Raw genomic sequence first — 55,184 nt, 5'->3', positions numbered from 1 at the left:
GGCAGGGTGTCGCCGGAAGTCCTCGACCACGGTCGTCACGTAGCTCGCGGCACCCTAAGCATGCAGGAAGAACCTTTGCCATGGAGGGCTCAACGAGGTGCATACAGGGGCTCCCATCGAGGGGAGGTTCTGCCTGCCGCTTTCCAAAAAACTTACTATTGCTGACTACTCATGGGGTTTAGTTCGGTAGGTCACGCCTCGTCAGCAGCGACACAAACGCTCAATGAAGTCCCGAAATTCTGGATCATCCATCGGATCAAAGGGAGTTTCTGGTGTAGGTGGCTCAGGGCGTTTCGCTCTAGGCCCAGACTTCGGGCCCGTCGATAGCCCACCATGAAGCCGGCAGCGACCGGAGCTGAAAAGATCACGGCGCTTACAAGGTGTCCCAGCCCTCGTTCTGGCACCACAGCGCAGGCCGCGGCATTCCTGCGGGAAGGGACGGCGCTCACCCCTGGCTATGGCTCTGGTCCATGCCCGGTATCGCTTACGAAGTTCGGCTTGGTTATCGGTGGTCATGCTGGACTCCTCGCGTGGTGAAGTAGAAAAACCGCGCCGGCCGTCACTTGTGGGCTACTCAGATAAAACCGGACGGCCTTCTTGCAGGAGAGGCAAAATCATCAGACGGGCACCGCGCCAGTGGCATGGCTTCATCTCCGGGCCGTTGGGACAGATGGCGTATCGCGTAGCTGGATCACCCGGCAGCAGTTCACGGCGCTGGGTAATGCCAGCCATGTCGACTCAACGTGGCTTTCTGCTGGCGCCAAGGCTTCGTTGTCAGGGTGGATCAGGGTAGGCTGGCCAAACCGCCTTGGCAGCCTCCACGGCAGCAGGGTCATCAAGCAGGCGATGGGCATGCCTGCAGGCGGCCTCCACGTCGGGAGCCACCTCGAAGGCATCATCTATAACCGCGATCAGTTCAGCCCGTACCTGCCGACTCAGAGGCAACAGCGTTTCGCGTAGGCGATGCGCCAGTGCCGGCCCAAGGTCGCGGCCAGCATCAGCCAGAGCGGCCAGCAGCGTCTCGACCTCATGTGCCGAGCCTGCCTCGCCTTGCCCTACCTGCTTTTTGTGGTGTCCCACGGGCCCCAACTGTTCAACCATGAGGGTTTGCGGCGGGATACCTTCGTGACAGGCGGTGTCCCGATGTATCCCACCGAAGGCGCGGTAAACATCGTCCAGCTCCACCTCCTGCCGAATCCTTTCCCTGGCATTTGCCAGGGAGCCCAGGGAACAGAGGGAACCCTGCTGATTTTCAGGCGATTTTTCGGTTCCTTGGTCTGCCGGGGGACAGGGAACCGGGGGAGCCGCCAATCCCTGCCGGCGCCGCAGTAGATCACGAAGGCTCATTGCTCGACCTCCTGGGGTAGCACAGCAATCAGCCGTTGCGTGCTGCCCTGCACCTTCTTGTTGACTGAACGCTTGCCGGTTTCCTTCTCGTAGAGCCAGCCGGCAATATCGAGCGCAGCGGTAATCGTGCGGATGTCGTACCCTTTGGCTGCTTCGCGCAAAGCGGCGCTGTTGAAGTAGAAGACGCGACCATCCTGTGTATCGCACCAGAACCCGGCGCGGTCATTGGTCCGCTTGGGGTCGCTGTCACTGGAGCGCAGGGGAGCGAAGCGGGCGTCGCCGTGGCGCTGGATGAACTCGTTGACGCCGTCGAGGATCGCGGCATCTTCCGGCGGCAGACTGCCGCGCTCGGACTTCCACAGCGCGAAGCAGGTAATCACCGCCTCTAGCGCCTCACCCTCGTGCCAACCAGTGATACCCGCCTCGGTGGCCAACTCGCCGGCCATGGCCAGCAGACCGAAGGCGCCAGCGGCGCGACTGGCCACGCCATCGGTCTCAGCGCTGAAGGCCGGATCTAGCATCAGGTCGCGATAAAGGCCGGGAAGATCGTGCCCACACCTCAGCAGGTGGTCGATAAACGCCATGCCGGCGTGCCCGTAGTGCTCTGCCGTGGCGGTCTTGATCGCGTTGGCGAAGTCGCTGGGAGCCATGCCGTGAGGATCATCGAATGCACCATGGAGGCGTCCAGTGGCGGGTATGTCGAGGAGCCGGGCATCCTGCCCCGCCTTAGTCGTCTTACCTGCCTCGCTCAAGTGGGAAGCCAGGGTGCGCTCGCCACTGGACAGCAACATCGACCTCCAACGCTGAGACTCGCGGATTCCGCCCGTGCGGGCAGCCCGCTGCTTGCCGACGCCATTGGCCACCATGTAGACCATGCTGCCGGCCTCGAACGGGCTCGCTTGGCTCAGCTCGTCGAGCACCATGCAGGTGTCGTTCTGGCTGGCGGCCAACGCCTCGATGCCATTGCCGGTGGCGCTCCAGGGGCGAAGGAACTGCGGGCTTCCCCAGACACTTGCCGCCGCCTGCAGCCCGGTGGTCTTACCCTTGCTGGAGGCGCCGCGCAGGTTAAAGCCGAGTCCGCCAGCTGCCTGCTGCTTCGCCGGCCAGATCAGCGGCCCCGCCAGCGCCACGCACAAGCAGAAGATCAAGATGGGGTTGCCCTGGGCGCGACCGGCGACCTCCTGCCGCCAGCCGTCCAGACTACCTCGCGCCTCGAAGTAGGTGGCGCGCATTGCCTCGGCGCTGAAGCTGAAATCCTGATTGCCCAGCGTTCGATGGGGCAGCACGAAGGCGCGGGCATTGTCGTGCCAGCCGGTGGTGGTGGCGGCGACGATACGTGCCTGCGGGGTACTCTCCATGATGAAGTCGGCCAGCTTGGCGCGGTGCTTCAGGCTGTGGGTATGCCCCATGTCCAGCAGCTCGCGGCGAAGATCTGCCCCACCTTCACTCAGCAGGCGCATCGGCAGGACACGCTCGCAGGTCTGCCCCTCGGCGTTGACGAAGCGCAGCTTCCGGCCAAAATTGCCGCCATGCTCGTCACGGCTGATCGCTATCACCTCTATGGGGTCGGCAATGCGCACATCCTCGTTGACCAGTTCGCCACCCCGCTGCTTGGTGCCGTGCCACCACAGTCCTGCAGGGCGCCTCTTGCCATCCTTTAGTACGAAGTCGGCGTAGTGGTTGGCGAAGCCTGGGCGCTGCACCTTAGCTGGGAGCGGCTCCCCCTGGCGCGGGTCAACCTCCTGACCCAGCGAGGCGCTGCCGGCTCCCTGGGTTCCCTCGTGGGTCTGCTCCGGGAGCACCGGCAGCTCACCACCCAAGATACTGTTCTGCATAGACTTGGCCTGGGAGGTTCCCTGAGTTCCCCCGGTTCCCTGGCCGTCGGTAGAGGCAGGATTGTCAAAGACTGCGCCAGCCTCGCCGAAGATGCTCAGGGTGTCTGTATCGGAGCAGTCATTCATCGGCCAGCTCCCAGACGGCACAGGCGCACGTCGGCAAAGTCGGTACAGCCCTCGCAGCCCTCGCAGAAGCTCGGCATCAGCAGCGTGGCGCCGATAGCCAGGGCAGCATGGCGAGCAGCGACTTCCCCCTTGTTGGTGAGCCCCTGGGCCGGCAGATGGCGGTCATCATCACCGCAGATGGTGATGTCCACCTCGGGGAGCCGCTGGCGCAGGCGACGGGCGACCGAGGCCAGGTTGTCGGCGTTTCGAGCGACTACGACCGGGCAGCCCATGACCTCGTGGAGCGCAGCGGCCGTTGACCAGCCTTCGGCCACCAGCACGCGACAAGTGCTGGTCAGGCGGCCGATCAGGCTCGCCACGCCCCTTACACGGCCTCCCGCCAGGGTGCGCTTGCTACCGTTGGGAAAGATACGCTCCAGATTGACCAGCTCGCCCTCGACATACATGGGCATCAGCAGCATCTTGCCGCGCTGGCGCAAGTCGTGGGCCGGTAGCCTCTTGCGAGCCAGCCAGGGGTGGGCCGGATCGCCGGGAGCGGCCTCGGACCACCAGCGCCGGGCCTTCTCGGCGGCCTGGGCTTCACACTGCTGGCGTTCTCGATCGCGGCGGTCGCGATCTCGTATAGCCTCCAGCCTGGCCTGAGCCACGGCTTCAGGGTTACTGGCGCCGTTAAGCGTCACCACCTCGGAAACGTCCAGATGCCAAATGCCAAAGCTCGCCGCCTGGGGCGAATGGATGCGATACCAACCATTGCCGTTGCCCTTGGGCTTGTCGGGCGCGTCAAACCGCTCGAACCGCCCTGACGCCCTGGGCGCCAGCGTCACGCCATGCCGGGCCAACGCCTCAGCCAGTGCGGCCTCGATGCTCCTATGCATAGGGGGCGCTTTCGGCGGCACTTCAATACGGGGCCAGCTCTTCTCAGTGGGGCGAGACTTTTGATTTGAGGGAGTCATTGCTCGCCCTCCCCGGGTTTGCGGCGAACGCTTCGTCCACCTTGTCGAGTAATCCAGCGCCAAGCGCCAGCCAGTAGGCTTGAGAGCTCGAACATCACGTCCGCTCCCGCTGGGCTTGCTCCCAGCTCTCAACGTCGTGAAGTGACCAGCGAGTGAGGTTGCCGGCCAGCTTCACTGGCGCGGGAAAGCGGCCCTCACGTGACCAGCGCCAAATGGTGGCCTCATGGGTGCCGTAGCGGCGGGCTAGTTGCTTGACGGAGAACCAGAGACGCCAAGCATTGCTGGCGCCACGCGGCTCCGGTGCAGTGGTGTCGTAGTCGCCGGTGGTGGCGGCTCGGGTGGGAATTGCCATGTGGCACTGCCTCGCTCTGTGAATTCACGGGCAGCATGGCGTGGCATTCGTATGGGTGATCAAGCCTTCCGCATGGGTAGATAGGCGGCACTTATCGCATACTCACACGAATGCAAACAATTGATTTACAAGTATTTCATCGTATGGGCATACGGTTTTGCTTCAAGCCCGATTTCTGTAATTTCCGAGGTCTACACACGAGGTCAGCAGCCATAGCCAGGTTCTTGGTTGCACCTTGCTTTTGCAGATGTTCAACCACCTCTCTTTTGCTGGGCACTGTGCTTAGGTCATCAGGATCATAGGTATCCCAGAACTGTTCTATCGCTTCCTTCACGTAGCGCAGCCCTTCTGACTCATGTGCAGAAAATGACTGCTGAGACTCAATACTTCTACTGAAATCATCAGTATCATGCTCCTCCGCTTCACTAAATCGCCGTTGAGCTTGGTCGAGAACCTGAGGTTCAGTCCACGACACGTCGCGCAACGCCTCAGGTATCTCGGCTTCAGGCATTGATTTTTTGAGCCAACGATATAGCTCCGCACGCTCGAAGCTTAAGCTTATGCCTTCAAAGGACTGTTGGCGCCAATCATCCTCATCAGGCGAAACCTCCCGCCATGAAAAGAACATTGGTTGGGGATCTAAAACCTCTGAGCACGGCTCTAGCTCATCCCCAACGAGCACTTTAACTGGACGAAGGTGACCTGCTTGCGCTTCCTCTACCAAGACCCGCCGCCACTCGTCATATAAGCGGCCTGTGTAACTGTCAACAGTGCGAACTGCAGGATCAAAGTCGGCGAGCAATGCAGCTGCATCATCACATCGGATAACACTCAGTAAGTGCCATGGCGAAATTGCCATTGCGCTTCTCCTCGCGCTCACTCCATGGAAGATTGGCCGGCGGGCGCGGTGGAGTCGCCGCGTTTTCGGGTGTACGGGCCTAGCCGGCCAAATCGGTCATTCGGTGGTGGCCTTGCGGATCGTCGTTACCTTTTTGCCGCTGGCGCTGGGGGTGGTGGCCAGGAAGGCTGCCCATTGCTTCATCACGCGGGCACGCTTGGGCAGCAGGTCGCCCCGGCGATATGCGGCCTCGGCTTGGTTGCCGATAGCGTGGGCCAGGATCATCTCGGAAACATCGTGCGGGGTAGACGTGCGCTCGCTCAGCCAGTCGCGAAGCGTGGACCTCATGCCGTGGACGGTCGCCCGCTCCTTCTCGCCCATGACGTCCAGTAGGTCGGTCATCGCCCGGTCGGACAGTTTGCGCCCGCCGTCGCGGGTGAATACCAGCCCCTCCTCGGACCGGGGCAGTGATCGCAGCAGTTCGACGGCAGCAGGCGACAGCGGTACACGATGCTCGCGGCGGCCCTTCATCCTTTCCGGTGGTACCGTCCAAACCGCCCCGGCCATGTCGATCTCCTCCCAGCGGGCGCCCAGCACCTCGCCGGACCGGCTGCCCGTCAGGATGGTGAACGCCAACGCCTTGGCCGGCATATCGTCACGCTCGCTCAGCCGCACCCAGAACGCCGGCATCTCATCAATGGGCATGGCGCGATGGTGGGCCTTCTTCTTGATCTTGGCTGGCGCCGGCAGCGCCGCATCAAGATTGCCTTTCCATGCCGCCGGGTTGGGGCCGGCACGATGTCCGTGGGCAGTCGCCCAAGACAACACGGACTCGATACGCTGGCGCACGCGGGCGGCGGTGGTGGGCTTGCTCTGCCAAATAGGCTCAAGGGCTTGCTTGACGTGGACCAGCTCAATATCGGCCACGCTCATGGCACCCAATGTTGGTAAGGCGTAGGCCTCCAGGCTCTGGCGCCATTGGGCGCCGTGCTTCGGGTTGCTGGCCTCGGCTTGCTTCACCTTAATGACGGCCTCGGCGGCCTCCTTGAAGGTCAGGCGCGCCAGCTCAGCCGCCAGCCGCGCTTGCTTGGCGGCCTTACGCTCTGCCAGGGGGTCGATGCCTTCGGCCAGCTTCTCACGAACCTTGCGGGCCTTTTCGCGGGCTAGCGCCAGCGATGTATCGGGATAGCCGCCTAGGCCATGATCCCGGCGCACCTTGTAGGGCTTGCCGCTTGTAGCCAGGCGAGTCTCGCCGGTGGTGTAGCGCAGTATCCACGACCGGGCGCCGCTCTTATCAACACGCAGCAGCAAGCCGGCCACGTCGCCAACGGCATGAAAGCCTGGGGTGGTGAGGCGCTTCACCTCAAGGGCGGATAGAGGACGGGCTTTCTTGGGCATGGCGGCTTACCAACATCCTTACCAACATAGGGTATGTTATTGGAAGCTAGTCTATGCCACGCAAAGCTACAAGGAAGGAAGGGTAAGTAGCTGTATTTACTGGTACCGGCGGTCGGACTCGAACCGACAAGAGGTTGCCCCCGGCGGATTTTGAATCCGCTGCGTCTACCAATTCCGCCACGCCGGCAACGCGAGGGGCATTATACGTGGGCGCCGGGGCAGGTCAATCGGCCGGCTGACTTCATCGCGTCGAGACGGTATCCTAGCGGGCTTTGCGCGGCTCCCCGCGAGCCGCCCATCACGCCCCTCATCCGGACCGAAACGTCTCATGCAGCGTGCCGACTTTCACTACGAGCTTCCCGAGGCGCTGATCGCGCGCTATCCCTCCGAACAGCGCAGCGACTGCCGCCTGCTGTGCGTCGATGACGAGAGCGGATCCCTCGCCCACCGCCGCTTCCCCGACCTGGTCGAGCTGCTCGAGCCCGGCGACCTGCTGGTGTTCAACGACACCCGGGTGATACCCGCGCGCCTGCACGGCCACAAGGCCAGCGGCGGCAAGGTGGAGATGCTGCTCGAGCGCCCGCTGGATGCCCACCGCGGCCTGGCGCACCTGCGTTCGAGCAAGTCGCCGAAGCCCGGCACCGAAATCATCTTTGAGGGCGATATCCGCGCCGTGGTGGAGGGCCGCCAGGACGCCCTATTCGAGCTGCGCTTTTTAGGCGAGACGCCGCTGATCGCGCTGCTCGAGGCCCACGGCCACATGCCGCTGCCACCCTACATCACCCGCGAGGACGAACTGGCCGACCGCGAGCGTTACCAGACCGTCTACGCGCGTCGCGACGGCGCGGTGGCCGCGCCCACCGCCGGGCTGCACTTCGACGAACCGCTGCTGGCGGCCCTGGCCGAGAAGGGCGTGGAGAGCGCCTACGTCACCCTGCACGTGGGCGCCGGCACCTTCCAGCCAGTGCGCGCCGACGATATCCGCGAGCACCATATGCACAGCGAGTGGATCGAGGTGAGCGAGACGGCCTGCGAGCAGGTGCGCCGCGCCCGCGCCGCGGGCCGCCGGGTGATCGCCGTGGGCACCACCAGCGTGCGCTGCCTGGAATCGGCCTGCCTGAAGAGCGCCGACGGCGAGATCGCCCCCTACAGCGGCGAGACCGACATCTTCATCTATCCCGGCTATGAATGGCGGGTGGTCGACGCCCTGGTGACCAACTTCCACCTGCCGGAATCGACCCTGCTGATGCTGGTGTCGTCCTTCGCCGGCTATGACACGACGATGGCGGCCTACCGGGAGGCGGTGGCAGAAGGCTACGCCTTCTTCAGCTACGGCGATGCCATGTTCCTCGAGCGCGCGCGCTGAGCCACACGCCCTCGCCCGATCGCCCTTTTTTGGACCGCCCTGACACCCGGGTCCCGCGTGCCGCCGGCACGGGGCCCTTCGAGGCAAGCGAGACTCCCCATGCGTAAAGAAAGCTTCATGACATTCGAGCGCCTGGCCAGCGACGGTCGGGCCCGGCGCGGCCGCCTGACCTTCCCGCGGGGCACGGTGGAAACCCCGGCCTTCATGCCGGTGGGCACCTACGGCACCGTCAAGGGCATGACGCCCGAGTCGGTCAAGGAGATCGGCGCCGAGATCATCCTCGGCAACACCTTCCACCTCTGGCTGCGCCCCGGCACCGAGGTGATCGAGGCCCACGGCGACCTGCACGACTTCGCCCAGTGGGACAAGCCCATCCTCACCGACTCTGGCGGCTTCCAGGTGTTCTCGCTGGGCGCCATGCGCAAGATCACCGAGCAGGGCGTGCACTTCCGCTCGCCGGTGGACGGCGCCAAGGTGTTCATGGGCCCCGAGGAGTCCATGGCCGTGCAGCGCTCGCTGGGCTCCGACGTGGTGATGATCTTCGACGAGTGCACGCCCTACCCCGCCACCGAGAAGGAAGCCGAGCTCTCCATGCAGCGCTCGCTGCGCTGGGCGAAGCGCTCTCGCGAGGCCCATGGCGACTCGCCCTCGGCGCTGTTCGGCATCATCCAGGGCGGCATGTACCCGGAGCTTCGCGAGGCCTCGCTCAAGGGCCTTTTAGAGATCGGCTTCGATGGCCTGGCCATCGGCGGCCTCTCCGTCGGCGAGCCCAAGGAGGAGATGATCAAGGTGCTCGACTACCTGCCGACCTGGATGCCGGAGGACACCCCGCGCTACCTGATGGGCGTGGGCAAGCCCGAGGACCTGGTGGAGGGCGTACGCCGTGGCGTCGACATGTTCGACTGCGTGATGCCCACCCGCAACGCGCGTAACGGCCATCTCTTCACCGCCGAGGGCACGGTCAAGATCCGCAACGCCAAGCATCGCTATGACACCGGGCCGCTGGAAGAAGGCTGCGACTGCTACACCTGCCAGAACTTCTCGCGCAGCTACCTGCACCACCTCGATCGCTGCGGTGAAATGCTCGGTTCGATGCTCAATACCATCCACAACCTGCGCCACTATCAGCGCCTGATGGCCGGTTTGCGCGGTGCCATCGAAGCGGGTACATTGGCGAACTTCGTGGAAGGCTTCTATACGCAGCGCGGCCTGCCGGTTCCTCCCGCACCGAATTGACCCATGACCGGCCCGCCGGCCGGTCATTCATGCCTCTATTCATCACTCAGGAGATCGTCATACATGCTGGACTTCTTCATTTCCCCGGCCATGGCCCAGGACGCGGCCGCCCCCGGTGGGGGCATCGCCCAGATCGTCATGCTGGTCGGCTTCGTGGCCATCTTCTACTTCCTGCTGTGGCGTCCCCAGGCCAAGCGTGCCAAGCAGCACAAGCAGCTGATCGGCAACCTCTCCAAGGGTGACGAGATCGTCATCGGCGGCGGCATGCTGGGCCGCATCACCAAGGTGAGCGACGAAAGCGAGTTCCTGAGCATGGAAATCGCCGACGGCACCGAGGTCAACGTGCAGAAGAATGCCGTGGCCAACGTCCTGCCCAAGGGCACCATCAAGTCCATCTGACCCGGGCGCCCTTCGCCCCCGTCGCCGACCACCCCCGGCCGTGACGGGGGCCGCCCTGCGGCCGGTGCGGCAGGAGCCGCGCGACCGGCTCCCTCCTTCATTGCCCGCCCGGCCCGCCTCGTCAGCCTCCAACGTCCGCAACCTGAGGACAGGGCCCCATGCTCAACCGTTACCCCCTGTGGAAGTATCTGCTGATACTCATCGTCCTCCTCGCCGGCCTGGTCTACTCCCTTCCCAACCTCTTCCCCGAGGATCCGGCAGTCCAGATCAGCAGCGAGCGGGGCGACGCCACCATCGATGAGCGCCAGCTCGAGCGCATCCGCGACGACCTCGACGAGGCCGGCATCGAGATCACCGAGGCCGAGCGCGACGCCAATCGCGTGCTGATCCGCCTCGACAACGCCGACGACCAGATCAGGGCCCGCGACCGCATCGCCGAGATGCTCGGCAACGACTACGTGGTGGCGCTGAACCTGGCCGAATCGACCCCCGAATGGCTGCAGTCGCTCTCCGCCTCGCCCATGACCCTGGGCCTCGACCTGCGCGGCGGCGTGCACTTCCTGCTCGAGGTCGACATGGACGCCGCCCTGGAGCAGCGCCTGGAGGTCAACGCCAGCGCCATGCGCGAGCAGCTGCGCGAAGAGCGGATCCGCTACCGCGACACCCAGATCGAGGGGCGCACCGTCTCCATGGCCTTCGCCAACGCGGAGGATCGTGACGAGGCGCGCGGCCTGATCGGCCGGGAGTTCCCCGAGTTCAGCTACTCGAGCGAGGGAGACGATCGCGGCGCGCGCCTGGTGATGACCATGAACGACCAGGCCGTGGACGAGCTCCAGGACTACGCCATCAACCAGAACCTCACCACCCTGCGCAACCGGGTGAATGAGCTGGGCGTGGCCGAACCGCTGGTGCAGCGCCAGGGGCCGGACCGCATCGTGGTGGAACTGCCCGGCGTGCAGGACACCGTGGCCGCCAAGCGCATCGTCGGCGCCACCGCCAACCTCGAGTTCCGCCTCGAGGCGCGCCCGGACACCCCGGACAACGAGACCGAGTCCTTCCCGTTCCGCAACAGTGAGGGCCGCCGCGCCGACCTGATGCGCGACGTGATCATCACCGGCGACAGCGTTTCCAACGCCAACCACAGCTTCGACGAGAACGGTCGCCCTCAGGTCAATATCGACCTCGACGGCACCGGCGGCACGCTGATGAACCGCGCCACCCGCACCAACATCGGCCGCAACATGGCGGTGCTGTTCATCGAGCACAAGACCCGCGAGACCACCCGCATGGTCGACGGCGAGGAGGTCGTGGAGCGCACGCCCTACACCGAGCGCGGCATCATCAGCCTGGCCACCATCCAGAGCGCGCTGGGCAACAGCTTCCGCATCACCGGGCTCGACTCGCCCACCGAGGCGGCCGAGCTGGCCCTGCTGCTGCGTTCCGGCTCGCTGGCCGCGCCGATCTACTTCGCCCAGGAACGCACCATCGGGCCGAGCCTCGGCGCCGAGAACATCGAGCGCGGCGTGCTCTCGGTGCAGATCGGCCTGCTCTTGGTGGTGCTCTTCATGCTGGCGCGCTACAAGGTCTTCGGGGTCTTCGCCAACGTCGCCCTGGCGCTCAACCTGACCCTGCTGGTGGCCGCCATGTCGCTGCTCGGGGCTACCCTGACGCTGCCCGGCATCGCCGGCATCGTGCTGACCCTGGGCATGGCGGTGGACGCCAACGTGCTGATCTTCGAGCGCATCCGTGAGGAACTGCGCACGGGGCTCTCGGTGCAGCAGGCGATCCACGCCGGCTACCAGCGCGCCTTCACCTCGATCGTCGATGCCAACATCACCACCCTGCTGGTGGCGCTGATCCTGTTCTCGATCGGCACCGGGCCGGTCAAGGGCTTCGCCGTGACGCTCTCGCTGGGCATCCTGACCTCGCTGTTCACCGCCCTGATGGTGACCCGCGCGATGGTCAACCTGTGCTACGGCGGCAAGCCCATCAAGAAGCTCTGGATTTAAGAGGTGCCTATGAAATCCCTGACACAACGACAGTTCGACTTCATGGGCAAGCGTCGGATCGCCTTCGGGGTCTCGGTGGCGATGCTGCTGGCCGCGGTAGTCGCGATGCTGACGCTAGGCCTCAACCTGGGCCTCGACTTCACCGGCGGCACCCTGGTCGAGGTGCGCTTCTCAAGCGCGCCGGCGCTGGAAACCGTGCGCCAGGCGCTCGAGGGCGCAGGTTTCCAGGACGTCGCGGTGCAGACCTTCGGCGCCTCCACCGAGGTGCTGATCCGCCTGCAGCAGGCCTTCGAGGCCGGCGTCGGCGACCAGATCGTGACCCTGCTGCAGGACTCGGGCCATGACGTCTCGCTGGTACGCGCCGAGTTCGTCGGCGCCCAGGTGGGCGATCAGCTGCGCGACCAGAGCGGCATGGGCATGCTGGTGGCGCTGGGCATCGTGATGCTCTACGTCGCGGCGCGCTTCCAGTACAAGTTCGCCCTCGGCGCCCTGCTGGCACTGCTCCACGACGTGATCATCGTGATCGGCGCCTTCGCGCTGTTCGGCTTCGAGTTCGACCTCACGGTACTGGCGGCGGTGCTGGCGGTGATCGGCTACTCGCTCAACGACACCATCGTGGTCTATGACCGCATCCGCGAGAACATCCGTAAGTCGCAGATCGATGACATGCCGACCATCTTCAACGAGTCCATCAACCAGACCCTGTCGCGCACCCTGGCGACCTCGGGCACTACCCTGCTGGTGCTGCTGGCGCTGGTGATCCTCGGCGGCGACATGATCCACTACTTCGCGGTGGCGCTGATCCTCGGCGTGGTGGTCGGTACCTTCTCCTCCATCTACGTCTCCGCGGCCCTGCTGCTGCCGCTGAAGCTCTCGCGCGAGGATCTGATCCCGGCGAAGAAGGAGGACCCGGAGGCCGAAGAGCTGCCCTGACGGCGGCCCTTCTCGCGCCCACCAAAAAGCCACCCCTCGGGGTGGCTTTTTTTCGGTGCAAGGTGAGGCAAGCGCCTCGAATCACGCCTCGGCGGGTGCCGTCTCCCGGGCCCGGCGCACCGCCGCGGAAAGCGAGCGGGTCAGCTCGAGCACGCTGCGCGAGGCCTCGGCGGGGCTCTCGGCCTGGGCGACGCTGTCGGTCAGCGCCGAGCCCACCACCACCGCATCGGCGAAGCGGGCGATGCGCTCGGCCTGCTCCGGGGTGCGGATGCCGAAGCCGACGCCGATCGGCAGCGCGGTGCGCGCGCGGATGGCCTCGACTTCCTGCGCCACGCGCTCGGCGGACGGCGCGGCGGCGCCGGTCACGCCGGTGCTTGAGACGTAGTAAAGGAAGCCCGAGGTGTTCTCAAGCACCAGCGGCAGGCGCTGCGCGTCGGTGGTCGGCGTCGCCAGGCGAATGAAGTCGAGGCCGTGGGCCCGGGTCGGCAAGCACAGCTCCGCATCGTGCTCAGGCGGCAGGTCGACCACGATCAGCCCGTCCACGCCGGCATCAAAGGCCTCGGTCAGGAAGGCCTCGACGCCCATGCAGTAGATGGGGTTGTAGTAGCCCATCAGCACCACCGGCGTCGCGTCATCGCGCTCGCGCAGCGCCCGCACCATGGCAAGCGTCTTGCGCATGTCCTGCCCCCCCTTGAGGGCACGCAGCGTGGAGGCCTGGATGGACGGACCGTCCGCCATGGGGTCGGTGAACGGCATGCCCAGCTCGATCACGTCGGCGCCCGCCTCGGGCAGGGCCAGCAGGGTCTCGAGGCTGGTGGCGTAGTCGGGATCGCCGGCGCTGATGAAGGTGACGAGGCCGGCGCGATCGGCGGCCTTGAGTTCATTGAAGCGGCGTGCAATACGGTCGTGGCGTTGGGTCATCGCCTCTCTCCTCATTCTGCCGGGGCGTCGTCGGCCAGCTCATCGGCCAGGTGTTCGGTGACGGTGGCCATGTCCTTGTCGCCCCGTCCGCTCAGGTTCAGCACCATCAGGTGGTCCTCCGGCAGCGTCGGCGCCAGCTTGATCGCATGGGCGATGGCGTGGGCGGTCTCCAGGGCCGGGATGATGCCCTCCAGACGGCACAGCGCCTTGAAGGCGTCCAGCGCCTCATCATCGGTCACCGCGACGTACTCGGCGCGACCGGTCTCGTGCAACCAGGCGTGCTCGGGGCCGATGCCCGGGTAGTCGAGCCCCGCCGAGATGGAGTGCGCGTCGGTGATCTGACCCGCGGCGGACTGCAGCAGGAAGGTCCGATTGCCGTGCAGCACGCCGGGGCTGCCGCCCTGCAGGCTGGCGGCGTGCTTGCCGGTGTCCAGCCCCTCACCGGCGGCCTCCACGCCGATCAGGCGCACGCCCTCGTCCTCGAGGAACGGATGGAACAGCCCCATGGCGTTGGAGCCGCCGCCGATGCAGGCCACAAGGGAGTCCGGCAGCCGGCCTTCCTTCTCGGGCATCTGCTCGCGCACCTCGCGGCCGATCACCGACTGGAAGTCGCGCACCATGGCCGGATAGGGATGGGGACCGGCCACGGTGCCGATGATGTAAAAGGTGTCCGCCACGTTGGTCACCCAGTCGCGCAGGGCATCGTTCATCGCGTCCTTCAGGGTGCCGGTGCCGCTGGTCACCGGGATCACCTTGGCGCCCAGCAGCTTCATGCGCTGCACGTTGACCAGCTGGCGGTCGATGTCGGTGCTGCCCATGTAGATGATGCATTCCAGGCCGAAGCGGGCAGCCACGGTGGCGGTGGCCACGCCGTGCATGCCGGCCCCGGTCTCGGCGATGATGCGCTTCTTGCCCATGCGCCGGGCGAGCAGCACCTGACCGATGCAGTTGTTGATCTTGTGCGCGCCGGTATGCATCAGGTCTTCGCGCTTGAGGTAGATGCGAGCGCCACCCAGCTGCTCGGTCAGCCGCTCGGCGAAATAGAGCGGGCTCGCTCGCCCGATATAGTCGCGGTGCAGTGCCTCCAGCTCGGCGTGGAAATCGGGATCCTGCTTCGCCGACGCGTAGGCCGCCTGAAGCTCGAGGATCAGCGGCATCAGGGTTTCGGCGACGAAGCGGCCACCGAAGCGACCGAAGAAACCGTTAGCATCGGGGGAGAGTTCGGCGGTCGGGTGCGGCAGACCCATGGTGACGACTCCTGACTGGTGAGGTTGGCCATCACGATAAAGCGAGCCGCGGCCCTGTGATAAGCGATCATTGCGCGCTAATCTGTGAGAAAAGCTGACATGTCAGGAGCCCGCCTTGAGTGATCGACTGCCCTCGCTGAACGCCCTGCGCGCCTTCGACGAGACGGCCCGCACGCTGAGCGTCACCCGCGCCGCCGAGGCCCTCCATGTGACCCACGGCGCAGTCAGCCGACAGCTCAAGCAGCTCGAGGCGCAGCTCGGGGTGACGCTGTTCCGGCGCCACGGCCGCGGCCTGATGCTGACCCAGGAAGGCGAGCTGCTGCGTGCCTCGACCTCACAGGCCTTCGAGCGGCTCGGTCAGGCCTGCACCCAGCTGCGCCGGCGCGCCTCACAGGCACCGCTGGTGCTCGGCTGCCCCGGCAGCTTCCTCGCTCGCTGGTTCATCCCCCGGCTGGACCGCCTGAAGGCGCAGTGCCCGGAACTGAACCTGCACCTCACCGCCGACGAGGAGGTGGCCGGCCGGCTCGGCACCGACGTGGACGCCGTGCTGCGCTTCGCCGAGCCGCCCTGGCCCGACGACGTGCGGGTGGTCGAGCTGGCGCCGGAGCGCATGGGGCCGGTGCTGGCACCGCAACGTCTAGACCTGCCCGATCCCGCGGCCTGTGAGATGACGACGCTGCCGATGCTGCATACCCAGTCGCGCCCACAGGCCTGGTCGCAGTGGTTTGCGGCCAAGGGTCTGGATCCCGCCACGATGCGCCATGACCAGTCGTTCGAGCACCTTCACTACATGCTCGAGGCGGCCCTGGTGGGCCTGGGTGTGGCCATCGCGCCGTCCTACCTGGTGGAGGAGGACCTGCGCACCGGGCGGCTGATCGCGCCCTGGGGCTTCATCGAGACGCCGGCCCGGCTCGGCCTGTGGCTGCCGCCGGGCCCGCCACGGCGGGACATCGAGAGGCTCACCGGGTGGCTGATACAGGAACTGGACCGCTCCTGCGCCTGACACGCCGACAGCGAGTCGCCAGCAACGGGGGCGGTTGCTCTTGTCACGATGGCGGCCCTTCTCACGATGGCGGCCCTTCTCACAATGCAAGACGCCCCCACGGCAGGGCCGTGGGGGCGTCTCGTCATTCGCCAAGGTCGTCGCTCAGAAGTGCGGCTTGAGCTGCTGCACCAGGGCCTTGTAGAGGCGCGGGCCGGCGGCCATCAGGCGCCCCTCGACCTCGACGCTGGGCTGGCCGTCGGGCGTACCCATCAGCGCGCCACTCTCCTTGAGCAGCAGCGAGCCGACGTGCAGGTCCTGCTCCTCGAGGCCCAGCACGAAGGCGGAATCCGCCCGACCGGCGGCCAGGTCGGCCATGTCGAGCAGGCCGCTGCCAGAGGCGCGCTGCTGCTCGACCTGCGGGCCGAGCTGCTGGACCAGGGTCAGGTAGGAGGGCAGATAGCGCGGACGCAGCCAGGTCTCGGGCAGGCTCATGGCGACGCGAGTGCCGGTCACGGCGGTGGGCTTGGTCACGCGCAGGCGCTTGCCGTTGAGCTGGGCACCGCGACCGCGGCTGGCCAGGTACTCGTCGTCGCTGAAGGGACAGATCACCACCGCGTGCTCCGGGCGGCCCTTGACGAGACACACCACCGACATGGCGAAGCCGGGAGCGGCAACGCTGAGATCGGAGTAGCCGTGGAAGGGTTCGATCTTCCAGAGGGTGTCGGCGCCTTCGCCCTCGCCGGCGCGATGGGGAGTGAAGCGTCCCTGGACGCCGTGTTGCGGATAGCCGCGGGCGAGCTGACGAACGATCAGCGTCTCGGCATTGCGGGCGGCGTCCTCGAGCAGGCGGTCGAGGCTGGGCTCCTGGTGGGAGTTCTCGATTCGCTCGCGGATGCGCAGGAATTGTTCGCCGGCACTGCGTGCGGCACGCAGGGCGAATTGGACCATCGGATGCATGATCGGGCCTTGGGGAGTCGGTGGTGTTAAAGAACGGAACGGCGCGAATCCTAGCAGAAGCGCATCGGATGCGCCATTCGTGGCGACCGGCCGCCATGCTAGAATCGCCGTTCCCCGTTTTTCCCAGGATCCACAGGCCCCCACCATGCTCGAGCGCATCCGCATCGTCCTGATCGGCACCAGCCACCCCGGCAACATCGGCGGCACCGCCCGCGCCATGCACAACATGGGGCTTGGCGACCTGGCCCTGGTGGCGCCGCGCTGCGAGCCGCTCACCGCCGACACCGTCTCGCGCGCCTCGGGCGCCGACCATATCGTCCACGCGGCGCGCACGGTCGAGAGCCTCGAGCAGGCGGTCTCCGATTGCACCCTGGTGGTCGGCGCCAGTGCCCGCTCGCGCACCCTGCCCTGGCCGATGACCACGCCCCGGGCCCTGGGCGAGCGGCTGCCCGCGGAGCTCGCCGACCCGGCGGCCCGCGTGGCGCTGGTCTTCGGCCGCGAGGACAGCGGCCTGACCAACGCCGAGCTGCAGCGCTGCCATGCCCATGTGCATATCCCCACCAACCCCGACTTCAGCTCGCTGAACCTGGCCGCCGCGGTGCAGGTACTGGCCTACGAGTGCCGCCAGGCCTGGCTCGGCCAGCAGGAGGCGAGCGAGCCGGCCGAAGCGGTGACTGCGCCGCTGGCCAGCCACGAGGAGCTCGAGCGCTACTTTGCGCACCTCGAGCGCACCCTGATCGGCATCGGCTTCCACGACCCGGCCATGCCGCGCCAGCTGATGGCCCGGCTGCGCCGCTTCACCCTGCGGGCCCGCCCCGAGCGCATGGAGCTCAACATCCTGCGCGGCATCCTCACCGCCACCGAACAGCAGGCCGAGCGCTCCCCGAGCGACGCTTCAACGGGCGATGACGCCTCGGGCGACGTTTCACCGGGGCAGTGACCCGCGCGCCTTGAAGCCGGCGCGGCGCGCCCCCACTATGAAGGCCAATCTTCGTTCGCTACGCCACCCAAGGACCGCCGCATGCTTCAACGTCTGCGCGAGGACATCAACAGCGTATTCGCCCGCGACCCGGCGGCCCGTAACTTCCTGGAAGTGCTGACCAACTACCCGGGATTGCATGCCTTGCTGGCACACCGGCTGAGTCACTGGCTGTGGCGGAAGAACCTCAAGTGGCTGGCGCGCACCCTGTCTCAGCTGTTTCGAATGCTGACCGGCATCGAGATTCACCCCGGGGCGACGATCGGTCGGCGTTTCTTCATCGACCACGGCATGGGCGTGGTGATCGGCGAGACCGCCGAGGTCGGCGACGACGTCACCCTCTACCAGGGCGTGACCCTGGGCGGCACCAGCTGGAACAAGGGCAAGCGCCACCCCACCCTGGGCGACGGCGTGATCGTCGGCGCCGGGGCCAAGATCCTCGGCCCCTTCACCGTGGGCACGGGGGCCAAGATCGGCTCCAACGCAGTGGTCACCAAGGAGGTGCCGGCCGGCGCCACGGTGGTCGGCATCCCGGGCAAGGTGGTCCAGCGCAGCGAGCCCGACGACCCCGAGGCAGTCGAAGTGGATCCCGAGCGCCGCGAGGCGATGCGGCGCAAGTTCGGCTTCGACGCCTACGGAGTCAGCCAGGACATGCCCGACCCGGTGGCCCGCTCGATCCAGGCGATGCTCGATCACATGCACGCCGTGGACGAGCGCATCGAGCGCATGTGCACCACCCTGCGCAAGGTCGATGCCAGCTACCGTGACGGTCGCCTGCCGGAGCTTCGCGACGAGGACTTCGCCGACATCCTCGACGACGTCGACGGCGGCTGCCCGCCGGTTCAGGGGCCGGACGACGACCCCGCCGACACCTCGACAAGCCCGCAGCAGGAACGACAAACGCCCCCTCGCCGGCGCAATGGTTGACCATGATACTCGGCCTTTATCATAATGGCCGATCATGTACATTACTGCCGACCCGCGCGTCGGTGCCGAGGTGAGTTCCTCATGCGCCTGACCACCAAGGGACGCTACGCCGTCACCGCCATGCTCGACCTGGCCATGAACGCCGAGTCCGGCCCCATCAGCCTCGCCGACATCTCCAAGCGCCAGGAGATCTCGCTCTCCTACCTGGAGCAGCTGTTCGCGCGGCTGCGTCGCGCCGGGCTGGTCGGCAGCGTGCGCGGGCCGGGCGGCGGCTACCTGCTGGCCATGGCGCCGGACGAAATCACCGTGGCCCGCGTCATTCAGGCCGTCAACGAGTCGGTGGACTCCACCCGCTGCGGTGGCCTCTCGGACTGCCAGCAGGGCGACACCTGCCTGACCCACCATCTGTGGTGCGAGCTGTCCGAGCATATCCACGACTTTCTCGAAAAGGTCACTCTGGGACAGCTGGCCGGGCGCGAGGAGATCCTCGAGATCGCCAGCCGCCAGCTAGGCCGCCGTGACGACGGCCGCCGCAACGACGGCATCCTGGCCTCGACCCTCTGAGCCGCCGCCCCTGCCACCCAACCCCGGAATCGACTGCGAGCCCATGAGCGCACACGTCTACCTCGATTATGCCGCCACCACCCCGGTCGACCCGCGGGTCGCGGAGGTCATGAGCCGCTACCTTACCCTGGACGGCATCTTCGCCAACCCCGCCTCGCGCAGCCACATGCTGGGCTGGCAGGCGGAGCAGACGGTGGAGAGCGCGCGTCGCCAGGTCGCCGACCTGATCGGCGCCGATCCTCGCGAGATCGTCTGGACCAGCGGCGCTACCGAGGCCGACAACCTGGCGCTGACCGGCTTCATGCGCGCCAACCGCGCCCGTGGACGCCACCTGATCACCTCGACCATCGAGCACAAGGCGGTGATCGACACCGCCAAGGCGCTGGAGGACGAGGGCTTCGAGGTGACCTGGCTCGCCCCCGGCTGCGACGGTCGCATCACGCCGGCGCAGCTCGGCGAGGCCATGCGCGAGGACACCGTGCTGGTCTCGCTGATGGCGGTGAACAACGAACTCGGCGTCATCCACGACCTGGCGACGCTCTCTGAGGTGGCCCACGCCGGCGGCGCGATGTTCCACGTCGATGCCGCCCAGGCGGTGGGGCGCATCCCGCTGGACGTGGCGCGTCAGGGCATCGACCTGATGTCGCTCTCCGGCCACAAGGCCTACGGCCCCAAGGGCATCGGCGCGCTTTTCGTGCGGCGCAGCCCCGATCTGCGCCTCGAGGCGATGATCCACGGCGGCGGCCACGAGCGCGGCATGCGCTCGGGCACCCTGCCGACTCACCAGATCGCCGGCATGGGCGAGGCCTTCGCCCTCGCCGCCGCCGAGGGCGAAGCCGACCAGGCCCGCATCACCGCGCTGCGCGATCGCCTGCTGTACGGCCTCGGCGACCTCGATGGCATCCACCGCAACACCGCGGTCGAGGCCTCGGTGCCCAACATTCTCAACCTGGCCTTCGAGGGCGTCGACGGCGAATCGCTGCTGATGACGCTGCGCGATATCGCGCTCTCGACGGGCTCGGCCTGCAACTCGGCCAGCGTCGAGCCATCCTACGTACTGAAGGGCATCGGCGTGCCGCGCCCGCTGGCGCTGGCCTCGCTGCGCTTCAGCTTCGGCCGTTTCACCACCGAGGCCGACATCGACCGCACTCTGGACGCCCTGCGACACGCCCTCACGGGGCTGCGTCGCCGGGCGGTCTGACCCTATCCCGACCAGGAGAGAGACCATGGCGCATCTTTCGATCACCACGTCCGCCGCCGAGCAGATCCACCGGGTGCTCGACGAACGCGGCCACGGCCTGGGCCTGCGGGTCTCGGTCAAGCCCAGCGGCTGTTCCGGTTACAGCTACGTACTCGACTTCGCCGACGAGGCCGCCAACGATGACGTGACCTTCGAGGAGCACGGCGTGACCGTGTTCGTCGCCCCCGAGGCGCTGGAGATGCTCGACGGCAGCGAGGTCGACTACGTCACCGAGGGGCTCAACCGCTTCTTCCGCTTCAACAACCCCAACGTCAAGGACGAGTGCGGCTGCGGCGAGAGCTTTAGCGTCTGAACAACTTCGGCGCCTGAACAACTTCGGCGCCTGAACAACTTCGGCGTACGAACAGTGTCATCGCCTGAGCAACTTCGGCACCGGAACGGCGCCGGCGCCTGAACGATTGTTCAACGTCGGCTCGGAGCGTTATAATCCTCGACCCGTCGGCGAACCGCGCCGAACCGCCGGATCGCCGGCCGCTCTATCCGATTCGCCGCGCCGTCCCATGCTCCCGACAGCGGAGCCGCGGACGGCGCGGCGCTATCCATATTTGCAAGACGTCATCGTCACAAGACGACGACAATGCCAATCCTACGCTAGCCCCATCCGCGGCTAGCCCGAGTCCAACCGGAGACATGCCCCATGGCTAACCAGCGCACCCTGTCCATCATCAAGCCCGACGCCGTTGCCAAGAACGTGATCGGCGAGATCGAGAGCCGTTTCGAGAAGGCCGGCCTGAAGATCGTGGCCGCCAAGATGATGCAGCTCTCCGAAGAGAAGGCCGGCGGTTTCTACGCCGAGCACAAGGAGCGTCCCTTCTTCGGCGACCTGGTCGGCTTCATGACCTCCGGCCCGGTGATCGTGCAGGTGCTCGAGGGCGAAGACGCCGTCGCCAAGAACCGTGACCTGATGGGTGCTACCAACCCGAAGGAAGCGGCCGCCGGCACCATCCGCGCCGACTTCGCCGAGACCATCGACGCCAACGCCGTGCACGGCTCCGACTCCCCGGAATCCGCCGAGCGCGAGATCGCCTACTTCTTCGAGGCCGACGAGATCTGCGCACGCTGATCCCGCCTCTCCCGCGGGGGTGCTCACACCCCCGCCCTGCCCCACCGAAGCGCTGACCATCATGACCGCCACCACTGCTCCCCGACTCACCAATCTGCTCGGCATGACGCGCGAGGAGATGGAAGCCTTCTTCCTCTCCATCGGCGAGAAGAAGTTTCGTGCCGCCCAGATGTTGAAGTGGATCCACATCGAGGGCTGCGATGACTTCGCGGCCATGACCAACCTCTCCAAGGCGCTGCGTACCCGCCTGACCGAGGTCGCCGAGATTCGCGGCCCGAGCGTGGTCTACGAAGGCTCGTCGAGCGACGGCACCCGCAAGTGGGTGCTCGAAGTGGAAGACGGCAGCTACGTGGAGACGGTGCTGATCCCCGCCGACAACGGCAAGCGCCGCACCCTGTGCGTCTCTTCCCAGGTCGGCTGCTCGCTGGACTGCAGTTTCTGCTCCACCGGCAAGCAGGGCTTCCAGCGCAACCTCACCGCCGCCGAGATCATCGGCCAGGTGTGGGTGGCTCAGCGCAGCGTGGGGCCGCGCCGCGACACCGCCAACCGCCCGGTCACCAACGTGGTGATGATGGGCATGGGCGAGCCGCTGATGAATTACGACAACGTCGTGCCGGCCATGAAGCTGATGCTCGACGACGACGGTTACGGCCTCTCCAAGCGCCGCGTCACGCTCTCCACCTCCGGGGTGGTGCCGATGCTCGACAAGCTCGGCGACGAGCTCGACGTGAGCCTGGCCGTCTCGCTGCACGCCGCCAACGACGAGCTGCGCAACGAGCTGGTGCCGCTCAACCGCAAGTACAACATCCGCACCCTGATCGACGCCTGCCACCGCTACCTGGCCAAGTGCCACGACACGCGCCAGGTGACCATCGAATACACGGTGATCAAGGACGTCAACGACCAGCAGGTGCACGCCGAGCAGCTCGCCGCCGTGCTCGAAGAGCTGCCGTGCAAGATCAACCTGATCCCGTTCAATCCCTTCCCGCACTCGGGCTACGAGACGCCGTCGCGCAACCAGGTGATGCGCTTCCAGCAGTGGCTCTATGATCTGGGCTACACGGCGATGATCCGCTCCACCCGGGGCGACGACATCGATGCCGCCTGCGGCCAGCTGGTGGGCCGCGTCAAGGATCGCACCAAGCGCCATGCGCGCTATATCCAGTCGATCCAGATCGACGCCGACTGAGCGGAGGGCGCCTTGACTTCAATCGGTCTCGGCGCTTTGATGGACGGGCTTTTTTTCACCGTCGGCCGCGTGTCGAACGCCTCCCGCGGCCCTCGGTTGCGCGCCCATCTGGAGAGGATGCCATGACCCCTTGCCCGAGCATGACCGGCCTTCGGCAGTGTCCCGCCGCCCTCATGCTGCTCGGCACGCTATGGCTGTCCGGCTGCGCCACCCAGACCAACCTGTCCGCTGACCATGGCGGCGACGCTGCCGAGGCCTATACCCGCCTCGGTGTAGCCTACCTGGAGCGCGACAACCTGCCCCGCGCCATGAACGCCCTGGACCGCGCCCTGCAGAACGATCCCGACGACGCCGAGGCGCTGCAGGCCATGGCCATGGTCCACCAGCGCCAGGGCGAGGACGCGCTGGCCGACGAGACATTCCGTCGCGCTCTCGAGGCCGACCCGACGTTGACCCGCACGCGTAACAACTACGCCGCCTTCCTGTATGATCGGGGCCATGTTGCAAAGGCCTGCGAGCAGCTCGAGCGCGCCTCCGAGGACACCCAGTATGCGAATCGCGGCCAGCTGTTCGCCAACCTCGGCCAGTGCCACCTCGAGATGGGCGACGTCACCGCCGCTCGCCGGAGCCTCGCCCGCGCCCAGGCCATCGATCCGCGCGACGCGCGCAGCTATCTGCTGCTGGCCGAACTCGAGGCCGACGCGGGTAACCTCGAGCGCGCCGAACGACAGCTGGAGCGCTACATGCGCCTGGCCGGCCCCCGGGTCGAGGCCCTGCGCCTGGCCCGCGATGTGGCCCGCCGCCGCGGGGACGCGGCGACCGCCGACTTCTATGCCGATCAGCTGGAGGGCACCCGTGCCGGGCCCTGACCACCGTTTTCTGACGAAGGATGCTCAGACATGAGCGACACTCATAACGACGATGCCGCCGAGACCCCGCCCCGCCTGGCCTCGCCCGGTGAACTGCTGCGTCGCGAGCGCGAGTCCCAGGGGCTCGCTCGCGACGAGGTGGCCGACGCCCTCAACCTGCGCCCGGCGGTGATCCAGGGGCTGGAGGGCGACAGCTACGAGGAAGTGCCCGTTCCGGCCTATCGCCGCGGCTACCTGCGCAGCTACGCCCAGCTGCTGGGTATCGACGACCGTGAGGTCCTCGAGGCCTACAAGACTCACTTCGGCGGCAACGACGCCGAGCAGCGGGTCACGCCCGTGCAACTCAACCGGCCGCCCTCGCGGCTCGGCGCCTGGCTGTTTCGCCTGGTCACCCTGCTGGTGATCGCCGGCATGATCGGCCTGACGCTGATGTGGTGGCAGAGCCGCGGCGGCAGCCAGCCGCCCACCCCCGGCGACAGCGGGCCGGTGGCGGTGGACAGCCTCGACGGCAGCACCACCATCACCGAAGATCCGGGCGCCGACGCCGATGAGCTGCCGCCGCTGCCCGACGAGGGGAGCGACCTCGGCCTGACCGACGAGAGCGCCTCCGAGGAACCCTCGTCCGCCGCGGCCGACGACGAGGCTCGGACGACCGCCGCGGAAAGCGACGCATCGGCCGTCGCCGGCGGCGAGACGTCTTCCGCGCAGGATAGCGTGGCGACCGCCGCCGAGAGCGCCGAGACCACCGGCGAGGGCGATGCCCCGGCGGCCGAGAGCGCCGACGTCGCCACCAGCGATGCCGACGAGGCGACCGAGACCGTCGATGCCGGCGTGCTGGAGCTGACCTTCAACGAGCAGTCCTGGACCGAGATCTTCGATGCCGACAACCAGCGCATCTTCGTCGGCCTCCAGCAGCCCGGCACCTCGGCCCGGGTCGAAGGCACGCCGCCGTTTCGCCTGACCGTGGGCAACGCCACCGGCGTCGAGCTGAGCTGGGGCGGCGAGCCCGTCGACCTCACGGCCCGCGCCGGCGCCAACAACGTCGCCCGCTTCACACTGGGAGAATGATTCCGTCATCATGCACGCACAATCCCCCATCGTTCGTCGCAAGTCGCGCCAGATCCACGTCGGCAAGGTGCCGGTCGGGGGCGACGCTCCCATCTCCGTCCAGAGCATGACCAATACCGATACCCTGGACGTGGCCGCCACCGTGGCCCAGATCCGCCAGCTGGAGGCCGCCGGCGCCGACATCGTCCGCGTCAGCGTGCCCGACATGGACGCCGCCGAGGCCTTCGGGCGCATCAAGCGCGAGGTCGAGGTGCCGCTGGTCGCCGACATCCACTTCGACTACAAGATCGCCCTGCGCGTGGCCGAGCTCGGCGTCGACTGCCTGCGCATCAACCCCGGCAACATCGGCCGCGAGGAGCGGGTGCGCGCCGTCGTCAACGCCGCCCGGGACAACGGCATTCCGATCCGCATCGGCGTCAACGCCGGCTCGCTGGAGAAGGACCTGCAGAAGAAGTACGGCGAGCCGACCCCCGCGGCGCTGGTCGAATCGGCGATGCGCCACATCGACCACCTCGATCGCCTGGATTTCCCGGACTTCAAGGTCAGCGTCAAGGCCTCCGATGTCTTCATGGCCGTGGCCGCCTACCGCGAGCTCGCCACGCGCATCGAGCAGCCGCTGCACCTGGGCATCACCGAGGCCGGCGGGCTGCGCTCGGGCACCGTCAAGTCCTCCATTGGCCTGGGCATGCTGCTGATGGACGGCATCGGCGACACCATCCGCGTGTCGCTGGCCGCCGATCCGGTCGAGGAGATCAAGGTCGGCTTCGACATGCTCAAGAGCCTCAAGCTGCGGGCCAAGGGCATCAACTTCATCGCCTGCCCTAGCTGCTCGCGCCAGAACTTCGACGTCATCGGCACCATGAACGCCCTCGAGGAGCGCCTCGAGGACGTCATGACGCCGCTGGATGTCTCGGTGATCGGCTGCGTGGTCAACGGCCCCGGGGAAGCCAAGGAAACCGACGTCGGCCTGACCGGCGGCTCCCCGGCCAACCTCGTCTACCTCGACGGCAAGCCGGCCAGCAAGCTGCGCAACGACCACCTGGTCGATGACCTGGAGCGGCTGATACGCGACAAGGTCCGCGAGAAGCAGCAGGCCGAGCAGGATGTGATCGCCCGGGACGCCTGAGCCGGCGCCCCTACAAGGAGCAAGCAGTGAGCAAGTCCGACACGAATCAGAAGAAGATTCAGGCCATTCGTGGCATGAACGACCTGCTGCCCGAGCAGTCCCCGCTCTGGCAGTACTTCGAGGGCCAGGTGCGCGCGCTGATGGGCCGCTACGGCTACGACGAGATCCGCACCCCGGTCGTCGAGCAGACCGCGCTGTTCAAGCGCTCCATCGGCGAGGTCACCGACATCGTCGAGAAGGAGATGTACACCTTCGACGACCGCAACGGCGACAGCCTGACGCTGCGTCCCGAGGGCACGGCGAGCTGCGTGCGCGCCGCCATGGAGCACGGCCTGCTGCACAACCAGACCCAGCGGCTGTGGTACCAGGGGCCGATGTTCCGCCACGAGCGCCCCCAGAAGGGCCGCTATCGCCAGTTCCATCAGATCGGCGTGGAGACCTTCGGCCTCGAGGGCCCGGACATCGACGCCGAGGTCATCCTGCTCTCGGCGCGGCTGTGGCAGCAGCTCGGCCTCGACAGGCACGTGACCCTGGAGCTCAACTCGCTGGGCTCATCCGAGGCCCGCGCCGCCTATCGCGACCTGCTGGTGGCCTACTTCGAACAGCACGCCGAGACCCTCGACGAGGACTCCCGGCGCCGCCTCACCAGCAACCCGATGCGCATCCTCGATTCCAAGAATCCGGCGATGGTTGATGTCATCGAGGGCGCCCCCAAGCTGATGGATCACCTGGACGACGAATCCCGGGAGCATTTCGAGCGGCTCTGCGCCATACTCGACGCCGCCGGCATCGACTACGTGATCAACCCGCGGCTGGTGCGCGGCCTGGACTACTACGGCCGCACCGTCTTCGAGTGGACCACCACCGCGCTCGGCAGCCAGGGCACGGTCTGCGCCGGCGGCCGCTACGACGGCCTGGTCGAGCAGCTCGGCGGCAAGCCGACCCCGGCGGTGGGCTTCGCCATGGGTATCGAGCGGCTGATCCTGCTGCTCGAGACCCTGGAGCTCGTGCCCGAGGAGGCCCGCGGCGCGCTGGACGTCTATCTGCTGCCCATGGATGAGGCGGCCACCGGACCGGCCCTGCTGCTCGGCGAGCGCCTGCGCGAGGCGCTGCCCGAGCTGCGCGCCCAGCTGCACTGCGGCGGCGGCAGCTTCAAGAGCCGCATGAAGAAGGCCGACAAGAGCGGCGCCCGCCTGGCCCTGCTACTCGGCGAGGACGAGCTGGCCGAGGGCAGCGTGACCCTAAAGTTCCTGCGCGAAGAGCGCGAACAGCAGCGCCTGCCCCGGGCCGAGCTCGCCGACACCCTGACATCCCTGCTGGACAGCGACACCCTCGCCTGACAGACACCCGCATCAAAGGAGACCGCCCGTGGCGGAGCTGAGAACCGAGGAAGAACAGCTTGAGGCGATCAAGCGCTGGTGGAAGGAGAACGGCACCTCGCTGATCGCCGGCGTCGCCATCGCGGCGGCCGGCGTGTTCGGCTGGAACGCCTGGCAGGACTACCAGGCCAGCCAGGGTGAGGCCGCCTCGCTGCGCTACCAGCAGCTGGTCGATCTCACCGGCCGCGACGCGCTGGGCGACGACGCCCGCCGTCGCGCCGAGGAGCTGGTGACCGAGATCACCGACGAGCATGGCACGACCCTCTATGCCGACCTGGCCCGTCTGCTCGACGCCCGCCTGGCCGTCGAGGCGGACGACCGGCCGCGCGCCCGCGCCGCCCTCGAAACGGTGATCGAGGAGAGCGAACGCGGCTACCTCGAGGGACTGGCGCGCCTGCGCCTGGCCCGCCTGCAGCTCGTCGAGGGCGAGGCCGAGACCGCCCTGACTACCCTGGAGGGTGTGTCCGAAGCCCTCGCGGCGCAGCGCGCCGAGGTGGTCGGCGACGCCCAGCATGCCCTGGGACGCGTCGATCAGGCGCGTCAGGCCTGGCAAGAGGCGCTCTCCCTCGCCGAACAGCACAATCAACCTCTCTACGGCGTCCAGCTCAAGCTGGATGACCTCGGCACCAAGGAGGCCATCCTATGAGACCGACTCTGCTGATCGCCGCCGGCGCGGCCCTGGCCATGCTGGCCGGCTGCGCTAGTGGCCCCGAGCCCCAGTACGCCCCGCGCGAGCTCACCGATATCAACGCCACCACCGAGCTCGAGCCCCTGTGGAGCGAGCGCGTCGGCCAGGGCCTGGGCGATGCCGGCTACCCCGTGGCGCCCGCCCAGGACGGCGACACCCTGTTCGCCGCCGACGGCCGCGGACTGATCGAGGCCCTGGACGCCGACAGCGGCGAGATCCGCTGGGACGTCGAGCTCGACACGCCGGTTTCCAGCGGCCTGACCGCCGTCGCCGACAGCCTCTTCCTGGCCACCCGCAACGGCGAGGTGCTCTCCCTCGACCAGGCCGACGGTCGCGTCCAGTGGCGCGCCCGGGTCACCAGCGAGGTGCTCGCCGCGCCCCAGGCTAACCAGCAGCTCGTGGTGGTGCAGGCCGTCGACGGGCGCGTCACCGCGCTGGATCGCGTCAGCGGCGACGAGCGCTGGGTCTACAGCGGCCCACGCCCCGCGCTGAGCCTGCGCGGCACCGGCACGCCCACGGTGATCGACCCGGTGACCTTCGCCGGCTTCGCCAACGGTCGCCTGGTGACCCTGGATAACCGCAGCGGTCAGCCGCTGTGGGATCGGCGCATCGCCGTCCCCCAGGGGCGCAGCGAGATCGATCGCCTGGTCGACCTGGCCGGACAACCGGTACTGACTCAGGATGGCCGCCTGTTCGTCACCAGCTACAACGGCCGCCTGGCCGCGCTGGAGGCGCCCTCCGGCGAGGTGCTCTGGTCACGGGAGCTCTCCAGCTACCTGACCCCGATACTCGTGGGCGACTTCCTGTTCGTGGTCGACGAGGCCAGCCACGTGATCGCCGTGGATGCCGGCACCGGCAACGAAATCTGGCGCAACGAGGCACTCGAGGGCCGCTCGCTCACCGCGCCGGCCTTCGCCACCGATCACTTGGTGGTGGGCGACGCCGACGGCTACCTGCATCTGCTCGACGCCCGCGAGGGCAAGCTCGTCGGCCGCACCCGCGTCGACGGCTCGGGCCTCAGCGTGCGCCCGCTCACCGATCGTCGCCGCGTCTACGCGCTGGCCGACGACGGCACACTGGAAGCCCTGGAGCTTCGCCCATGACCCCGGTGATCGCCCTGGTCGGCCGACCCAACGTCGGCAAATCGACCCTCTTCAACCGCCTGACCCGCTCGCGGGATGCCCTGGTGGCCGACTTCCCGGGCCTGACCCGCGACCGCAAGTACGGCAACGGCATGCTCGGCGACAAGGCCTACACGGTGATCGACACCGGCGGCATCAGCGGTGACGAGGAAGGCATCGACGCGGCCATGGCCGAGCAGTCGCTGGCCGCCATCGACGAGGCCGACATCGTGCTGTTCCTGGTCGACGCCCGCGCCGGCCTGAACGTTGCCGACGAGGCCATCGCCAACCACCTGCGGGTCAACCAGAAGAAGACCTGGCTGGTGGTCAACAAGGTCGACGGCCTGGAAGAGCACAGCGCCATGGCCGACTTCTGGCAGCTCGGGCTCGGCGACCCCCACGCCATCGCCGCCGCTCACGGGCGCAACGTCACCACGCTGATCGAGGAGGTGCTCTCGCCCTTCCCGGCCCGCGACGAGAGCATCCCCGCGGACACCGGCACCAAGGGCATCCGCATCGGCGTCATCGGCCGCCCCAACGTCGGCAAGTCGACTCTGGTCAATCGCCTGCTCGGCGAGGAGCGGGTAGTGGTCTTCGACGAGGCCGGCACCACCCGCGACGCCATCGAGATCCCCTTCGAGCGCCGCGGCAAGCCCTACGTGCTGGTGGACACCGCTGGGGTGCGACGCCGAAAGAACGTTCGCGAGGCGGCCGAGAAGTTCTCGATCATCAAGACCCTGGAGGCGATCAAGGAGTGCCATGTCGCCATCATGGTGCTCGATGCCCGCACGGGGCTGGTGGAGCAGGACCTGCACCTGCTCGACTACGTGCTGACCAGCGGCCGCGCCCTGGTACTCGCGGTCAACAAGTGGGACGGCCTGGAGAGCGAGGCCCGGGACAAGATGCGCGCCGAGATCAAGCGCCGCCTGGGCTTCGCCGACTACGCCGAGCTGCACTTCATCTCGGCGCTGCACGGCACCGGGGTGGGCGATCTCTACCCCTCCATCGAGCGCGCCTTCGACTCGGCCAACAGCCACTGGTCGACCAACCGCCTGACCTCGATCCTTCGGGATGCAGTGGAGCAGCACCAGCCGCCCATGGTTCACGGTCGGCGCATCAAGCTGCGCATGGCTCACCAGGGCGGCAGCAACCCGCCGATCATCGTGGTCCATGGCAACCAGACGAGTTCGCTGCCCGAGGCCTACAAGCGCTATCTGACCAACACCTTCCGCAAGGTGCTCAAGGTGCGCGGCACGCCGATGCGCTTCGAGTTCCGCTCCGGCGACAACCCCTACGACAGCATGGCGGGGGCCAGCGACCGGGAGAAGGCCAAGAAGCGCGAGCTCGGCCGCACCAAGGAGGCACGCAAGAGCCGCCGCTGAGCCCTTGGCCTACCTACCGGCCTCTTCATCGGCACACCGCCGCCCGGCCCGTCATCGATGACGGGCCGGGCGGTGTCGTTATGGCCTGAGGTCATGGCGGCCCTTGGTGATTGTGGTGGTTGCGGTGGTTGCGGTGGTTGCGGTGGTTGCGGTTTTTGGTGATCGTCGCATGGGGTCGCGGTGGCATGAGCCAGTACGGCCCGGCGTCACGCGTCGCGAGGCGCACCGCCTTCATGCAGGCGCCGCCTGCCCACCCACTGGGTGGCGAACTGCCAGGCGCCCCGGCCGCTGCGCCCGCCGCGCAGGGTGGCGAAGCGGATCGCCTCGGCCCGGGCCTCGGCGTTCCAGTCCTCGCGACTGCCCAGCTGGGTGACCCAGTGACAGCAGGCCTCCAGGTAGACGTCCTGATTGAAGGGGTGGAAGCCGAGCCACAGCCCGAAGCGGTCGGAGAGCGAGATCTTCTCCTCGACGGCGTCGCCGTGGTGCAGCTCGTCGCCCACCAGGCGCGAGGCGTCGTTGTCACCCATCGACTCCGGCAGCAGGTGGCGACGGTTGGAGGTGGCGTAGAGCAGCACGTTGGGCGGCGGCCCGGTTAGGGCGCCATCGAGCACGCTCTTGAGCGCCTTGTAGGCATCGTCGTGGCCCTCGAAGGACAGATCATCGCAGTAGACCACGAAGCGCTGGGGCTCGCCGCGCAGCTGCTCCACCAGCGTCGGCAGCGCCGCGAGGTCGTGACGATCGACCTGCACCAGGCGCAACCCCTCGGGCGCCAGACCGTTGAGCAGGGCACGGATCAGCGACGACTTGCCGCTGCCCCGCGAGCCCCACAGCAGGGCGTGGTTGGCCGGCAGCCCCTGCAGGAAGGCGCGGGTATTGTCGACCAGCGCGAGCTTCTGGCGCTCTATGCCGAGTAGATCGTCGAGCCCCAGGGCATCCCGCGGCGGCACCGGCAGCAGCCGGCCGCCGAGGGCATGGCGCTGCCAGAGGGCGGCGACATCCCGCGCCCAGTCGACCTCCTGCGGTGGCGGTGGCAGCCAGGGCTCGAGGTGGTCGAGCAGCGTGAGCAGGCGACGCGAGAGCTCGGCGTCCATGGCGGTTCCTCCCTCTATGCAAGACACGGCGTATAGCGTTCCCGGTTGACCTGACCGGTGGTCGGGGTATCTTGTGGCGAACCTCGACGCCCCGTCCAGCGTCATAGTGACCTGGACACCACAGGAGCCCACCATGCGCTGGACCCATATGCTTGCCGTTGGCGCCCTGAGCGTCAGCCTCGCCGCCTGTACCACCTCGCCCACCGGACGCTCGCAGCTGACCCTCATGTCCGACGAGCAGCTCGACCAGATGGGGGCCCAGGCCTTCGCCCAGTACCAGCAGGAACTGCCGACGGTCGGCGGTGCACCGCTGCGCTACGTGCAGTGCGTGACCGAGGCCGTGGTCCGCGCCCTGCCGGAGCGGGAGCGTAATCAGAACTGGCAGGTCAAGGTCTTCGCCTCCGAGCAGGCCAACGCCTTCGCGCTGCCCGGCGGCTACGTGGGCATCAACACCGGCCTGCTCGACGTGGCGCGCAACCAGGACCAGCTCGCCGCGGTGATCGGCCACGAGATCGCCCACGTGCTGGCCCGCCATGCCAACGAGCGCGCCTCCACCGAGACCGCCACCCAGCTCGGCCTGTCGGCGATCTCATCGGCCGCCGGCATGCAGGGCGCCGGGGGCGAGACCATGATGGCGGCTCTCGGCATGGGCGCCCAGTACGGCATCCTGCTGCCCTTCTCGCGCAGCCACGAGAGCGAAGCCGATACCCTGGGCCTGACCCTGATGGCCGAGGCCGGCTTCGACCCGCGGGAAAGCGTCGCGCTGTGGAACAACATGAGCCAGGCCGGCGGTGCCAGCCCGCCGGCCTGGCTCTCCACCCACCCGAGCCACGGGCAGCGAATCGCCGGCCTGGAAGCGGGGCTGGGCAAGGCCATGGCGCGCTACGAGCAGGCCCGTCGGACCGGCCGCACCCCTAACTGCCCACGACCCTGAAGGAACGCGCGACACTCATGCTGAAGATCGGACTGCTGCTGCTGATACTACCCATCCTGGTGCTGATGGGCGTCTACTTCGTCGAATTGGGAGACGTGCGGGACTGCCTGCTGCTCCAGGAGGGGCACTGGGACTATCGCGCCGGCGTCTGCCGCGAGACCGCCCAGCCCTTCGTGCCCTGGGTCGACCGCCACCCCTGGCTGGTCAACGGCGGCATGCTGCTCTCGGTGGCCGGCCTGGCGATGTGCATGGTGGGGCTGTACGTGAAGCGGCGCTGAGGGCGCCGCCCGGCGCTCACAGCGCGCGGCGCAGCGCCTCGCGAACCGGGGCGGTGTCGGGGCGCTTGCCGCGCCACTGGAAGAACGACTCGGCGGCCTGCTCCACCAGCATGCCCAGGCCGTCGACGGGCCGCGCGCCGCGCTCGGCGGCCCAGCGCAGGAAGACCGTGGGCGCAGCGCCGTACATCATGTCGTGGGCCGTCGCCCCGGGGGCGAAGAGCGCGTCGGGCAGCGGCGGCAGGTCGCCGGCGAGGCTCGCGCTGGTGCCGTTGATCACCAGATCGAAGCCCCCCCCCACCGTCTCGAAGCCGCCGCCGGCGATCGTGCCCAGGTCGCCGAAGTCGTCGGCCAGGGCCTCGGCCTTGGCCGCGGTGCGGTTGGCGATCCGCACGCTCGACGGCGCCTCCGCCAGCAGCGGCTCCAGCACGCCGCGCACCGCGCCGCCGGCGCCCAGCACCAGGATCCGCGCTCCGGCAAGCCTCACCTCGTGACGCTTGAGATCGCGCACCAGGCCGACGCCGTCGGTGGTGTCGCCATAGACCTTGAAATCATCGCTCAGGCCGTTGCCACCCAGGATCAGGGTATTCACCGCGCCGGCGCGGCGGGCGCGCTCGCTCAGGGTGTCGCAGAGGGCGAACGCCGCCTCCTTGAAGGGCACGGTGACGTTGGCCCCGCGCCCGCCCTCGGCCACGAAGGCACGCCAGGCGCCGGCGAAGTCATCCAGCGGCGCCTCGATGGCGGTGTACTCAAGGTGCTCACCGGTCTGTTCGGCGAAGGCCGCATGGATGGTCGGCGACTTCGAGTGGCCGATCGGGTGGCCGAACACGCAGTAGCGATCGATCATGCTTCGTCCTCCCTGGCCGCCTCGCCCAGCCAATCCCGGGGCTTGAGGTAATCGTCGAGTGCCGCCTCGGGGCTGCCCGGCTCGGGCTTCCAGTCGTAGATCCAGCGCGCCAGGGGCGGCATCGACATCAGGATCGACTCGGTGCGACCGCCGCTCTGCAGGCCGAACAGCGTGCCGCGGTCCCACACCAGGTTGAACTCCACGTAGCGGCCCCGCCGGTAGAGTTGAAAGTCCCGCTCGCGCTCGCCGAAGGGCGTGTCGCGACGACGACGCACGATGGGCAGGTAGGCCTCCAGGAAGCTGTCGCCCACCGCGCGCTGGAAGGCGAAGCTCGCCTCGAAGCCCTCCTCGTTGAGGTCGTCGAAGAAGAGCCCGCCGACCCCGCGCGTCTCGTCGCGATGCCTGAGGGTGAAGTAGTCGTCGCACCATGCCTTGTAGCGCGGATAGACCGCCTCGCCGAAGGGCGCACAGGCATCGCGAGCCACCCGGTGCCAGTGCACCACGTCCTCGAACACCGGATAGTAGGGGGTCAGGTCGTAGCCGCCGCCGAACCACCACACCGGCGCCTCGCCTACCTTCTCGGCGATCAAGAAGCGCACGTTACCGTGGCTGGTCGGCACATGAGGGTTCTCCGGGTGCAGCACCCAGGAGACCCCCACCGCGTGGAAGCTGCGCCCGGCGAGCTCGGGACGCGCCGCGGTGGCCGAGGGTGGCAGGCGTGCGCCGAACACGTGGGAAAAGTTGACGCCGCCCTTCTCGAAGAGCCGGCCCTGCTCGATCACCCGGGAGCGACCGCCGCCGCCCTCCTCGCGCTGCCAGCTATCCTCGTGAAAGTCGCCGCCGTCCTCGGCGGCCAGGGCCGTGCAGAGGCGGTCCTGCAGGTCGAGCAGGTAGGTCTTGACGTCATCGAGATGGGCGTGGGCCACCGGTGCCTCCAGGGGAAAATCGGGGTGATTCAGGAACGCAGGACCCGGCCGGTCGCCAGGTCGCGGATGGTGCTGGGACGCTCGAGCCCGCCGAGTGCGCCCTCGAGGACGGCGTCGAGCTCGCCGCCGAAGACGCGGCGGATTTCGTCGGCGCTCATCGCCGGCGGCTCGCCGGCGCGGTTGGCCGAGGTCGAGACCACCGGGTCGCCGACGGCCTCGCACAGGGCGATGACCCGCGGATGGTCGCTGACGCGCAGCGCCACGCGATCGTGGTCGCCGCGCACCAGGGCATGGGCGCGGCCGTTGTCGGGCACCAGCCAGGTCGTGGGGCCCGGCCAGCTCGCTTCCAGCGGCGCGCGCTGTGCCGCCGTGAGTCCCTCGAGCCAGGGCGCGAACTGGGCGATGCTCGCGGCCACCAGGATCACGCCCTTGGCCGGGTCGCGCGCCTTGAGGCGCAGCAGGCGCGAAAGCGCCGCCTCGTTGTCGGGGTCGCAGCCGAGGCCCCAGACGGCCTCGGTGGGGTAGGCGATCACGCCGCCGGCCCGCAGGGCGGCGACGGCATCGGCAAGCGCGCTGGCCTCGTTCATGGGTCTCCTCGCCTCGGCTTTCGATGCCGCGAGGCGGCATCCGGGGAGGCGTATGCTATCACGCTCCCGGGCGGGTCGGCAGGCGCACCCAGCCGCCGGCGGCCTGGGTCGCGGCACCCTCGAGCTCGAGTTCCAGCAGGCCGCGCTGGCAGTCGGAGACGCCGCGTCCGGTCAGCGACACCAGAACATCCACCGGGGTGGGCGTGTCGCTCAGCCAGCGCAGCAGCGAGTCTTCCCGGGCCTCGATCGGATCGGGAGTCGCGGCGGGTGCGACGTCAGTCGCCGCGGACCACTGGCTCAGCTCGGCGAGGATGTCGTCGACCTGGCGCACCAGCACGGCGCCATCGCGAATCAGCTGCAGGCAGCCGCGCGCCATGGGGTTGTGGATGGAACCGGGCAGGGCGAAGACCTCGCGGTTCTGCTCGAGGGCCAGGCGGGCGCTGACCAGCGAGCCGCTCTTCTCGGCGGCCTCGACCACCAGCACCCCAAGCGACAGGCCGGTGACGATGCGATTGCGCCGCGGAAAGAAGCCGGCTCGTGCCCGGGTACCGGGGGGATGCTCGGAGAGCAGCAGCCCGCCCGTCTCCTGCAGCCGCCGATGCAAGCGGTGGTGGCGCGGCGGATAGACCACGTCGACGCCGCAGCCCAGCACCGCGACGCTGGTGCCGCCGGCCTCCAGAGCGGCCTCTTGGGCGGCGGCATCGATGCCCAGCGCCATACCGCTGACCACGCACCAGCCGCGCCCGGCGAATTCCCTGGCGAAGCCGGCAGCGTTGGTGAGCCCCTCGCGGGTGGAGCGGCGGGAACCGACCATGGCGAGGCGCGGCGGCGCGAGCGCGGCGAGATCGCCCATCGCCCAGAGTACCGGCGGCGGATCGGCGATCTGATCGAGCAGTCGCGGCCAGCGGGGATGCCCCGGATGGAGCAGGTGACGGGCGGGCCCGGCGGCGAGCCAGGCCTCCTCGGCGTCGAGCTCGGCGGTGAGGGGGCTGCGCGCGGGATGATCGAGCCACAGCCGCAGGGCCGTGGCGGCCTCCCGGGGCAGCGCGGCGAGAACGCCCGCCGGCCAGTCGGGGCGCGCCGCCAGAAGCTCGCCGAGCCGTCGAGATCCGACGCCGGGCAACCGGGCCAGGGCACGCCACTCGCGAGACTGCATCGTATCTGCCTTCACGATGTCAGAGGCTGTTCTAGGGTTGGCCACTAGCGCAGCGCCGTGTCCGGTTGGCGCTGGGGGCTGTGGATGCGATCGCCCACCGAGAGGGGGCGGCTGGCCTCCATCACCAAGCCGTAGCTCATCTTTTCATAGGGTCGGAAGACCATCACCAGGCCGGCCTCCTCGCCGGGCAGGCGCAGCGGCTCGCCGGTGCGCGGATCGTCGACCAGCTCGCCGCGCTGTTCGACCCTCAGCACGTGCCCCGTTTCCAGGCCGTCGCGGCGGCCGCGATCGAGCGCCACCACCTGCAGCGGCCCGATGAAGCGCACGCCGCCCGGCACCGCCAGGAGGTGGCCGTCAATCTCGCGGTCGGGCGCCCGGGGCAGGAACTCGGTCACCAGGCGGCGATCCTCGAGGGGCAGTGCGATATCGTCATCGCGGATCTCCTGGCGGGAAGCGGTCACCTCCATCACCACGATGTCGTCCTCCTGGCGCAGCCGACGCGCCTCGCCGACGCTCTCGAGTTCGAGGCCAAGCGACTCGCCGGTAGCGCTGTCGACGTAGCGTTCGCCGACTCGATAGAGGCCGACGCGGCCACCACCTTCGACACGCCCGCGGGCGTAGAGGCGATCGCCGCGGCCGCTGACCAGCCGGCCGTCGTCACCGGCGACCACGTAGGCCAGCTCGTCCAGCGATTCGGGATCCTCGATCACGCGATGATCGCGCAGGAAGTGGCGCACGGCGTCCAGCGGAATCGGCTCGATGGCCTCACGATGCGGCGCGGTGCGCACCTTCGGCGACAGCCGCACCACGCCCTGACCGCGCTCCAGGCCAAGACAGGCCCGACCATTGCAGTCGTAGAGGTAGACGACATCGCCGGGGTAGATCAGATGGGGATTTTCGATCTGCGGATTGACCTGCCAGACCGACGGCCACTGCCACGGGTGGCGCAGGAAGCGACCGGAGATGTTCCACAGGGTATCGCCCTGCACCACGGTGTAGCGATCCGGGGCATCGCCCCTCAGGCCGTTGTCCCAGGAGAGCCCCTGGGCATGGACCAGGGGAAGGCCGAGCATCCCGCCCATCAAGGCGGCACCAAGCCCCACCTTGATTCGCCGAGACCAGCGCTTCGCACGTCCTGTGTGTTTCATCCCTGCTCTCCCCGGGTGGCTGCCCCGCGCCGGTCATCCATGGAACGTTGGCGACATGATATAGTCAGAGGCTTTCGATGCGATGCACGTTCAACGGTTTCGCCGTTGATCGCGCGCACCTAGAATAGCGTCATCCTGTAAATGACAGCATAACGGTGATTCCAACGCCATGGCCAAATTACCCATCCTCGAATTTCCCGACGAGCGGCTGCGCACCGTAGCCACGCCGGTCGAGACGGTCGACGACGAGGTGCGCCGGCTTGTCGATGACATGCTCGAGACCATGTACGACGCCAGTGGCATCGGTCTCGCCGCGACCCAGGTGGACGTCCATCGCCGGGTCATCGTCATGGACGTCAGCGACGACCGCTCGAGCCCGCTGGTGCTCATCAACCCCGAATACACGCCCATCGGCGACGAGCGCGACCCGATGCAGGAGGGGTGTCTGTCGATACCCGAGTACTACGCCGAGGTCCCGCGCGCCCTTAAGGTGCACCTGAAGGCCCTGGACCGTGACGGCAAGCTCTATGAACTCGAGGCCGAGGGGCTGCTCGCCCACTGCATCCAGCACGAGTTCGATCACCTGGAAGGCGTACTGTTCGTCGACTACCTCTCGCCGCTCAAGCGTGACCGGGTGATGAAGAAGATGCAGAAGCGCCATAGGCAGATGCAGCCGGCCTGACGCTCGGTTGCGCCCAGCGGCGCCGCCCTGCTCGCTTCTACAGCCCTCGAAGGCCGACGTTTTCACGTCGGCCTTCGTCGTTTCCGGCCGCCTCCGTTATCATGAGCACCATCGCCCACTGGCAAGGCCCTCAACATGTCCCGACCCCTGCGCGTCATCTTCGCCGGCACTCCCGACTTCGCCGCCGAGAGCCTGTCGGCGCTGCTGGCGAGCCGCCATGACGTCATCGCCGTCTATACCCAGCCGGACCGCCCGGCGGGCCGCGGCCGCAAGCTGACCCCGAGCCCCGTCAAGGCGCTGGCGCTGCGCCATGATCTGCCGGTCCATCAGCCCGCGAGCCTGAAGCCTCCCGAGGTTCAGGCGGAACTGGCGGCCCTCGAGGCCGATATCATGGTGGTGGTGGCCTACGGCCTCATCCTGCCCCAGGCCGTACTCGATATCCCCCCGCGCGGCTGTCTCAACGTGCACGCCTCTCTGCTGCCGCGCTGGCGCGGGGCCGCGCCTATCCAGCGGGCCATCGAAGCCGGCGATGACGAGAGCGGCGTGACCATCATGCAGATGGACGCGGGCCTGGATACCGGCGACATGCTGCTGATCAAGCGCACGCCGATCACCGCCACCACCACCGGCGGCGAGCTCCACGACACCCTGGCGAGCCTGGGCGGCGAGGCTCTGATCGAGACCCTGGAGGCGCTGGCCGGCGAGGGACTCGCCGCCACGCCCCAGCCCGCGGGGGGCGTCACCTACGCCGCCAAGCTCTCCAAGCCCGAGGCGGAGCTCGACTTTCACCGCCCGGCCGAGGAGCTGGCCGCGCGGATCCGCGCCTTCAATCCCTGGCCGGTGGCCTGGTGCGCGCTGGGCGAGGAGCGCCTGCGCCTGCTGATGGCCCACGGCGAACCCGCGGCGCCGGACGGGGCAGCGAGTCGCCCCGGCACCCTGCTCTCGCCGTCGGCCGAGACCCTGCGCATCGCCTGCGGCGAGGCCGGCGACCAGGTGCTGGCGGTGAGCCGCGCCCAGCTCCCCGGCGGCAAGGCCATGGCGGTGCGCGAGCTGCTCAAGGCCCGCGCCGAGCGATTTACCCCCGGCACCCGCCTGGGACACCACGACGAGGAGAGCCCGGCATGAGCCAGAAGACCCAAGCCCGCGGCGCCAAGACGGGCGATAACGGCCTGGCCGTCCGCGCCGCCGCCGCCCGCGCCCTCGCCCCGGTGATCGCCGGCAAGGGCTCACTCGCTGGCCTCGACGACCATCAGGTGGTCGCCCGGGACCGCGCCCTGTTCAAGGCGCTGTGCTACGGCGCCTGCCGCGCCCTGCCGCGGCTCGAGGCGCTGGCCAACACGCTGCTGGCCAAGCCGTTCAAGGCCCGCGACGCCGATGTCCAGGCGCTGCTGCTGCTCGGCATCTACCAGCAGCTCTACCTGCGCATTCCGGCCCATGCCGCCGTGGGCGAGACCGCCGGCGCCGCGCGCCTGCTCGGCAAGGAGTGGGCCACCCGGGTGCTCAACGGCTGCCTGCGCCGCCTGCAGCGCGAGAGCGCCGAGCTCCAGGCCGAGGTGGACCGCGACCCGGCGGTGGCCCTGCTGCACCCCAAGTGGTGGCTCAAGATCCTGCGCCAGGCCTGGCCGGACGACTGGCAGGCCATCTGCGAGGCCAACAACCTGGCCGGCCCCATGACGCTGCGCGTCAACCGCCGCCACGGCGACCGTGAGATGTACCTGGACCGTCTCGACAGTGCCGGCCTCCAGGCGCGCCTCTGCCTGCACGCCCCGGACGGTCTGACGCTGGAGACGCCGTGCGATGTCGAGACGCTCCCCGGCTTCGCCGAGGGCCACGTCAGCATTCAGGACGAGGCGGCTCAACTGGCCGCCGTGCTGCTCGGCCCGTCGCTCGCCCCGCGCCCCGGCGCCCGCGTGCTTGACGCCTGCTGCGCCCCGGGCGGCAAGACCGCCCACCTGCTGGAGCTCTTCGATCTCGACCTGCAGGCCGTCGACAGCGACGACGTGCGCCTGGCCAGGGTCGAGGACACCCTTTCCCGGCTGGGGCTCGAAGCGACCCTGGCCGCCGGCGACGCCACCCTGCGCGACTGGTGGGACGGCACGCCCTTCGACGCCATCCTGCTCGACGCGCCCTGCTCCGGCAGCGGCGTGATCCGCCGCCACCCGGACATCAAGCGGCTGCGTCGCCCCTCGGACATCACCAAGCTGGCCGAGCTGCAGGCCCGCCTTCTCGACAACCTCTGGCCGCTGCTGGCCCCGGGCGGCACCCTGCTCTATGCCACCTGCTCGGTACTGCCCGCGGAGAACGCCGAGCAGATCGACGCCTTTTTGGCGCGCACCCCCGATGCCGAGGTCACCATGCCGGCCGACCTGGGCTGGGGCCGCGCCGCGGGCGCCGGCCGCCAGCTGCTGCCCGAGCCCGACAGTCATGACGGGTTCTTCTATGCCAGACTGGGGAAGCGTCCCGCCTGATCGCGGGGCGCCCGACTCACCAGACAGGAGGTTGCATGAGCCACCATACCTATAAGCATATCGAGCTGACGGGGTCCTCGGAGAAGGACATCGAGAGCGCCGTCCAGAACGCCCTGACCAAGGCAGCAGAGAGCCTGCACGGCATGCGCTGGTTCGAGGTCACGGAGACCCGCGGCCACATCGAGCACGCTCGAGTCGCCCACTGGCAGGTCACCATCAAGGTCGGCTTCACCCTGGACTGAAGTCGGTGCGGCCTGTTCTTCTGCCGACGGCTGATTTAGGCTTGCCTCGGTATGCTGCGGCGCACACGGTGCGCCGCTTTCGATCCCCCGGGTCTGACCAGAGCGGATAGCACATCGATGAAGATCATCATTCTGGGCGCCGGCCAGGTCGGCGGCACCCTGGCCGAACACCTGGCCCGGGAAGAGAACGACATCACGGTGGTGGACACCGACGGTGAACGCCTGCGCGAGCTGCATACCCGGCTCGACATCCGCACGGTGTCCGGCGCCGGTTCCTACCCGATGGTGCTGCGCCAGGCCGGCGGCGAGGACGCCGACATGCTGATCGCGGTGACCAACTCCGACGAGGTCAACATGATCGCCTGCCAGGTGGCGCACACGCTGTTTCGCACCCCCACCAAGATCGCCCGGGTGCGCGCCACCGCCTACCTCACCCGCAAGGGGCTGTTCGCCCACGATGCGGTACCGATCGACGTGCTGATCAGTCCCGAGCAGGTGGTCACCGACCATATCCGCCGGCTGATCGAGCACCCCGGCGCCCTGCAGGTGCTGGAGTTCGCCAGCGGCCTGGTGCAGCTCGTCGCGGTCAAGGCCTTCTACGGCGGCCCGCTGGTCGGCCAGGAGCTGGGCTTCCTGCGCCGCCACATGCCCAGCGTCGATACTCGAGTGGCGGCCATCTACCGCCGCAACCGGCCGATCATCCCCCGCGGCGACACCGTGATCGAGGCCGACGACGAGGTCTTCTTCATCGCCGCCCGCCGCGACATCCGCGCGGTGATGAGCGAACTGCGCCGCCTCGACCGCGACTTCCGCCGAGTGATGATCGCTGGCGGCGGCAACATCGGCGAACGCCTCGCCGAACACCTGGAGCACAGCCACCAGGTCAAGATCATCGAGCACGACCTCAATCGCTGCACCCAGCTCTCCGAACGCCTCGACCGCACCGTGGTGCTGCACGGCAGCGCCACCGCCAAGCGGCTGCTCGAGGAAGAGAACATCGAGGACTGCGACATCTTCTGCGCCCTGACCAACGACGACGAGGTCAACATCATGTCGTCGATGCTGGCCAAGCGCATGGGCGCCAAGAAGGTGCTGACGCTGATCAACAACGCCGCCTACGTGGACCTGGTGCAGGGCGGCGAGATCGACATCGCCATCTCCCCCCAGCAGGCCACCATCGGCAGCCTGCTGACCCACGTGCGCCGCGGCGACATCGTCAACGTCCACTCGCTGCGCCGCGGCGCCGCCGAGGCCATCGAGGCGATCGCCCACGGCGACACCCAGTCATCGAAGGTGGTGGGCCGCGCCATCGGCGAGATCGACCTGCCCCAGGGCACCACCATCGGTGCGGTGGTGCGCGGCAAGGAGGTGCTGATCGCCCACGACGACGTGGTGGTCCAGTCCGGCGACCACGTCATCCTGTTCGTGATCGACAAGCGTCGGCTGCGCGACGTCGAGCGGCTCTTCCAGGTCGGGCTGACGTTCTTCTGATGGCCCGTCTCGACCCCCCCGGCGACCCGAGGAGAGCCGCCCGATGAGCCTGCGCATGATCCTGCGCATCCTGGGCCTGCTGCTGATGATGTTCAGCCTGACCATGGTGCCGCCCATCCTGATCTCGCTGCTGTACCAGGACGGCATGTGGCAGGCCTTCGCGGTGGCCATTGGCATCACCGTAGCCACCGGGGCGGTGATGTACCTGCCCAATCGCCATGCCCTCAAGGAGCTGCGCACCCGCGACGGCTTCTTGATCGCGGCGCTGTTCTGGAGCGTGCTGGGACTGTTCGGCTCGCTGCCACTGATGCTTACCGGCGACACGGCCCTGTCGCCCACCGATGCGGTGTTCGAGTCCTTCTCGGGGCTGACCACCACCGGCGCCACGGTGATCACCGGCATCGAGTTCCTGCCCAAGGCGGTGCTCTACTATCGACAGCAGTTGCAGTGGCTGGGCGGCATGGGGATCGTGGTGCTGGCCGTGGCCATCCTGCCGACCCTGGGGGTCGGCGGCATGGCGCTCTATCGCTCCGAGATCCCGGGGCCGCTCAAGGACTCCAAGCTCACGCCGCGCATCACCGAGACCGCCAAGGCGCTGTGGTACATCTACGCCTCCCTGACCGTCGCCTGCATGCTCGCCTACATGGCCGCCGGCATGGACTGGTTCGACGCCCTGGGACACAGCTTCTCCACCGTGGCGATCGGCGGCTTCTCGACCTACGACGCCAGCATCGGCTACTTCGACAGCGCCGCCATCGAGATGATCTGCACCGGTTTCCTGCTGATCTCGGCCTTCAGCTACAGCCTGCACTTTCTGGCCTGGCGCCAGCGCAGCCTGACCCACTACTTTCAGGATCCCGAGGCGCGCTTTTTGATGCTCTTCCTGAGCGGCCTGACGATCATCACCGCGGTGTCACTGTGGCTGACCGACATCTACTCCACCGCCCAGGGGCTGCGCCACGCGGTGTTCGAGGTGGTCTCGGTGGCCACCACGGCCGGCTTCGCGGTGGCGGACTTCTCCACCTGGCCGGGCGCCCTGCCCTTCCTGCTGTTCGTCGCGGCCTTCGTCGGCGGCTGCTCCGGCTCCACTGGCGGCGGCATGAAGGTGATCCGTATCATCCTGATCCTCAAGCAGGGCATGCGCGAGGTGATGCGCCTGATCCACCCCAATGCGGTGATCACGGTGAAGATCGGCAAGGTCAGCGTGCCCGACGGCATCGCCCAGGCGGTGTGGGGCTTCTTCTCCGCCTACGTGATGCTGTTCTTCCTGATGCTGGTGGGGGTGATGGCCACCGGGGTGGACCAGGTCACCGCCTGGTCCACCGTGGGCTCGGCGCTCAACAACCTCGGCCCGGCGCTGGGCGAGGCCAGCGCGCACTACGGCGACCTGCCAAGCCTGGCCAAGTGGATCCTGGTGGTGGCAATGCTGCTGGGCCGCCTGGAGATCTTCACCGTGCTGGTGCTGTTTACCCCGGCCTTCTGGCGCAAGTAGGCCACATCCTGCACCAGAACTATGACGTTGGAACGGTCGAGGGGCGCCGGGGGCAGGTCGAAGAGGGGGTCCTTTGCCATGGATGGCAAAGGTAGCGCCCAGGGAGGGGTTCACAGCGCCCCTCGATGGTCCGGCACCCCGGGAGCTGTCGACGAGTCGGCCTCGTCAATGTCTCTACCGGCAATGGAGTAGACAGCGTGCAAGCGTCGCGGCGGGTTTGGCCTGCCTCGGCGCTTCGTGGATAATCGAGCCTCCATCCCCACAGCCCGAGCGTCCATGACCGACTCCCAGGACTCCGTGATCACTCCCCCGCAGGACGCGACCACCAGCGGCCCGCGCCAGGACCTCGTGGTGGGCGAGACCCGCTACACCCTGCTGGGCACTGCCCACGTCTCCGCCGAGAGCGCCGCGGACGTGCGCGCGCTGATCCGCTCCGGCGAGTTCGATGCCGTGGCCATCGAGCTGTGCGACTCGCGCCACCACAGCCTGACCAACCCCGACGCCCTGGGCGAGCAGGACCTGTTCCAGATCTTTCGCCAGGGCAAGGCCGGCATGGTCGCCGCCAGCCTGGCACTGGGCGCCTTCCAGCAGCGCGTTGCCGAGCAGTCGGGGATCGAGCCGGGCGCCGAGATGCGCGCCGCCCTGGAGGAGAGCCGCGACGCCGACCTGCCGCTGCTGCTGATCGACCGCGACGTGGGCATCACCCTCAAGCGCATCTATCACAACGTGCCCTGGTGGCAGCGCTTCTCGCTGTTCTCGGGGCTGCTCGGCAGCGTGCTCTCGCGCCAGCAGGTCTCCGCCGAGGAGATCGAGCGGCTCAAGGAGGGCGACGTCCTGGAGTCCACCTTCAGCGAGTTCGCCGCCGAATCGGCCTCGCTCTACGAGCCGCTGATCAGCGAGCGCGACCGCTACATGGTGCTGCGCCTGGCGGAGGACGCCGCGCCCGGCCGCTACCGAAGCGTGCTGGTGGTGGTCGGTGCCGGCCACATGAAGGGCATGGCCGAACACCTGGAACAGCCGCTGCCCGAGGCGCCGTATCCGGAGCGCGAGGCCCTGGAGGCCACGCCGCCGCCGTCGAAGGTCTGGAAGGCGCTGCCCTGGGCAATCACCGCGCTGGTGCTGACCGGCTTCGCCATCGGCTTCTCGCGCAACACCGAGCTCGGCTGGCAGCTGGTGGTGGAGTGGTTCCTGATCAACGGCGTGCTCTCCGGCGCCGCCACCCTGGTCGCCCTGGCGCATCCGCTCACGGTCGCCGCCACCTTCGTCGCCGCCCCGCTGACCTCGCTCAACCCCACCGTCGGCGCCGGCTTCGTGGCTGCCGGCGTCGAGCTGTGGCTGCGCAAGCCCAAGGTGCGCGACTTCTCGACCCTGCGACACGACGTCACCGAGCTCAAGGGCTGGTGGCGCAACCGGGTGTCACGCACCCTGCTGGTATTCCTCACCGCCACCCTCGGCTCCGCCGCCGGCACCTGGATCGCCGGCTTTCGCATCGCCGGCAAGCTGTTCGGCGGCTGATTCCGCCGCCAGACGCCGGACGGGAAGGCGCCCGTCATCGCGACTCAGGCGATGGCGGATCGCCTGATGAGACACGGCGAGCCCGTGCATGACATGAGAAGCAGCAGAACGCCCCGTCGCAGGCTCCTAGCGAGCGGCTCGCTCCAGCAGTCGCCGCATCGCTGGCGTGGGTGCCTCGAGCTTGTGGTGGCGCCGGCTGGCGGCGTAGCTGTCGTTGAAGGCGTCGAAGGTGTCGTCGAGCACCTCGGCCGCCTCACGATCGCCTGACTGGCGCAGCAGCTCGATGGCCACCTCGGCGGTGCACAGGTGGGCCGCCGAGGCCGGCTTGCGCAGCCGATAGCGAGTCAGCCGCTCGGTGGCCAGCGGCAGCACCGGCAGCCGCTCGAGATAGGGGCTCTTGCGGAAGATGCGCCGCGCCTGGCGCCAGGTGCCGTCGAGGATGATGAAGACCGGCACCCGGCCCGACTGCTTGCCGGCCGCAACGCGCTCCATGCCCACCACGCGGTCGGTATAGTCGGGCTGGTCGTCGGGGAAGATCACGAAGGGATCGAAGCGCTCGTCATCGAGCAGCGCCAGCAGCCGCGCGTCCGGCGCCGTGCGATACCAGGTGAAGACTTCGGTATCGCTCAGCACGTCAGCGATCAGCCGGCCGGTGTTGGTCGGCTTGTGGTGTTCCAGCGGATGGGTCAACAGCCACACCTTCGCCTCGCTCTCGGCGCTGACCCGATAGGGACACAGGCAGTTAAGCGCCGGCAGGTGGCAGCCCTCGCAGCGCGTCACGAAGCTGCCGCGGGCCTTGAACTCGCGCCGCGGCGGCCGCGGATGACCGGTAGCGGGGTCGCGCTCGATGACGGCGTCATTGAAGGTGTCGTCCTGCATGCTGGCGTGATCCCGGCGGCGAAGGGGGCGGCATTCTAGCATGCCGCCCGCATCATGCCTCGCCCAGCAGCGCCTCCGGCAGCCACAGGCGCCGCTCGCGCTTCCAGTGGCGCACCAGGGCGGGCACGCCCTTGCCGGCGGGCTGCTCGAGCCCCGCCGTGCCGGGCGGCGCCAGGGCACTGGCCTCGGGGTCGACCAGCACGCAGGGCGCATCCAGGGGAGTATGCTCGAGCAGTGCCGCGGCCGGCATCACCGCAAGCGAGGTGCCCACCACCAGCAGCAGGTCGGCCCGGGCCACGGTCTCGCAGGCATCAGCGAAATGCGGCACGCCCTCGCCGAACCACACCACGTCGGGGCGCAGCTGGCTTCCCTTGTCGCAGAGATCGCCGAGGCGGATACCGCCGCGGGGCAGCGGGTAGTGCATGCGCGCATCCACCGTGGAACGCGCCTTGAGGATCTCGCCGTGCAGGTGCAGCACCCGGCGCGAGCCGGCGCGCTCGTGCAGGTCGTCGATGTTCTGGGTGATGATGCTGACCGCGAAGCCCTGCTTCTCGAGGCTCGCCAGCGCCTTGTGGGCGGCATTGGGACGGGCCCGGCGCACCTGGTCGCGGCGTTGGTCGTAGAAGCGCAGCACCCGCTCTGGATCGCGCCGCCAGCCTTCGGGGGTGGCGACCTCCTCGACCGGATGGTCGGCCCACAGGCCGTCGCTGGCGCGGAAGGTCTGGATACCGCTCTCGGCACTGATCCCCGCCCCGGTGAACACCACCAGATGCGGCGCTCGCTGCTCGACCATTCACCACCTCTCGCCGCTTGGGCGCCAGCGACTCACTCTCCATCGCCAGCGACCCTCAATATTCAAGACTTGCCACCGCCCGAAACTACCACTCCGAGCCCCGGTGCGACCAGAAGGTCACCGCCCTGCCGGCGGCTCCATCAACCGGATCACAGGCGCTCGAGATCCCGGCAACGACACCTCCAGCCCCACCCGTTGGCAAGGCTGGCATCCTTGTCGGCAAGACGGCACGGTCAGGCGCCATGGTAGCCATCTTCCTCGGGGTCCTCGTGGTCCCCCTTGGGCAGCTCAGCGGCCCAGGCCATGGCCTCGGCGTGCTCGCGCCTGGAAAAGGTGCGGATCTCCACAGCCTTGAACAGCCGCTCCTCCAGATGGGCGAGGTGCTTGATCCACTGCTGGTCGGTGACGACGGCGGCCCGGTGGTAATGCTCGAGATCGCCAAGCTGGGTCAGGCCGTAGCCGACATCCTTCAGCAGGGCGGTCAGGGTCATCCAGCGAAGCCCGTCGATCTCGACCACCATGCTGACCCGGGAATGGGCCTGCTTGGCAGCTTCGATGGCATCGATGGCGGGCTGCAACTCCTGGGCCGTGACGACGCCACTCGCCTTCATCGCCACGACATGCTCCGCAGGGTGGGAAATGAGGTCCAGCATGGGCGCTCTCCTTGGCGTTGATTGAGTGTCAAAGCAGGCTCGGTGGCTTTCAGCATAGCGTGGCTCGGCTCGGCCTGGAGCTGACTAGGTGACCCGGCTAATGGACCAGGCCGTTGTCATCGTCGCCGGCGAAGCGGCGCTTGTTGCGATACGGATAGACGTCGATCACGCGGCCGTCGAGTATGGCTTGCTGCAGTCCCTTCCAGTAGTCGGCATCGAAGAGTTCCGGATGCAGCTGGAAGAAGAGCCTGCGAAGCCGCACGTCGGCGAACAGGAAGGGGCCGAATTCCTCGGGGAACACATCATTGGGTCCCACCGAGTACCAGGGCTCGTCGGCGAGCTCCTGCTCCGGATACATGGGCTCGGGGATGTGCCGGAAGTGGCACTCGGTGAGATAGGTGATCTCGTCGTAGTCGTAGAAGATCACCCGCCCGTGGCGAGTCACCCCGAAGTTCTTCAGCAGCATGTCACCGGGGAAGATATTGGCGGCGGCCATCTGCTTGATGGCGTTGCCGTAATCCTTGAGCACCGTCCGGGTCTCCGCCTCGTCGCAGGTCTCCAGGTAGAGATTGAGCGGGGTCATCATGCGCTCGGTATAACAGTGCTTGATGATCACCTTGTCGCCGCGCAGATAGACGGTGGATGGCGCCACCTCGAGCAGATGCGCCAGGCACTCGGGATCGAAATGGTCCTGGCGGGCGATGAAGTTGGAGAATTCCTGGGTATCGGCCATGCGCCCTACCCTGTCGTGGCGCTTGACCAGGCGATACTTGTCGCGGACGTTCTCGGCGGTCATCTCCTTGCTCGGGTCGAAGCGGTCCTTGATGATCTTGAACACGGTGCGAAAGGAGGGCAGCACGAACACGGCCATGACCATGCCACGCACCCCCGGGGCAATGATGAACTGATCCTCCCGCCGGGCTACCTGGCGGTTCAGGGCGCGGAAGAACTCGGTCTTGCCGTGCTTGAAGAAGCCGATGGCGGCATACAGCTCGCCCTGGGGCTTGTCGGGCATCAGCTCCTGGAGGTAGTGCACGAACTCGCTGGGTACCACCACCTTGACCTGGAAGTAGGCGCGGGTGAAGGAGAAGATGATCGAGACCTCCTCGGGCTCGATCAGCAGCGTATCCAGGTGCAGCCCCTCGCCCTCGCGGTGCAGCACCGGCAGCACCAGCGGCACCTGCTCGCCGCCGCCCAGCACCCGCCCGACCAGGTAGGCGCCCTTGTTGCGATAGAAGACGCTCTTGATCAGCTCGATCTCGGCCTCGGGATCTTCCTGGATGGCCGCGGGCAGCAGCCGTCTCAGCACCTCGCTGCCGAGCTCGACGTCGCGCGCCAGGTCGACGAAGGGCGTCTCGAAGCGCGCCTCGCCGAGCGCCCAGGCGAGGCCCTCCGCCCAGTCTCCGCGCACCCGCCGCAGGCGACACAGTTCGAGGCCGGAATGGTGCGCCGCCCGCTCCCGGGAGCTGTAGACGAACATCCAGTCGTTGCGGATGTGGCGATGGTGAAACAGCGAACAGAACATCGAGTTGAAGAAGGTCTCGGCGAGTTCGTAGTCGAGCCGCTGATCGATCAGCTCGGCATAGTGCCCGCGGGCCTCCTGCCAGCACACGCAGTGGGTCAGCTGCTCGTCGTCGAGGGTGCGCCTGAGACGCACCAGGGTGTCCTGGACCTTCTCGTCGTAGAGGTCGATGCGCTCCGCCGAGGCCCGCTGGGCCTCGCGCCAGGCGGCATCGCGAAAACGCCGACTGGCGTCGTCGGTGATCTGCTTGAAGCGCGAGCGATATTCGTCGAAGCCGTGCAGCACCGTGGCGGCTAGGCGATAGGCGGGCGAATGCGACATGGTCGGGCTCCGGGCAACAGTCGCGTTCAGCATGCCGAATCGTGTCGCGCAAGACGAGCCGACCATGGTGGTGTCCCCCGCCGACCGTCGAGCTTATCCAGGCGAAAGGCGCCGGTGGCTCGAGGCTCTTGGCGAAAGGGGCGGCTTGCCCCTTGGCGAACCGCCGGCAAGCCCCCCACACTGTCGGGGCAGACTCGCGGCGTGCCGCGACGCGCCGACATGCCATGCCGCGCGTTTCGCGACGACGCTTGACGACCGATCCTAACGACCGACTTTCAAGACAAGGAAACACCCCATGACGATAGCCAAGGGCGACAAGATTCCCGACATCACCCTCAAGACCAACGGCGCCAAGGGCCCCGAGGACCTCTCTACCGGCGACTTCTTCGCCGGCCGGCGGGTGGTGCTCTTCGCCGTGCCCGGCGCCTTCACACCGGGCTGCTCCAACACCCACATGCCGGGCTTCGTGGTCAATGCCGACAAGCTTTTTGACAAGGGCGTGGATGCCATCGCCTGCATGGCGGTGAACGATGCCTTCGTGCTGGATGCCTGGCAGAAGGATCAGAACGCCCAGGCCATGACCATGCTGGCCGACGGCAACGCCGAGTTCACCCGCGCCCTGGGCATGGAGCTTGACGCCTCCGGCGGCGGCATGGGCCTGCGCTGCAAGCGCTTCGCCCTGATCGCCAACGACGGCGTGGTGGAGTACCTCGGCATCGACGAGAAGGGCGTCGAGGCGAGCAGCGCCGAGACCGTGCTGGCCAAGCTCTAGGCTCGAGCCCGCCAGGGGCGTGACAGCATGAGCGTGGCGTGAGCGGGCACAGCCGGGATGACAGCGCGGCGCCGGGGGGCGACAATGGCGCCCCCTTGTCCCGGCCCCGATGCTCCGATGACGCCACCGCTCAGCCTTCTCTATCAGGATGACCACCTGGTCGCCGTGCACAAGCCGGCCGGCCTGCTGGTGCACCGCAGCGCGCTGGCCCGCGGCGAGCGCGAGTTCCTGCTGCAGCGCCTGCGCAACCAGCTGGGCCGGCGAGTCTACCCGGTGCACCGCCTGGATCGCCCCACCTCCGGGGTGATCGTCTTCGCCCTGAATCCCGAGATCGCGGCGTCGCTGCAGGCGGCCTTCACCGAGCGACGAGTCAGCAAGCGCTACCTGGCGGTGGTGCGCGGCGTCGGCCCGGCGCAGGAGCGCCTGGACTACCCGCTGCGCGAGGAGGATGGCCGCCGGCCCAAGGCGGAGATGCCCGCCATGGAAGCGGTGACCGAGGTCCGCCGGCTCGACAGCGTGGAGCTGCCGGTGCGCGTGGACCGCTACCCCCAGAGCCGCTATTCGCTGATGGAGGCGCGCCCCCTCACCGGCCGTCGCCACCAGATTCGCCGGCACCTCTCGCGGCGCGGCTACCCGATCATCGGCGATGCCAAGCACGGCAAGGGCAACCACAACCGCTTCTTCGCCGAGCAGCTGGCCTGTCCCCGCCTGCTGCTGGCCGCCGTGGGCCTGGCCCTCGATCATCCGGTCAGCGGTGAGCGCCTGGACCTCCACTGCCCGCTGGACGCCACCATGACGGCCCTCTTCGAACGGTTCGGGTGGACCGGCCACCTGCCGACAGCAACCCGCTCCCCCTCTCAAGCGTGATGCCATGACCGATTCCGCCCCGCTCGCTTCGCCCTCTTCCGTTCCCGACGACTTCGAGGCCCGCTTCGGCGGCATCCGCCGGCTCTATGGCCGTCGAGCCGCCGAGCGCTTCCGCACCGCCCACGTGGTGGTGGTGGGCGTGGGCGGCGTGGGCAGCTGGACGGTGGAGGCGCTGGCGCGCTCGGGGATCGGCAAGCTGACGCTGATCGACCTGGACGACGTCTGCGTCTCCAACGTCAATCGCCAGCTGCACGCTCTGAACGGCACCATCGGTCGCCCCAAGGTGGAGGTGCTGGCCGAGCGCTGCCGAGCCATCCAGCCGGGCATCGAGGTGGTGGCCGACAGCGCCTTCGTGACGCCCACCAACCTGGCACAGCGCATCCCCGAGGATGCCGATCAGCTGGTCGATGCCATCGACAGCGTGGTCGCCAAGGCGGCGCTGATCGCCTGGTGCAAGCGCCGCAAGCTGCCGATCGTGGTGACCGGCGCCGCCGGCGGCCAGACCGATCCCACCCGCATCCGGGTGGCCGACCTGACCCGCACCGAGCACGACCCGCTGCTGGCCAAGGTGCGTGCCCGTCTGCGCCGCGACTTCGGCTTCTCGCGCAATCCCAAGCGGCGCTTCTCGGTGGAGTGCGTCTACTCCGACGAGCAGCTGGTCTACCCGGGCAGCGACGGCGAGGTCTGCTTCCAGAAGCCCGGCGAGGGGGAGGCGACTCGGCTCGACTGCGCCTCGGGCTTCGGCGCGGCCACCTTCGTCACCGGCAGTTTCGGCTTCACCGCCGCCTCCCGAGTGCTTGGCCGGCTGGCGAAACAGGCCGCCGCCACCTCCTGAATCGTCCTTACTGATTCACCTTCCCGGTCATCACACCAGCAGAGGAACCGCTGCCATGGACAAGAAAGCCCCCCGCGGCATCTACCGCCACTATAAGGGTCCGCTCTACGAGGTGCTCGGGGTCGCCCGGCACAGCGAGACCGAGGAGCCGCTGGTGGTCTATCGCGCGCTCTACGGCGACTACGGGCTCTGGACGCGCCCGCTGGACATGTTCCTGGAGACCGTCGAGGTGCAGGGCGAGCCGGTGCCGCGCTTCGCCCTGGAAAAGGCCTTCCCGTAAGCCAGGCCCTCAGACGCGAAAGCGCCCCGTGGCAACAGGCCACGGGGCGCTTTGTGATCGGCTCGAGCCGTCGTAGCGAGAGCGTTACTCGTCGCCGGCTTCCTGCATCTGCTTCATCAGGTAGTTCTCGATACCGACCTTGTCGATCAGACCCAGCTCGGTCTCGATATGATCGATGTGATCTTCCTCATCGGCGAGGATGTCGCGGAAGAGGTCGCGGCTGACGTAGTCCTTGACCTGCTCGCAGTAGGTGATCGCCTCGATATAGTCCTGGCGGCCCTCGTGCTCGATCTTGAGGTCGCTCTCGAGCATCTCACGCACGTTCTCGCCGATGTGCAGCTTGCCCAGGTCCTGCAGGTTGGGAACGCCCTCGAGGAACAGGATCCGCTCGATCAGCTTGTCGGCGTGGTTCATCTCCTCGATGGACTCGTCGTACTCCCACTTGGCCAGCGCCTTCAGGCCCCAGTCCTTGTACATCTTGGCATGCAGGAAGTACTGGTTGATCGCCACCAGCTCATTGCCGAGCGCGGTATTCAGGTGCTCGATGACCTTGCTGTCGCCTTTCATCTCATTACCTCGATCACGGTTGTCAGTACACGATTCCAGCTTGGCATGGGCGCGACGGCCTGGCTAGCCCGTGGCGTCACAGTGTAAACACCGCCAGAGATAACTCAATCAAATCATGGGCTTGTAAAAACAAAGGCGAACGATAGCGATTTCTTTCACACGGCGTAAGCGAGCCATTCGGCGGCGTTATTCATCTCAGCCTTGATGGCCTCGCGGGTGATGTCCTTGCCCGTGCTGGCACACTTGCCGCACTGGGTCGCGCACCCCGTCTGCTGCTGGACCTCGCGCCAGCTGCGTGCGCCCTCCTCGACGGCGCCGCGAATTCGATGGTCGGTCACGTTCTTGCAGAGACACACGTACATGTCATCACCTCACGCTGATCATGAAGTGAATGTAAATGATTCGCATGGGTAACCGCAAGCGCCGTGCGGTGAAAATCTGATCGATATCAGGTTTTCTGGCCCGACGCTGCCGAGGCGCTCAGCGGGTCTTGGGCAGCACCACCACGCGGGTGCCGGAGACGATGTCCGGCCAGCTGCGCTTCTCGTCGTCGAAGAGGATCCACAGGTATCCGAGGCCGAAGGCCGCCAGCGAGACGGTCGCCACCAGGAAGCGCTGCAGCGCCTGGAAGGCGGTGATCGAGCAGCCATCGAGGGTCTGCACCCTGAGCCGCCAGGCCTGCATGCCCAGGGTCATGCCGCCCCGCGTCCAGAAGAAGGCGAAGAACACGAAGGCCCCGAGTGCCATCAGCAGGCGCAGGGAGAGCACCTGGGCGGCGCCCAGGCCGACCTGCTCGGCCGGCACCGCCAGCACCAGCCGCACCACCGCCAGGTGCAGCGCGGTGATGACGATCCAGATCGCCATCACCAGCAGGCCGTCGTAGAGCATGGCGCCCAGCCGCCGGCCGAGGCCGGCCGGCCAGACTTCATCGAGTCGATCGAAACGTCGCTGCATGAAAACCTCGTTCAGCCGGTACGGCGCAATAGGTACAGGCCCACCCCGGCACACAGCAGGGTCGGCGCTAGCACCGCCCAGGCCGGCGAGAAGCCGAACACCGTCGACGCCGGCCCCAGCAGGTCCTGAAGGTACTTGAAGGAGAGGCCGACGATCACCCCGTAGAAGACCCGGGTGCCGGCGGCCACGGTGCGCAGGGGACCGAACACGAAGGAGGCCGCCACCAGCACCAGCGAGGCCATGGTCAGCGGCATCAGCATCTTCTGCCAGAAATAGAGCAGTGGCTGGGTCGCCTGCTGTCCCTGCTCGCGCAGATAGCGAGCGTAGTTCCACAGCTCGCTGGGGGCCTGAGTCTCGACGTCGCGCAGCAGCCGGTCGAGCTGCGCGGGGGTCATGCTCGTCTCCCAGGGCAGGGTATCGTGGTGCCGAGCCTCGGTGCGCCCCTCGTCGAAACGGGTCACGGCGACCTGCCTGAGCTGCCAGTGATCATCCTGCCAGACCGCCTGGCGGGCGCTCAGCGCCTCGGTGAGCGTGCGGCCCTCGAAGCGATAGCGGGTCAGGTCGAGCACGGTGTCGTCGGCGCGGATGGCGCCGAAGCGATAGACGTCGTCCCCCTCGCGCTGCCAGCCGCCCCGCTGGGTGAGCAGCGCCCCCTCGCCCTGCATCTGCTCGAGGCGCCAGGCGCTGGCGAACTGCTCTGTGCGCGGGCTGACGAACTCGGCGATGGTCAGCACCACCAGAATGACCAGGATGATCGGCTTCATCACCCCCCAGAGGATGCGCACCAGGGAGCGACCGGCGGCGCGCATCACGGTCAGCTCATTGCTCGAGGCCATGCTGCCCAGGCCAATCAGCGCACCGATCAGCACCCCCACCGGCGCATACTGATAGAAGCGCCAGGGCAGGCGCATCAGCAGGTAGAACAGCACCTGGAGGGCGCCGTAGTCGCCCTCGACGTCGCCGAGGTCGTTGATGTAGGTGATCACCAGGTCCAACCCCAGCAGAACGACCTGCACGACGAGGATGGCGCCCAGCACGTTGCGGGCGATGTAGCGATCGAGACGGTCGGTAATCATCCGCTCATTCCCTTGCGCTGGGCCCTGGCCATCATGGCCAGGCCAATGGCCAGAAAGCCGCCGTGGATCGGCCACATCCCGATCGCCACCGGCCAGCTGCCGCGGCCGATGGCGTCCAACGCCGCCAGCAGCAGGCTGAGGTAGGCCACGTAGAGGAAGATCGCCGGCAGCAGCTTGGAGAAGCGCCCCTGGCGCGGATTGACCCGCGACAGCGGCATGGCCAGCAGGGTCAGGATAAAGACCATCAGCGGCAGGCCGAGGCGCCACTGCAACTGGGCCATGGCCGGCAGTGC

General features: G+C 67.9%; 58 protein-coding genes and 1 tRNA gene (1 of these 59 only partly in view). 33 read left to right on the top strand and 26 right to left on the bottom strand.

Annotated features, from left to right (window positions below; translation table 11 throughout):
* Positions 1-201 precede the first annotated feature (201 nt).
* The 8 genes from RSO68_RS15905 to RSO68_RS14685 form a co-directional block, all read right to left on the bottom strand.
* A complete protein-coding gene (locus tag RSO68_RS15905) occupies positions 202-516 on the bottom strand; it encodes an HGGxSTG domain-containing protein (RefSeq protein WP_390882416.1) in 315 nt (104 codons plus the stop codon).
* A 258-nt stretch (positions 517-774) separates the two neighbouring features.
* Complete coding sequence (locus RSO68_RS14715) at positions 775-1,347, bottom strand: hypothetical protein (RefSeq protein WP_315587131.1); 573 nt, start codon at positions 1,345-1,347, stop codon at positions 775-777.
* Positions 1,344-3,308 carry a DUF927 domain-containing protein gene (locus tag RSO68_RS14710; protein ID WP_315587130.1) on the bottom strand — a complete coding sequence of 655 codons (1,965 nt, stop codon included), beginning with the start codon at positions 3,306-3,308 and terminating at the stop codon, positions 1,344-1,346. The genes RSO68_RS14715 and RSO68_RS14710 overlap by 4 nt, the downstream gene beginning before the upstream one ends.
* Positions 3,305-4,183 carry a toprim domain-containing protein gene (locus RSO68_RS14705; RefSeq protein ID WP_315587129.1) on the bottom strand — a complete coding sequence of 293 codons (879 nt, stop codon included), beginning with the start codon at positions 4,181-4,183 and terminating at the stop codon, positions 3,305-3,307. The genes RSO68_RS14710 and RSO68_RS14705 overlap by 4 nt, the downstream gene beginning before the upstream one ends.
* A 172-nt stretch (positions 4,184-4,355) precedes the next feature.
* Positions 4,356-4,613 carry a helix-turn-helix transcriptional regulator gene (locus RSO68_RS14700; protein ID WP_315587128.1) on the bottom strand — a complete coding sequence of 86 codons (258 nt, stop codon included), beginning with the start codon at positions 4,611-4,613 and terminating at the stop codon, positions 4,356-4,358.
* Between the two features lie 136 nt (positions 4,614-4,749).
* On the bottom strand, positions 4,750-5,472 hold the full coding sequence (locus RSO68_RS14695) for a hypothetical protein (protein ID WP_315587127.1): 723 nt from the start codon (positions 5,470-5,472) through the stop codon (positions 4,750-4,752).
* 96 nt (positions 5,473-5,568) lie between these two features.
* Complete coding sequence (locus tag RSO68_RS14690; protein ID WP_315587126.1) at positions 5,569-6,849, bottom strand: tyrosine-type recombinase/integrase; 1,281 nt, start codon at positions 6,847-6,849, stop codon at positions 5,569-5,571.
* A 100-nt stretch (positions 6,850-6,949) separates the two neighbouring features.
* Positions 6,950-7,036, bottom strand: a tRNA-Leu gene (locus RSO68_RS14685).
* A gap of 141 nt (positions 7,037-7,177) precedes the next feature.
* Here RSO68_RS14685 and queA point away from each other — a divergent pair.
* The 5 genes from queA to secF all read left to right on the top strand — a co-directional run bounded on the left by queA (position 7,178) and on the right by secF (position 12,792).
* Positions 7,178-8,215 carry a tRNA preQ1(34) S-adenosylmethionine ribosyltransferase-isomerase QueA gene (gene queA, locus RSO68_RS14680; protein WP_315587125.1) on the top strand — a complete coding sequence of 346 codons (1,038 nt, stop codon included), beginning with the start codon at positions 7,178-7,180 and terminating at the stop codon, positions 8,213-8,215.
* Positions 8,216-8,332: 117 nt separating this feature from the next.
* Positions 8,333-9,451: a tRNA guanosine(34) transglycosylase Tgt gene (gene tgt, locus RSO68_RS14675; RefSeq protein WP_217641058.1), complete on the top strand. Its 1,119-nt coding sequence runs from the start codon at positions 8,333-8,335 to the stop codon at positions 9,449-9,451.
* 63 nt (positions 9,452-9,514) lie between these two features.
* Positions 9,515-9,850 (top strand): preprotein translocase subunit YajC, encoded by a 336-nt coding sequence (gene yajC / locus RSO68_RS14670; RefSeq protein WP_089850035.1) that lies wholly within the window; start codon positions 9,515-9,517, stop codon positions 9,848-9,850.
* A gap of 158 nt (positions 9,851-10,008) precedes the next feature.
* The gene (gene secD / locus RSO68_RS14665; RefSeq protein ID WP_089850037.1) at positions 10,009-11,859 is read left to right on the top strand and encodes a protein translocase subunit SecD; all 1,851 of its coding nucleotides are present in this window, start codon (positions 10,009-10,011) and stop codon (positions 11,857-11,859) included.
* 9 nt (positions 11,860-11,868) lie between these two features.
* Complete coding sequence (secF, locus tag RSO68_RS14660) at positions 11,869-12,792, top strand: protein translocase subunit SecF (protein ID WP_089850039.1); 924 nt, start codon at positions 11,869-11,871, stop codon at positions 12,790-12,792.
* An 81-nt stretch (positions 12,793-12,873) separates the two neighbouring features.
* Here the strand turns inward: secF and trpA are convergent, their stop codons facing one another.
* Positions 12,874-13,713 (bottom strand): tryptophan synthase subunit alpha, encoded by an 840-nt coding sequence (gene trpA, locus RSO68_RS14655; protein WP_315587124.1) that lies wholly within the window; start codon positions 13,711-13,713, stop codon positions 12,874-12,876.
* An 11-nt stretch (positions 13,714-13,724) separates the two neighbouring features.
* Positions 13,725-14,960: a tryptophan synthase subunit beta gene (gene trpB, locus RSO68_RS14650; protein ID WP_315587123.1), complete on the bottom strand. Its 1,236-nt coding sequence runs from the start codon at positions 14,958-14,960 to the stop codon at positions 13,725-13,727.
* A 115-nt stretch (positions 14,961-15,075) separates the two neighbouring features.
* On the opposite strand from trpB, the gene RSO68_RS14645 reads away from it, so the two are divergent.
* The gene (locus RSO68_RS14645) at positions 15,076-15,963 is read left to right on the top strand and encodes a LysR family transcriptional regulator (protein WP_315587122.1); all 888 of its coding nucleotides are present in this window, start codon (positions 15,076-15,078) and stop codon (positions 15,961-15,963) included.
* Between the two features lie 144 nt (positions 15,964-16,107).
* On the opposite strand, the gene RSO68_RS14640 is transcribed toward RSO68_RS14645, so the two are convergent.
* Entirely contained in the window at positions 16,108-16,902 is a 795-nt protein-coding gene (locus RSO68_RS14640; protein WP_089850047.1) for an inositol monophosphatase family protein, read from the bottom strand.
* A gap of 145 nt (positions 16,903-17,047) precedes the next feature.
* On the opposite strand from RSO68_RS14640, the gene trmJ reads away from it, so the two are divergent.
* The 14 genes from trmJ to der all read left to right on the top strand — a co-directional run bounded on the left by trmJ (position 17,048) and on the right by der (position 30,518).
* Entirely contained in the window at positions 17,048-17,842 is a 795-nt protein-coding gene (gene trmJ, locus RSO68_RS14635) for a tRNA (cytosine(32)/uridine(32)-2'-O)-methyltransferase TrmJ (RefSeq protein WP_315587121.1), read from the top strand.
* An 81-nt stretch (positions 17,843-17,923) separates the two neighbouring features.
* Positions 17,924-18,808, top strand: coding sequence for a serine O-acetyltransferase (gene cysE / locus RSO68_RS14630; RefSeq protein ID WP_315587120.1), 885 nt, complete (start codon positions 17,924-17,926; stop codon positions 18,806-18,808).
* Between the two features lie 81 nt (positions 18,809-18,889).
* Entirely contained in the window at positions 18,890-19,372 is a 483-nt protein-coding gene (gene iscR, locus RSO68_RS14625; protein ID WP_089850053.1) for a Fe-S cluster assembly transcriptional regulator IscR, read from the top strand.
* A gap of 43 nt (positions 19,373-19,415) precedes the next feature.
* Positions 19,416-20,573, top strand: a complete 1,158-nt coding sequence (locus RSO68_RS14620; protein ID WP_315587119.1) for an aminotransferase class V-fold PLP-dependent enzyme — start codon at positions 19,416-19,418, stop codon at positions 20,571-20,573.
* Between the two features lie 25 nt (positions 20,574-20,598).
* Positions 20,599-20,925 (top strand): HesB/IscA family protein, encoded by a 327-nt coding sequence (locus tag RSO68_RS14615; protein ID WP_089850057.1) that lies wholly within the window; start codon positions 20,599-20,601, stop codon positions 20,923-20,925.
* Between the two features lie 345 nt (positions 20,926-21,270).
* Positions 21,271-21,696 (top strand): nucleoside-diphosphate kinase, encoded by a 426-nt coding sequence (gene ndk, locus RSO68_RS14610; protein ID WP_089850059.1) that lies wholly within the window; start codon positions 21,271-21,273, stop codon positions 21,694-21,696.
* Between the two features lie 61 nt (positions 21,697-21,757).
* A complete protein-coding gene (gene rlmN / locus RSO68_RS14605) occupies positions 21,758-22,885 on the top strand; it encodes a 23S rRNA (adenine(2503)-C(2))-methyltransferase RlmN (protein WP_089850113.1) in 1,128 nt (375 codons plus the stop codon).
* Between the two features lie 122 nt (positions 22,886-23,007).
* Positions 23,008-23,754 carry a type IV pilus biogenesis/stability protein PilW gene (gene pilW, locus RSO68_RS14600; RefSeq protein ID WP_315587118.1) on the top strand — a complete coding sequence of 249 codons (747 nt, stop codon included), beginning with the start codon at positions 23,008-23,010 and terminating at the stop codon, positions 23,752-23,754.
* A gap of 30 nt (positions 23,755-23,784) precedes the next feature.
* The gene (locus tag RSO68_RS14595) at positions 23,785-24,822 is read left to right on the top strand and encodes a RodZ domain-containing protein (protein WP_315587117.1); all 1,038 of its coding nucleotides are present in this window, start codon (positions 23,785-23,787) and stop codon (positions 24,820-24,822) included.
* Positions 24,823-24,832: 10 nt separating this feature from the next.
* Complete coding sequence (ispG, locus tag RSO68_RS14590; RefSeq protein WP_089850065.1) at positions 24,833-25,948, top strand: flavodoxin-dependent (E)-4-hydroxy-3-methylbut-2-enyl-diphosphate synthase; 1,116 nt, start codon at positions 24,833-24,835, stop codon at positions 25,946-25,948.
* Positions 25,949-26,022: 74 nt separating this feature from the next.
* The gene (gene hisS, locus RSO68_RS14585) at positions 26,023-27,288 is read left to right on the top strand and encodes a histidine--tRNA ligase (RefSeq protein ID WP_390882417.1); all 1,266 of its coding nucleotides are present in this window, start codon (positions 26,023-26,025) and stop codon (positions 27,286-27,288) included.
* Between the two features lie 28 nt (positions 27,289-27,316).
* Entirely contained in the window at positions 27,317-27,973 is a 657-nt protein-coding gene (locus RSO68_RS14580; protein WP_315587115.1) for a YfgM family protein, read from the top strand.
* Positions 27,970-29,118 carry an outer membrane protein assembly factor BamB gene (bamB, locus tag RSO68_RS14575; RefSeq protein ID WP_315587114.1) on the top strand — a complete coding sequence of 383 codons (1,149 nt, stop codon included), beginning with the start codon at positions 27,970-27,972 and terminating at the stop codon, positions 29,116-29,118. The genes RSO68_RS14580 and bamB overlap by 4 nt, the downstream gene beginning before the upstream one ends.
* The gene (gene der, locus RSO68_RS14570; RefSeq protein ID WP_089850073.1) at positions 29,115-30,518 is read left to right on the top strand and encodes a ribosome biogenesis GTPase Der; all 1,404 of its coding nucleotides are present in this window, start codon (positions 29,115-29,117) and stop codon (positions 30,516-30,518) included. The genes bamB and der overlap by 4 nt, the downstream gene beginning before the upstream one ends.
* A gap of 206 nt (positions 30,519-30,724) precedes the next feature.
* Here the strand turns inward: der and RSO68_RS14565 are convergent, their stop codons facing one another.
* On the bottom strand, positions 30,725-31,609 hold the full coding sequence (locus tag RSO68_RS14565; protein ID WP_315587113.1) for an ATP-binding protein: 885 nt from the start codon (positions 31,607-31,609) through the stop codon (positions 30,725-30,727).
* A 133-nt stretch (positions 31,610-31,742) separates the two neighbouring features.
* Between RSO68_RS14565 and RSO68_RS14560 the strand changes: the two genes are divergently transcribed.
* Together RSO68_RS14560 and RSO68_RS14555 are read left to right on the top strand one after the other, a co-directional pair.
* Positions 31,743-32,543 (top strand): M48 family metallopeptidase, encoded by an 801-nt coding sequence (locus RSO68_RS14560; RefSeq protein ID WP_089850077.1) that lies wholly within the window; start codon positions 31,743-31,745, stop codon positions 32,541-32,543.
* A 17-nt stretch (positions 32,544-32,560) separates the two neighbouring features.
* The gene (locus RSO68_RS14555) at positions 32,561-32,821 is read left to right on the top strand and encodes a hypothetical protein (protein WP_089850079.1); all 261 of its coding nucleotides are present in this window, start codon (positions 32,561-32,563) and stop codon (positions 32,819-32,821) included.
* Between the two features lie 16 nt (positions 32,822-32,837).
* Here RSO68_RS14555 and aroE read toward each other — a convergent pair whose 3' ends face one another.
* From aroE to RSO68_RS14530, 5 genes are read right to left on the bottom strand one after another with little or no spacing between them, the layout of a single operon-like run.
* A complete protein-coding gene (gene aroE, locus RSO68_RS14550) occupies positions 32,838-33,665 on the bottom strand; it encodes a shikimate dehydrogenase (protein ID WP_315587112.1) in 828 nt (275 codons plus the stop codon).
* Positions 33,662-34,591: an oxygen-dependent coproporphyrinogen oxidase gene (gene hemF / locus RSO68_RS14545; RefSeq protein WP_315587111.1), complete on the bottom strand. Its 930-nt coding sequence runs from the start codon at positions 34,589-34,591 to the stop codon at positions 33,662-33,664. Before hemF ends, aroE begins: the two co-directional genes overlap by 4 nt.
* 29 nt (positions 34,592-34,620) lie before the next feature.
* Complete coding sequence (locus RSO68_RS14540) at positions 34,621-35,178, bottom strand: L-threonylcarbamoyladenylate synthase (protein ID WP_315587110.1); 558 nt, start codon at positions 35,176-35,178, stop codon at positions 34,621-34,623.
* Between the two features lie 58 nt (positions 35,179-35,236).
* Positions 35,237-36,334: a DNA-processing protein DprA gene (gene dprA, locus RSO68_RS14535; protein WP_315587109.1), complete on the bottom strand. Its 1,098-nt coding sequence runs from the start codon at positions 36,332-36,334 to the stop codon at positions 35,237-35,239.
* A 44-nt stretch (positions 36,335-36,378) separates the two neighbouring features.
* Positions 36,379-37,482 (bottom strand): LysM peptidoglycan-binding domain-containing protein, encoded by a 1,104-nt coding sequence (locus tag RSO68_RS14530; protein ID WP_315587108.1) that lies wholly within the window; start codon positions 37,480-37,482, stop codon positions 36,379-36,381.
* A 169-nt stretch (positions 37,483-37,651) separates the two neighbouring features.
* Between RSO68_RS14530 and def the strand changes: the two genes are divergently transcribed.
* The 7 genes from def (at position 37,652) to RSO68_RS14495 (ending at position 45,372) form a co-directional block, all read left to right on the top strand.
* The gene (gene def / locus RSO68_RS14525; protein WP_315587107.1) at positions 37,652-38,164 is read left to right on the top strand and encodes a peptide deformylase; all 513 of its coding nucleotides are present in this window, start codon (positions 37,652-37,654) and stop codon (positions 38,162-38,164) included.
* A gap of 135 nt (positions 38,165-38,299) precedes the next feature.
* Entirely contained in the window at positions 38,300-39,289 is a 990-nt protein-coding gene (fmt, locus tag RSO68_RS14520; RefSeq protein WP_315587106.1) for a methionyl-tRNA formyltransferase, read from the top strand.
* Positions 39,286-40,632, top strand: coding sequence for a 16S rRNA (cytosine(967)-C(5))-methyltransferase RsmB (gene rsmB, locus RSO68_RS14515; protein ID WP_315587105.1), 1,347 nt, complete (start codon positions 39,286-39,288; stop codon positions 40,630-40,632). Before fmt ends, rsmB begins: the two co-directional genes overlap by 4 nt.
* A gap of 35 nt (positions 40,633-40,667) precedes the next feature.
* Entirely contained in the window at positions 40,668-40,874 is a 207-nt protein-coding gene (locus tag RSO68_RS14510; protein WP_315587104.1) for a dodecin, read from the top strand.
* 117 nt (positions 40,875-40,991) lie between these two features.
* Positions 40,992-42,365 (top strand): Trk system potassium transporter TrkA, encoded by a 1,374-nt coding sequence (gene trkA / locus RSO68_RS14505; protein ID WP_089850100.1) that lies wholly within the window; start codon positions 40,992-40,994, stop codon positions 42,363-42,365.
* A gap of 43 nt (positions 42,366-42,408) precedes the next feature.
* Positions 42,409-43,857: a TrkH family potassium uptake protein gene (locus RSO68_RS14500; RefSeq protein ID WP_315587103.1), complete on the top strand. Its 1,449-nt coding sequence runs from the start codon at positions 42,409-42,411 to the stop codon at positions 43,855-43,857.
* 276 nt (positions 43,858-44,133) lie between these two features.
* Positions 44,134-45,372: a TraB/GumN family protein gene (locus tag RSO68_RS14495; RefSeq protein WP_315587102.1), complete on the top strand. Its 1,239-nt coding sequence runs from the start codon at positions 44,134-44,136 to the stop codon at positions 45,370-45,372.
* 126 nt (positions 45,373-45,498) lie between these two features.
* On the opposite strand, the gene RSO68_RS14490 is transcribed toward RSO68_RS14495, so the two are convergent.
* The 4 genes from RSO68_RS14490 to aceK all read right to left on the bottom strand — a co-directional run bounded on the left by RSO68_RS14490 (position 45,499) and on the right by aceK (position 49,540).
* On the bottom strand, positions 45,499-46,251 hold the full coding sequence (locus tag RSO68_RS14490) for a tRNA-uridine aminocarboxypropyltransferase (protein ID WP_315587101.1): 753 nt from the start codon (positions 46,249-46,251) through the stop codon (positions 45,499-45,501).
* 52 nt (positions 46,252-46,303) lie between these two features.
* A complete protein-coding gene (locus RSO68_RS14485; protein WP_089850107.1) occupies positions 46,304-47,044 on the bottom strand; it encodes an SIR2 family NAD-dependent protein deacylase in 741 nt (246 codons plus the stop codon).
* A gap of 233 nt (positions 47,045-47,277) precedes the next feature.
* A complete protein-coding gene (locus tag RSO68_RS14480; protein WP_315587100.1) occupies positions 47,278-47,697 on the bottom strand; it encodes a SpoIIAA family protein in 420 nt (139 codons plus the stop codon).
* A gap of 97 nt (positions 47,698-47,794) precedes the next feature.
* Positions 47,795-49,540 (bottom strand): bifunctional isocitrate dehydrogenase kinase/phosphatase, encoded by a 1,746-nt coding sequence (aceK, locus tag RSO68_RS14475; RefSeq protein WP_315587099.1) that lies wholly within the window; start codon positions 49,538-49,540, stop codon positions 47,795-47,797.
* Positions 49,541-49,835: 295 nt separating this feature from the next.
* Between aceK and RSO68_RS14470 the strand changes: the two genes are divergently transcribed.
* From RSO68_RS14470 to RSO68_RS14455, 4 genes are all read left to right on the top strand, one after another.
* On the top strand, positions 49,836-50,312 hold the full coding sequence (locus tag RSO68_RS14470) for a peroxiredoxin (protein WP_315587098.1): 477 nt from the start codon (positions 49,836-49,838) through the stop codon (positions 50,310-50,312).
* A gap of 117 nt (positions 50,313-50,429) precedes the next feature.
* Positions 50,430-51,179 (top strand): pseudouridine synthase, encoded by a 750-nt coding sequence (locus RSO68_RS14465; RefSeq protein ID WP_315587097.1) that lies wholly within the window; start codon positions 50,430-50,432, stop codon positions 51,177-51,179.
* Between the two features lie 4 nt (positions 51,180-51,183).
* Complete coding sequence (gene tcdA / locus RSO68_RS14460; RefSeq protein ID WP_315587096.1) at positions 51,184-52,014, top strand: tRNA cyclic N6-threonylcarbamoyladenosine(37) synthase TcdA; 831 nt, start codon at positions 51,184-51,186, stop codon at positions 52,012-52,014.
* Positions 52,015-52,069: 55 nt separating this feature from the next.
* Complete coding sequence (locus tag RSO68_RS14455; RefSeq protein ID WP_089852014.1) at positions 52,070-52,294, top strand: DUF1653 domain-containing protein; 225 nt, start codon at positions 52,070-52,072, stop codon at positions 52,292-52,294.
* Positions 52,295-52,378: 84 nt separating this feature from the next.
* On the opposite strand, the gene bfr is transcribed toward RSO68_RS14455, so the two are convergent.
* The 5 genes from bfr to lptF form a co-directional block, all read right to left on the bottom strand.
* On the bottom strand, positions 52,379-52,861 hold the full coding sequence (gene bfr, locus RSO68_RS14450; RefSeq protein ID WP_089852016.1) for a bacterioferritin: 483 nt from the start codon (positions 52,859-52,861) through the stop codon (positions 52,379-52,381).
* A gap of 155 nt (positions 52,862-53,016) precedes the next feature.
* Entirely contained in the window at positions 53,017-53,223 is a 207-nt protein-coding gene (locus RSO68_RS14445; protein WP_089852017.1) for a (2Fe-2S)-binding protein, read from the bottom strand.
* A 118-nt stretch (positions 53,224-53,341) separates the two neighbouring features.
* Complete coding sequence (locus RSO68_RS14440; protein ID WP_315587094.1) at positions 53,342-53,815, bottom strand: RDD family protein; 474 nt, start codon at positions 53,813-53,815, stop codon at positions 53,342-53,344.
* Between the two features lie 11 nt (positions 53,816-53,826).
* Positions 53,827-54,891 (bottom strand): LPS export ABC transporter permease LptG, encoded by a 1,065-nt coding sequence (lptG, locus tag RSO68_RS14435; protein ID WP_089852021.1) that lies wholly within the window; start codon positions 54,889-54,891, stop codon positions 53,827-53,829.
* Positions 54,888-55,184, bottom strand: the final stretch of a protein-coding gene (gene lptF, locus RSO68_RS14430; RefSeq protein WP_175535132.1) for an LPS export ABC transporter permease LptF. The gene runs 786 nt beyond the window's last position; the window shows 297 of its 1,083 coding nt (coding positions 787-1,083); the start codon falls outside the window, past its right edge — the gene reads right to left on this strand; it ends in the stop codon at positions 54,888-54,890. Before lptF ends, lptG begins: the two co-directional genes overlap by 4 nt.

Source organism: Halomonas saccharevitans (assembly GCF_032333995.1).
In the GTDB taxonomy this organism is placed as follows: domain Bacteria; phylum Pseudomonadota; class Gammaproteobacteria; order Pseudomonadales; family Halomonadaceae; genus Halomonas; species Halomonas saccharevitans.
Note: the sequence above shows the minus strand (reverse complement) of the source record. Positions and strands in the feature narration are given on the sequence as shown.

Bases quoted from the DNA above. Each gene is read 5' to 3' on its own strand.
- RSO68_RS15905 (WP_390882416.1), bottom strand. From the start codon at position 516: ATGACCACCGATAACCAAGCCGAACTTCGTAAGCGATACCGGGCATGG.
- RSO68_RS14715 (WP_315587131.1), bottom strand. From the start codon at position 1,347: ATGAGCCTTCGTGATCTACTGCGGCGCCGGCAGGGATTGGCGGCTCCC.
- RSO68_RS14710 (WP_315587130.1), bottom strand. From the start codon at position 3,308: ATGAATGACTGCTCCGATACAGACACCCTGAGCATCTTCGGCGAGGCT.
- RSO68_RS14705 (WP_315587129.1), bottom strand. From the start codon at position 4,183: ATGCATAGGAGCATCGAGGCCGCACTGGCTGAGGCGTTGGCCCGGCAT.
- RSO68_RS14700 (WP_315587128.1), bottom strand. From the start codon at position 4,613: ATGGCAATTCCCACCCGAGCCGCCACCACCGGCGACTACGACACCACT.
- RSO68_RS14695 (WP_315587127.1), bottom strand. From the start codon at position 5,472: ATGGCAATTTCGCCATGGCACTTACTGAGTGTTATCCGATGTGATGAT.
- RSO68_RS14690 (WP_315587126.1), bottom strand. From the start codon at position 6,849: ATGCCCAAGAAAGCCCGTCCTCTATCCGCCCTTGAGGTGAAGCGCCTC.
- queA (WP_315587125.1), top strand. From the start codon at position 7,178: ATGCAGCGTGCCGACTTTCACTACGAGCTTCCCGAGGCGCTGATCGCG.
- tgt (WP_217641058.1), top strand. From the start codon at position 8,333: ATGACATTCGAGCGCCTGGCCAGCGACGGTCGGGCCCGGCGCGGCCGC.
- yajC (WP_089850035.1), top strand. From the start codon at position 9,515: ATGCTGGACTTCTTCATTTCCCCGGCCATGGCCCAGGACGCGGCCGCC.
- secD (WP_089850037.1), top strand. From the start codon at position 10,009: ATGCTCAACCGTTACCCCCTGTGGAAGTATCTGCTGATACTCATCGTC.
- secF (WP_089850039.1), top strand. From the start codon at position 11,869: ATGAAATCCCTGACACAACGACAGTTCGACTTCATGGGCAAGCGTCGG.
- trpA (WP_315587124.1), bottom strand. From the start codon at position 13,713: ATGACCCAACGCCACGACCGTATTGCACGCCGCTTCAATGAACTCAAG.
- trpB (WP_315587123.1), bottom strand. From the start codon at position 14,960: ATGGGTCTGCCGCACCCGACCGCCGAACTCTCCCCCGATGCTAACGGT.
- RSO68_RS14640 (WP_089850047.1), bottom strand. From the start codon at position 16,902: ATGCATCCGATGGTCCAATTCGCCCTGCGTGCCGCACGCAGTGCCGGC.
- trmJ (WP_315587121.1), top strand. From the start codon at position 17,048: ATGCTCGAGCGCATCCGCATCGTCCTGATCGGCACCAGCCACCCCGGC.
- cysE (WP_315587120.1), top strand. From the start codon at position 17,924: ATGCTTCAACGTCTGCGCGAGGACATCAACAGCGTATTCGCCCGCGAC.
- iscR (WP_089850053.1), top strand. From the start codon at position 18,890: ATGCGCCTGACCACCAAGGGACGCTACGCCGTCACCGCCATGCTCGAC.
- RSO68_RS14620 (WP_315587119.1), top strand. From the start codon at position 19,416: ATGAGCGCACACGTCTACCTCGATTATGCCGCCACCACCCCGGTCGAC.
- RSO68_RS14615 (WP_089850057.1), top strand. From the start codon at position 20,599: ATGGCGCATCTTTCGATCACCACGTCCGCCGCCGAGCAGATCCACCGG.
- ndk (WP_089850059.1), top strand. From the start codon at position 21,271: ATGGCTAACCAGCGCACCCTGTCCATCATCAAGCCCGACGCCGTTGCC.
- rlmN (WP_089850113.1), top strand. From the start codon at position 21,758: ATGACCGCCACCACTGCTCCCCGACTCACCAATCTGCTCGGCATGACG.
- pilW (WP_315587118.1), top strand. From the start codon at position 23,008: ATGACCCCTTGCCCGAGCATGACCGGCCTTCGGCAGTGTCCCGCCGCC.
- RSO68_RS14595 (WP_315587117.1), top strand. From the start codon at position 23,785: ATGAGCGACACTCATAACGACGATGCCGCCGAGACCCCGCCCCGCCTG.
- ispG (WP_089850065.1), top strand. From the start codon at position 24,833: ATGCACGCACAATCCCCCATCGTTCGTCGCAAGTCGCGCCAGATCCAC.
- hisS (WP_390882417.1), top strand. From the start codon at position 26,023: ATGAACGACCTGCTGCCCGAGCAGTCCCCGCTCTGGCAGTACTTCGAG.
- bamB (WP_315587114.1), top strand. From the start codon at position 27,970: ATGAGACCGACTCTGCTGATCGCCGCCGGCGCGGCCCTGGCCATGCTG.
- der (WP_089850073.1), top strand. From the start codon at position 29,115: ATGACCCCGGTGATCGCCCTGGTCGGCCGACCCAACGTCGGCAAATCG.
- RSO68_RS14565 (WP_315587113.1), bottom strand. From the start codon at position 31,609: ATGGACGCCGAGCTCTCGCGTCGCCTGCTCACGCTGCTCGACCACCTC.
- RSO68_RS14560 (WP_089850077.1), top strand. From the start codon at position 31,743: ATGCGCTGGACCCATATGCTTGCCGTTGGCGCCCTGAGCGTCAGCCTC.
- RSO68_RS14555 (WP_089850079.1), top strand. From the start codon at position 32,561: ATGCTGAAGATCGGACTGCTGCTGCTGATACTACCCATCCTGGTGCTG.
- aroE (WP_315587112.1), bottom strand. From the start codon at position 33,665: ATGATCGATCGCTACTGCGTGTTCGGCCACCCGATCGGCCACTCGAAG.
- RSO68_RS14540 (WP_315587110.1), bottom strand. From the start codon at position 35,178: ATGAACGAGGCCAGCGCGCTTGCCGATGCCGTCGCCGCCCTGCGGGCC.
- dprA (WP_315587109.1), bottom strand. From the start codon at position 36,334: ATGCAGTCTCGCGAGTGGCGTGCCCTGGCCCGGTTGCCCGGCGTCGGA.
- RSO68_RS14530 (WP_315587108.1), bottom strand. From the start codon at position 37,482: ATGAAACACACAGGACGTGCGAAGCGCTGGTCTCGGCGAATCAAGGTG.
- def (WP_315587107.1), top strand. From the start codon at position 37,652: ATGGCCAAATTACCCATCCTCGAATTTCCCGACGAGCGGCTGCGCACC.
- fmt (WP_315587106.1), top strand. From the start codon at position 38,300: ATGTCCCGACCCCTGCGCGTCATCTTCGCCGGCACTCCCGACTTCGCC.
- rsmB (WP_315587105.1), top strand. From the start codon at position 39,286: ATGAGCCAGAAGACCCAAGCCCGCGGCGCCAAGACGGGCGATAACGGC.
- RSO68_RS14510 (WP_315587104.1), top strand. From the start codon at position 40,668: ATGAGCCACCATACCTATAAGCATATCGAGCTGACGGGGTCCTCGGAG.
- trkA (WP_089850100.1), top strand. From the start codon at position 40,992: ATGAAGATCATCATTCTGGGCGCCGGCCAGGTCGGCGGCACCCTGGCC.
- RSO68_RS14500 (WP_315587103.1), top strand. From the start codon at position 42,409: ATGAGCCTGCGCATGATCCTGCGCATCCTGGGCCTGCTGCTGATGATG.
- RSO68_RS14495 (WP_315587102.1), top strand. From the start codon at position 44,134: ATGACCGACTCCCAGGACTCCGTGATCACTCCCCCGCAGGACGCGACC.
- RSO68_RS14490 (WP_315587101.1), bottom strand. From the start codon at position 46,251: ATGCAGGACGACACCTTCAATGACGCCGTCATCGAGCGCGACCCCGCT.
- RSO68_RS14485 (WP_089850107.1), bottom strand. From the start codon at position 47,044: ATGGTCGAGCAGCGAGCGCCGCATCTGGTGGTGTTCACCGGGGCGGGG.
- RSO68_RS14480 (WP_315587100.1), bottom strand. From the start codon at position 47,697: ATGCTGGACCTCATTTCCCACCCTGCGGAGCATGTCGTGGCGATGAAG.
- aceK (WP_315587099.1), bottom strand. From the start codon at position 49,540: ATGTCGCATTCGCCCGCCTATCGCCTAGCCGCCACGGTGCTGCACGGC.
- RSO68_RS14470 (WP_315587098.1), top strand. From the start codon at position 49,836: ATGACGATAGCCAAGGGCGACAAGATTCCCGACATCACCCTCAAGACC.
- RSO68_RS14465 (WP_315587097.1), top strand. From the start codon at position 50,430: ATGACGCCACCGCTCAGCCTTCTCTATCAGGATGACCACCTGGTCGCC.
- tcdA (WP_315587096.1), top strand. From the start codon at position 51,184: ATGACCGATTCCGCCCCGCTCGCTTCGCCCTCTTCCGTTCCCGACGAC.
- RSO68_RS14455 (WP_089852014.1), top strand. From the start codon at position 52,070: ATGGACAAGAAAGCCCCCCGCGGCATCTACCGCCACTATAAGGGTCCG.
- bfr (WP_089852016.1), bottom strand. From the start codon at position 52,861: ATGAAAGGCGACAGCAAGGTCATCGAGCACCTGAATACCGCGCTCGGC.
- RSO68_RS14445 (WP_089852017.1), bottom strand. From the start codon at position 53,223: ATGTACGTGTGTCTCTGCAAGAACGTGACCGACCATCGAATTCGCGGC.
- RSO68_RS14440 (WP_315587094.1), bottom strand. From the start codon at position 53,815: ATGCAGCGACGTTTCGATCGACTCGATGAAGTCTGGCCGGCCGGCCTC.
- lptG (WP_089852021.1), bottom strand. From the start codon at position 54,891: ATGATTACCGACCGTCTCGATCGCTACATCGCCCGCAACGTGCTGGGC.